Source organism: Phyllobacterium sp. TAF24 (assembly GCF_052113785.1).
Lineage (GTDB): Bacteria > Pseudomonadota > Alphaproteobacteria > Rhizobiales > Rhizobiaceae > Phyllobacterium.
In genome coordinates this window covers 57,672-114,976 of the sequence record NZ_JBFRDN010000012.1, presented here as the reverse complement: position 1 = coordinate 114,976, position 57,305 = coordinate 57,672, and the positions used below count along the sequence as shown (strand labels likewise).

Below are 57,305 nucleotides of genomic sequence, written 5' to 3'. Positions count from 1 at the left end.
GGCATTGAGCATTGTAAGAATGGGCGCGCCCCGTGCTTCGCGCGCATCAACTCGCGCTGCGGAAAGTTTGCGGCCAATCATCGTTTCGATAGCGCTGTTGAAAGCGATGGGTCGTTCGAAAACGCCCGCAATCCTGCCACTGCGCATGACTACGGCACGGTCTGCCAACGCCTCCAAATCGGCAAGCCGGTGTGAAATATAAAGGATAGACAGGCCTTTGGCCTTGATCCGTAAAAGGGTGTCGTAAAGCCGTTTTGCTTCCCTTCCTGAGAGACTGGAAGTTGGCTCATCAAGAATCAGAAGCGAGGCGTTATTGGAAAGTGCCCGGGCGATAGCCACAAGTTGGCGATCGGCAGTAGAAAGTTCGGCAAAGTCGCGATTGAGTGGCAGGTCGAACCCGACCTCGTCAAGAATAGCATGGGCACGGCGTCTTACCCCGGATCTGCTGAGGAAGAAGGGATGGGAACGATTGGCATATTGATTAAGGAGCAGGATATCGGCAACTGTCAGCCCAGGGGCTCCGACACTATCCAATGATTGGTGAACGGTTGCGATACCTGCATGCACTGCTTCTGCTGGTGATTGCGGTGCAAACGCTACGCTCCTAAAGCGGATGGTTCCCTCATCAGCCGGAAACACGCCTGACAATATCTTGACAAGTGTGGATTTGCCGGCACCGTTTGCGCCCATCAGGGTGACAATTTCACCTTCATGAATTTGAAGATCTACATCAATCAAAGCGCGCGTGGAACCGAAAGAACGCGAAAGTTTGTCAATCTCCAACAGTGGCATAGGCTTTAGTATCCATCTGACGACACGAAAGTCATTCTCCAAAACACTGCAGGAATGTCTCACATGCAAGGGCCGCCGGATAGCGCGGATCGAAGAACCAGATTTCAAATATTCAGATGACGATGCAAGATTATACCGGAGCGCTACGTTCAAACAGCACACTCAGCCAAGAACCTATGAAAGCCATATCAGCACACCTTCATGTGCAATCGGCACGGGGCATTTCATTCCAATAATACTCCATCAAAGAACAACGTTTTTCGACGGTGCCTCAAAATTGGAACTGCATGATTATACAGGAACACCACAGTCGATATCTTGGTGATGCGAGGAAACATGGGACAGCGTTTTCCGCCGCCCTAATCAATGTCTGTCTTGAAGGAACGGAATCATGCAGCATCTGAATCGTCTTGGAATAGTTACAGGTGCGATATCATTTGGCCTTCTGGGCAGTGCCCTAGCAGCAGGTATTGAAGGAGCGCCTTCGCCTTTTGACAAAGGTGGCGTGCAAATCGCATTAATCTCCTACATTTCGGCGGGCGATTTTTTTCAATCCTATCAGGCCGGTGCCCAGGCGCAGGCAAAACAACTCGGAATTGATCTTCGTGTGTTTCCCGGCAGACAGAACGCCGCAGAGCAACGGGAGCAAATTCAACAAGCCATCAATCTTGGTGTGAAGGGAATTGTCATTGATCACGGTCTGCCAGAATCTATCGGTGACATTGTTCAACAGGCTATTGATGCCGGGATCAAAGTGGTTGCTTTTGATGTGAATCTCAACAATCCCGAAATACCGCAGGTGGAGCAGAGTGATCACGAATTGGCACGTCTTGCGCTTGAACAGGCTGTCAAGGACAATGGCAGCAGCTTCCAGGCCGGATATGCCTACGTTGCTGGTTTTGCTCCGCTTGATCGACGCAATGAAACATGGGAGACGTTTAAATCAAAAAATCCGGATGTTGTCGAAAAGGCCCGCTTTGGTATTGTGAGCGATACCACAGCAACGAGCACGTCCGATCAGGCCAAGGCAGCATTGGCTGCCAACCCCAAGATCACGGTCGTTTTCGCGCCTTACGATGAGTTCGCCCGCGGTGTGAAACTCGCTGCTCGTGATCTTGGTATCGCGGACAGAGTGAAGATTTACTCCGCCGACGTGTCGACGGCTGATATACAGGAAATTACTGAGGATGGCAGCCCCTGGGTCGCAACGGCCGCAACCAATCCGGCTGTTGTTGGAGCCGTCTCGATCCGCGCGATTGCTCTGAAGGTCGCCGGTTCCGTTGTCCCACGGCAGATTGTCGTCAAACCCGCACTCCTGACCCAAACAGCATTGCGTGAGGCAGGAGTCAAAACAATTGAGGATTTGGCTTCGAAGCTACCATCCTTCAGTACGAGCGATGCGGTGACGGCAGATTGGATTCCCGCCAAATTATATTAGGCGGCTCAGTTTGAGATGGCGATTGGCCCCAAGTAAAACTCTTGGGGCCAGTGTTCCGCTTGGCTATGCGGCTACTTTAGATCCCGGAACGCGGAGGTGCCGGTAATTGGCAGCTGGATGAGGTGCTTGCAGACGCGGGCCGGCACCGAACAGTTTTTCACGCAATGTGCCCGAACGATAATCGGTCTTATAGACACCGCGCTTTTGCAACTCCGGTACAAGCAGATTGACCACGTCCTCAAAGGTCTCCGGTGTCACCGCATAGGCAAGATTGAAACCATCGACATCAGTATCTTCGATCCATTCCTGCAAAAGGTCCGCGACGGTTGAAGGCGAACCAACAAAGACCGGACCGAAACCGCCAATCCCGACCCAGTCGGCCATCTCGCGCACGGTCCATGATTTGTTCGGATCAACCGTTGTAAATGTCTCAACAGCTGACTGCACAGCATCCGTATAGCGGTGACGCAATATTTCGTCCGGTGCGAACTGTCCGAAATCAATACCCGTCCAGCCGGAGATAAGGGTCAATGCACCTTCATACGATACGTACTTCCGGTACTCATCGAACTTGGCTTTTGCCTGCGCATCGGTTTCGCCCAGGATGACAGTCTGCAGATTGAATGTCAGGATTTCGCGCGGATTGCGTCCTGCTTCCTCAGCAGCCTGGCGGACATTGGCGACGTATTTTTTGAGAACAGATTTCGAGGGGGCCGCAACGAAAACGCACTCCGCATTCTGCCCTGCAAAATCTTTGCCTCGTTTGGATGCACCTGCCTGATAGAGTACTGGCGTGCGCTGCGGCGAGGGTTCGCACAGATGAATGCCAGGAACGTTGAAGTACTTGCCTTCATGACGTATCTCGTGAACTTTCGCAGGATCGGTGAAAATACCGGTTTCACGGTCGCGTAAAACTGCACCATCTTCCCAACTGCCTTCCCAGAGCTTGTAGCAAACTGCAAGATATTCCTCCGCTACATCATAGCGGTCATCATGTCTGGCCTGATTGCTCTGCCCCACATTGCGTGCGCCGCTTTCAAGATAAGAGGTGACGATGTTCCAGCCTGCTCGGCCTTTTGTCAGATGATCAAGCGTCGAAAGGCGACGTGCAAAGGTATAGGGGTGTTCGAAGGATAGCGAGGCAGTGAGACCAAAGCCGAGATGTTCCGTGGCATAGGCCATAGCCGGGATCAGTTGCAGGGGATCATTGACCGGCACCTGCGCCGAATGGCGAATGGCGGCGTCCTTACTGCCATTGAGAACGTCATAAATGCCGAGCACGTCCGCAATGAACAGGCCATCAAACTTGCCGCGCTCCAGCGTTTTTGCAAGATTCACCCAGTAGTCCAGGTCCTTATAGGTCCATGCCTGGTCGCGCGGATGACGCCAAAGGCCGGGTGACTGATGGCCCACGCAGTTCATGTCGAAAGCGTTGAGACGAATTTCACGGGTCATAGGGGAAACTCCGGTCAAAGGGCGCCATGGCGGGGAGGCACCACGTCGTTCAAAAGGTAATTGCCGACCACATGATATTTCCATCGAATAGGATCATGCAGGGTGTGGGTACGGGCATTACGCCAATGGCGATCGAGGTTGAGATCCGACTGAGTGGAACTTGTGCCTGCCAGTTCAAACAGGAGGTTGGTCGCCTGTATTGCTACCTCTGTTGTTAGAACCTTCGCCCCAGCAACCGCAACGGAGGCGGCGACAACATTCTCTTCGCTTGGATTGGCTTTAGCCTTGTCGACAAGATCGCCGGAACGGGCGAGCAGGGCGGTCGCCGCGTCAATACGGATAGCGAGATCGCCAACCCGCGCAATGGTGTGCGGGTCTTCGGAGGCGCGCTCGACGCCGCTGTCCATCCATGGGCGGGATTTGGTGCGGACGAAATCAATGGTTTCTTGCAAGGCAGCACGGGCAATGCCAAGATCAACACCTGCATGGATGATCTGGCCGACTGATCCGATGGTTGATGGCCGTTCGAAGCCTTTATGGTGCTGGACAACAGCACCTGCATCCACAATCACATCTTTAATGATGGTCGTGCCGCTGCCGGTGGTGCGCTGGCCGAAACCGGCCCAGTCATCGACAAGGGTAAGGCCGGGTGTATCGCGCGGCACAAACGACATGGTGATCTGATCCTGCGGATCAGTGGCAAAGATAACCACCCAATGCGCAAAGAGTACGCCAGTCGAATAGAATTTTTGCCCATTGATGCGGTATCGCGAACCATCCGGTACGATGCGGGTATTATAATGCGCGACGGTCTTTGTACCCTTCTCTGACAGGGCGTTGCCGAACCGGTCGCCTTGTAGCACACGGTCGAAGAAGAAGGCTTGCTGTTCCCGTGTGCCATCCACGCGCAAGGCTTCGAGAATGTAGAAATGGTTCTGGGGTATCTGCCCGATAGAAGGATCAGCTTCGGAGAGAATTGCCGTCACTTCCGCCAGCGTCGCAGTATTAACATCAATACCGCCAAACTCTTTTGGAACAGTGATGGCGAGCAGACCGGATCGTGAGAGAGTTTCCAGCTCTTGATGGGGAAGCTGCCTTTGACGGTCGCGCTCGGCCGCTCCCTTGGCGAATTCCGCAGCCAACCGTTTTGCGGTCTCCAACGCTTCCTGATCACCGGCAACACGATGTGCTCCGACGGCGGATGCATCGCTTAGGTTGAAGCGTTGAAGCGGTATACTCGTCATCGGATTCTTCTCTTGATGCTTGTGGGCAATGAGCGTGCTTTCGCTGGTGCAGAGTTTTCTTTGTACGGGGTAAAGTTGGAAGAAACGAATTTCTATAAATTGGGACAATCACGCAAAACGCGTTGGAGATCATGAAAGCGGCCGGGCAAAAGCAATTTCCAATACCAAGCATGTGGGCGCTGTCATACGCCTTAAATGGAGGCTGATCCGGAATATCGATGTGACTCCTGCCTCAAAATGAGGACCGTTTTTCCTGACGCCAGCCAAGCGGGAAAAGTTTAATCTCGATTAAATGAGTAGAGTAACTACCCTGATAGCCAGATTGATAATGCCGGCCATTTATCGAGCTGGGCCAAAATGGGTATCAGGAGACAGTAATGAGCGAAATAAAAAATTCCGCACTGGCGATCGGCCGTCGCAACCTACTCAAGGCTGGTCTGGCCGCTGGTGCGACGCTCGCTGTTGCCAATGCCGGATTGCTTGGCGCAAGCAGCGGTGCAGTCGCCGCCGAAGAAGAGATACCTTCGCTCAAAGGCAAGCGTATTGCCATCAGCGCTACCGGTACGGATCATCATTTTGACCTGACGGCCTATAATGCCCAGATCGATGAAGTGAAGAAGCTGGGTGGTGAGCCCATTGCCGTTGATGCGCAGCGCAACGATACCAAGCTTGTCTCGCAGTTGCAGACGCTGATCGCACAGCGACCCGATGCGCTGGTGCAGTTGCTGGGAACGCTGACCGTCGTTGATCCGTGGTTGAAGCGCGCGAAGGATGCCAAGATACCGGTCTTTACCATCGACGTTGGCACGCCCAATTCACTCAACAACACTACATCGGACAACTGGCGCATTGGTTCCGACCTTGCTCTGCAATTGGTGTCTGATATTGGTGGTGCTGGAAATATTGTGGTGTTTAACGGCTTCTATGGCGTCGTGCCCTGCGCTATCCGTTATGACCAGTTGAAAGCTGTGATCAAATATTATCCCGATGTAAAAATCATCGAACCGGAGCTACGGGATGTCATCCCGAACACCGTTCAGGATGCGTTCAGCCAGATCACGGCGATCCTCAACAAATATCCGGAAAAGGGGTCGATCAAGGCGATCTGGTCTGCCTGGGACATTCCCCAGTTAGGCGCTACACAGGCTTTGGTCGCTGCAGGCCGCACGGAAATCAGCACCTATGGTGTCGATGGCAGCCCGGAAGTTTTGCAACTGGTTCGCGATCCGAATTCACCGGCCGCAGGCAATGCAGCACAGCAACCGGAAGAGATCGGCCGTACGGCTATCCGCAATGTGGCGCGCTACCTCGCCGGGCAGAAATTACCGCGTGAGACCTACGTTCCCGCCCTCATCGCCAACAAGAAGAATATCGAGGAAGTCACCAAGACCCTGCGTCTCGGTTGATGGCGGTTGATGAATGAGCCCGGTAGCGGACAACGGCAAATATGCCCTGAGATTGCGTGGATTGGTCAAGCGCTTCGGCGGCGTCGAGGCGCTGTCGGGTGCTACGCTTGAGGTCGAGCGTGGCACTGTCCATGGGTTAATCGGCCAGAATGGTGCAGGAAAATCCACCCTGATCAAGATCCTCGCGGGTCTCTATCAACCGGATGAAGGCTCCATCGAAATCAACAACATCAGTCATAGGCGTTTGTCAGCGTATGAGGTGGAGAAGCTCGGTATCCACTTCATTCATCAGGATCGTCTGCTGGTGCCAAGTTTTACCGTTGGCGAGTCGCTGTTTCTCGGGCGAGAGCCGCGTTTGGCGGGGCTGCCTTTTCTCGATCGACGGACGATCCGCAAACGAGCCGAGGAAATTCTCGACAAGTATTTCAAGCTGAAGCTTCCGGCCAATGTGCTCATCAGTGAACTGACCGCTGCACAAAAGCAGATTGTACAGATCACTCGAGCATTGCTGGATAAACCATCCATCCTTGTTTTTGACGAACCAACTGCGGCACTGGTGCGGCGCGAGGCGGATATCCTGTTTGATCTTATTCGGCGGCTGCGTGCTGACGGCATCACGATTATCTATATCTCCCACTATCTCAACGAGATCGAAGCACTTTGTGACCGCGCGACGATCCTTCGTAATGGCAAGGATGTAGCCACCATCGATCCGCGCGCCACACCGGCATCAAAAATTGCCTCACTGATGGTGGCGCGGGACATTGAAGAAATGTTCCCCAAGATATCCGTGACAATCGGTGAGCCGGTTCTGACCGCCAAAGCGCTTTCCAAGGCTGGAAAATTTCAGAACGTCTCCTTGGATATCAGGCAAGGCGAGATTGTCGGTCTCACAGGATTGCTCGGGTCCGGTGCCAAGGATCTCGTGCGCGTGCTCTTCGGGCTTGAAGCGGCCGATACCGGCGAGATTACAATCGAAGGCGAAAAGGGGCGACCGCGCTCTCCTGTTGCGGCAGTGGCCAAACGTCTGGCGTTGGTACCGGAAGACCGTCGGGGTGATGGTGTGGCCCTCGGCCTGAGCGTTGCGGAAAACATTACCCTTGCCAGTTTGAAACGTTTCACCGGATTTGGATTTCTCAAAAGAGATGAAGAACATACTGAAGTGGACAGGCTTATTGAGCAACTGGCGATCAAGACCAATGGCCGCTTTGCACCCGCTTGCACTTTAAGTGGCGGTAATCAGCAGAAGGTGGCACTCGCCAAGTGGCTGAGCCGGAAATCAACCCTCTATATCCTCGATGAGCCGACTGTTGGTGTCGATATTGGTTCGAAGGTCGAGATTTATAACCTTATCGGTAAACTTGCCGAACGCGGTGCTGGAATCCTTATTCTCTCCAGTGATCTTCCTGAACTTATCGGGATAACGGATCGTATTCTTGTTCTCTATCGGGGGGCTGTTGTTCGTGAGTTCCAGTCATCGGAAGCGACACCCGATGAAGTCCTTGCCGAGGCGACGGGCGCATTGATCCAGCACTATGGAGAACAGCGCCATGTCAGCTGATATTGATACATTGTCCGACTTCAGTTCAGGGAATGACGGCGCCCGGCGCTTTGCGCGCTGGCTCGCAGGGTTTGCCTTGCGCGGTGGTTCGATACTGGCCTTTGCTGCGCTACTGATCTTCTTCTCGATCACCGCACCATTCTTCTTCACACTGGGTAATATTGGCAATGTGTTGGGGCAGTCGGCCATTCTCGGCGTGTTGGCGATTGGCCTGACAATCGTCATCATTGGCGGCGGCGCCAATGTCGTGAAGGGCGGTATCGATCTCTCACTTGCGGCCAATCTCGGTTTGAGCGCGGCTGTTTATGCAACGCTGGTTTCCACTGGCCATGGCGACGGCGTGGCGATTGCCGGTGCGCTGTTGACCGGCGGTCTGATTGGTCTCGTCAACGCAATTGCCATTGTCATCTTTGGTATCGTCCCCCTGCTGGCAACATTGGCAGTCATGAATGTCGTGGCCGGGCTGGAGCTGGTACTGACGCAGAATACAGTGGTTTCGGCCGCGTCGGACTTTCTGTCTGTGCTTTCCAACTATGGCCCGTTTGACATTCCTGTTCTGGCCTATGTGCTGATCATTTTCACCATTATTGCGGCCGGTATTGTGCAGTACACACCCTTGGGGTTGCGACTCTACGCGGTGGGTGCCTTTCCTGAAGCTGCAAGAGCGGCAGGACTGCCGGTCAAACGCATCGTTGCCGGCAGTTACATCGCCAGTGGATTATGTGGCGGATTAGCCGGAATATTGTCCGTTTCCTACCTCAGTGGTTCAACCACGGGTGCGGGGGAGATGCTGCTTCCTGTTGTGGTGACGGCGCTCCTGAGTGTCGTGTTTTCCCGGCGGCTTGTCCCAACAATTGGCGGTACACTGTTATCGACTTTGCTAGTCGGCTTCCTGACCAATGGCTTCCAGCTTCTCAATATTTCGAGCACACTCGTGAGTGGCATTCAGGGCATCCTCATACTTCTGGTCGTGGCAGCGACATCATTGCAGCGTGGCAAAGGGGTGGCGTGAGATGAGTGTGTTCGCAAATCCGGATCGCCGCCTCTTTACCCCGCAGTTCATCGGACAGGTCCTGCTGCGCTATGCGGTCATCGCCGCGCTTGCCGGGGTCTTTGCCTTCTTCTCGTTCGCCACGACGACATTTCTGACATCAGCAAATCTGACCAGTATCCTCGTCAATAATTTTACGCTGCTCGCCATTGTCGCCGTCGCTATGACCTTCGCCGTCTCGGCCGGTGGCATTGATCTTTCGGTTGGAACATCTGTCGATTTTGCCAGCTTCGCTTTTGTCTCGTTGGTGCTCGCCGGTTATCCCGTGGGTTTGGCCATCCTTGCTGCGCTTGTCAGCGGCGCATTGGTTGGGCTGTTCAATGCATTGCTGATATCAGGTGTCGGAATAACGCCATTTCTTGCGACGCTTGGAACGCTATTTATCGGCCGCAGTACCCAGCAATTGCTAACCAACGGCGGCAATCCGGTCTATCTGCCACAGACCGGGATTTCCCCCCTGTTCCGCTTTATTGGTCATGGTCATATTCTCGGTATTCCGGTGCCTCTGATCATCGTTGGTTTGTTGATCATGATCACATCAATCGTCCTGCTGCGCACACGCTTTGGCCGAGTGGTTCTGGCAATCGGTGTGCAGCAGAGTGTAGCGCGCTATTCCGGCCTGAGAGTGCCGGGGCACATTGGACTGGTCTATGTGATCAGTGGCTTTATCGCGGCAATTGCAGGCATCATCCTAACGTCAACCGTCTCGGTTTATATCCCCAACTCAGGTGGAGCGTTCATGCTCAATGCCATTGGCGCGACTTTTATCGGCACCACGCTCAGCCGTGAGGGGCGTCCAAACATACCCGGCACTATGCTTGGCGTTCTGCTGCTTAGCATTGTCGCTAATGGCTTGCTCCTGACGGGCCTTAGTTTCTATTGGCAGCAGGTCGGTACCGGCTTGCTGATTTTTATCGTGCTTGCCGCCAGTTTTCTCAATCGGCGCGGGCGCGGCGATTGATTTTCCCTCTCGACAAAGGTGTCTCATGTCCGACCGCTCATCTCTGAAACTTATTCACCCAGCTTCGGCGACCTATGACGATTTTGCCGCTCGAGCCATTGCCATTGCCGCAGAACTTGCAAAAGCGGGGGCGGAGCGTGATCGGGAGGCAGGTGTGCCCAAAGCCGAAATCGACACATTACGTAAAGCAGGGCTCCTCACGGCTTTGCACCCAACAGAAATTGGTGGCGGCGGCATCCGTTGGGCGGAGGCATTGCGGCTGGTGCGGATCATTTCGCGCGGCGAAAGTTCCATCGGCCAATTGCTCGGCTACCATTACGTCAACGCCTATGTACCCTATATCGCCGCTGATGAGGCGAGAGCCCGTGCGCTTGGGATCGAAACTGTCGAGAAGGGGCACTATTGGGGTGCTGTGGTCAATCCGCGTGATGCGGGGTTGACGCTGACCCGCGCGGCAGAAGGGTATCGTCTCAACGGCCGCAAGACATTCAGCACGGCGGCTCATATTTCCGACCGCATCAACGTGATTGCGCTGCTGGATGGCGACATTGCCAGTCTGGTGCTACCGACAGACCGTCCAGGTTATTTTCCTGGGGGCGACTGGGACAATATCGGTCAGCGCCTGTCTGATAGCGGTAGTGTCGAGTTTCGTGATTATGCAGTGACGGAAGCGGACTTCCTTGTACCCCTTGCTGCGCCCGAAGCGCCATTACCACCGCTTGCCACATTCAACACACCGCTGATCCAGCTGGTATTTGTCAATTTCTATCTTGGTACTGCTGAAGGTGCTCTGGCGCAGGCGCTGGACTATGTGCGCACGACGACAAAACCGTGGGAAACATCGGGTGTCAGTCGTGCCGCCGATGACCCCTATATTCTTGAACGGTTCGGCGAATTTTCCGCAAGCTTGAAGGCATCAGCTGCTCTCGCGGAAAACGCGGCACTCTCTGTGCAGGCAGCTCTTGCAAAGGGCCATTCCGTCACGGAGCAGGAACGGGGTGAGGCCGCCATCGAAGCCTACCATGCCAAGGTGCACGCAACACATGTGGCGCTGGAAATCACCGCGCGTATTTTTGAATTAATGGGTGCCCGTGCAACCGCGTCCCGTTATGGCTTTGATCGTTTCTGGCGCAATGTTCGTACTCACACATTGCACGACCCGGTTTTTTACAAGGCGCGCGAGGTTGGCAATTTCGTGCTGAACGGCGAGATACCGTTGGTCAGCCTTTACAGCTGAACGAGAGATAAGCGCGAGGCAGGCGTCAAAATTTACGAGACCTGCCTTTGCACTGCCGAACGTGTCCGAATGATCTGACCTTTGATCGCTTCGGCGATGAACTCAGCGTAGCGGGTTACTTCCGGTACACCCATCAACTCGCCAAAGGCACCACGTGCCAGCGGTCCGCCGATGTACAAAGTTTCGGTAGGCCTCCCTTCGATACTGATGGCTTGGCCGGTCCGCGCAGTGTGCAGACCCAGCCCGACAGGATCGGCGCTAAGTAAGCCCTGTTCAAACAGCGCGCCAATCAATGGGCTCTCGCTTGCCAGCGTTGCATGGGCGGGTCCGGTGGTAATGACAATTGCATCAAAGCGTTCAGTTTCAACGGTGGTGTTGTGCCGTTGCCGATAGCTCACGTTAAAACCTTCAGCGATCATTGAAGCTGAATGCAGTGAGGCGGGAAGGATAACAAGCGTGCCGTCACGCAAACGCTGGTCGAGGACTGCTTCCACTTGCGGAGCGATCCGAAACCGATGCACATCCCATAGGGATCGCAAATGCCGGACCAGCCGCCGCCGTTCATCCGTAGGAAGAACATTCCAGATAGACGGAGCTTGGTCGCGAAGGGCATCAAGAACCCAATGCCAGGTTAATCCCTCATTCTCAGCCCGTTTCAATGTTTGCCTGATATTGCGCAACAGGGCGCTGGCGGTGACATCGTTCCCGAACGTGCCATAGGGAGTGACGGGAACAACAGCATGTCCACGGGAACGATAACCGTGGCGCGACAGGGCCGTGATCAAACCGTGGTGGCCGCGTTTGTCGAGTGAAGCAATAATATCGGCAGCTGTGAGACCGGTGCCAACGATGAGGACCGAATGGTGCGCCTCAATTGTTGCAAGCGCATTTTCGGAATAGGGGTCCGGCACAAAACGTTGTTCCCCTTTCAGGTGCAGCAAAGTGGCTGGTACAGTCGGCAGCGGATGTGTCGTTGCAATGACAATAATATCGGCGCTGCGAATATTCCCGTCGGCAAGGACAATGGCGTAGCGCCCGTCGGCAAGTGCAATCGCCAATGCCTTGGCCCTGACGTGCTGGACTTGCCCGGTTTTAAGGAAGGGCTCAATGTGGTCATGAACATAGCGTCCGAATACGGAGCGTTGCGGAAAGTCATCGCCCCTGGCTGTTCGGGCAAGGCTGTCTTCACGACTGGCGCTGTCATGTACCAACCATCGGCAAAAATGGTCCGGCTCCGCAGATACCATCGTCATTTTGGCCGCGGGTACGTTAATCCGGTGTGCGGGATCAGTGGTGGAGTAGGCGAGGCCTCCGCCCAGCATTTCCCGTGGTTCTACAACAACAATCTCGATCTCGTTCTGGGAGATCTGTTTTGCCAGATGATAGGCGATGGCCGCTCCAGAGAAGCCGCCGCCAATGATCGCCACAACAGGTGGCTGTGTCACGATTGGCTTGCCCGCAGAGTTGCGGGACGATGATCTCCCGCAACGGTTTCGCCAAACGGGCCCATATTGACCGAGGTAGCACTTGTCCGGATCGCATGATCAAGCGGCAGGTTCGGGAGTACCAGCTCGCCGAAGCGATAAGCTTCTTCCAGATGCGGATAACCCGATAAGATAAAGGTATCGATGCCGATGCGCCGGTACTCGTCCATACGCTCGGCCACCGTTGCCGCATCACCAACGAGCGCTGTTCCAGCACCACCCCGCACGAGCCCGACGCCAGCCCAGAGATTGGGACTGACTTCCAGTTGATCGCGGCGCCCGCCATGCAACTTGCTCATACGCGATTGACCAACGGAGTCCATGCGAGCGAAGACCTTTTGCGCGGCAGCAATGGTATCATCATCAAGCTTGCTGATCAGCTTTTCAGCGGCGGCCCAGGCTTCATCATTGGTTTCACGTACAATCACATGCAGACGAATGCCGAAGCTGACCTTGCGTCCGGCTTTTTGCGCCAGTGTATTGACGCTGTTTATCTTTTCCGCAACAGCAGACGGCGGTTCGCCCCAGGTGAGATATTTGTCGATCTGTTCGGCGGCAACGGCATTGGCCGCTTCCGATGAACCGCCGAAATAAAGCGGCGGATGTGGCGTCTGATGTGGGGGGAACAGCAACCGACCATCCTCGATCTTGAAATGCTTCCCGGTGAATTCCACCGTTTCACCGCGTAAAACGGCCTTGTAGATATCGAGAAATTCGCGGGTGACTTCGTAGCGTTCGTCGTGAGAAAGAAAAATGCCATCGCCTTTGTTCTCTACCGGGTCGCCTCCCGTCACGACGTTGATCAGCAGCCGGCCTTCTGAAATACGGTCCAGCGTGGCCGTCATGCGAGCGGCCAGAGTGGGCGATTGCAGGCCTGGGCGCACGGCCACAAGAAAGCGCAACTGTTTTGTCAATGGAGCGAGTGCCGAAGCAACGACCCAGCTATCCTCGCAACTGCGACCGGTAGGCAGAAGGACGCCGTAGTAACCGAGCGTATCGGCCGCTTGTGCCACTTGCTGAAGGTAAGGAAGGTCAACTGCCCTTCCGCCTTCCGATGTACCAAGATATTGGCTGTCGCCATGCGTGGGTAGAAACCACAGAACCTTGATTTTGTCTGAAATGATGGTGGTCATCGTCAATCCTTATAAGACTTCAGGAAGCAATTTTGTGCGAAATGAGCGTGGTATTGAGCGAGCGAAGGATGTCACGCTTCACTTTCTCGAATTCAGGCGAGAGGCGGTCACGCCGGCGCGGCAAGTTGATACGGAACGTTTCTGCAATACGCCCCGGATATGGTCGCATCACTGCGATGCGATCAGCGAGAAATAGCGCTTCCTCAATATCGTGCGTGACCAGCACGAGAGTCGGCCGGCTCTCATTCCAAAGCTCCAATAAATGTTCCTGCAACTCCGCACGGGTGAAGGCGTCGAGCGCCGAAAAGGGCTCGTCCAGCAGAAGAACGTGTGGACGTGTAACAAGTGCCCGGGCCAGTGCTGTGCGTTGGGCCTGACCTCCTGACAGTTCCTTGGGCCAGTATGTAGCAAAGCGAGAAAGCCCCACCTTTTCAAGCGCTTCATCAATACGCTGTTTTTTCAATTCCGTGTTCGGTTCATTCAACCCAAAGCCGACATTGTCGGCGACATTCAGCCATGGAAGCAGTCGTGGTTCTTGAAAGACAAGACCGATATAGGGATGTGGCTTGATGATCGTCACGCCATCGACGCTGACTATCCCACCTGTTGCCGTATCGAGCCCTGAGATCAATCGCAGCAATGTGCTCTTGCCACAACCGGAACCGCCGACAATGCCGAAGATTTCTCCGTCCTCGACTTTGAGCGTTATGTTATCGAGTGCTTGAGTGCCATTGAGATAAATTTTACTGATGGCATTGACTTGAAGCATGCGCTTAGGCTCCCGGTCCAAATCGGTCTTCCCAGCGCAGGAAGGGCACGGCAATCGATGCGATCAGACTGTCGGACAATTTGCCGACGATGGCGAAGATGATGATTGCGGCGAGAATCTGATCTGGTTTACCGAGCTGTTGGCCATCTACAAGCAGATAGCCCAAACCTTCTGAAGCGCCCATGAATTCGGCGGCGACGACGAACATCCAGCCAAGTCCCAGGCCAGAGCGCAGCGCGATAACATAGCTTGGCAGCACGGCGGGCAATAGAATACGTCGGATCAGTTCAAAGCCGCTCAACCGAAAGATGCGGCCAACTTCAACAATCTTCCTATCAACCGATAACACCGCCCCGCTAACCCCCAGGTAAACCGGAAAGAAGACACCCACTGCAATGAGGGCAATCTTCGATTCTTCGAAAATTCCAAGCCATAGAATGAACAGAGGCACCCAGGCGATGGAAGGAATGGCGCGCAGAGCTTGTAATGAGGGATCAAAAAGGCGGCGCATGAGCAGGGAATAACCGGTCAACGCTCCAAACAATGTCCCCACGATAGTGCCAACCACAAAACCTGAGAACACTCGCAACGTCGTCGCGATGATATGCGTGGTGAGATCCCCACTTTGCCATAGATTCCACAAGGTCATCATGATGCGCGAAGGAGGCGGCATCAGCCGTCCGACTATGAGGCCCGTTTGCACGCTTGCCTCCCAAAAGAGCGCCAGCACAAGCGGAACAAGCATGCCAAGCCAGACGGATTTGAGGCGTGATTTGACAATGGGGGCGGCGCTGGCCTTCTCGTGCACAATCTCGGGTAAACTGATTTCCGTTGCACTCATCGACCAGTCTTGTCCGTTATTGGCTGGCGGTCGCGAAACTGGCATCAATCAGTTTGTCAGTGGTCGCCTTGACGTCGACGTCAGAAGCGATGACACCAGCTTTCTGCAAGGCGAGGCCTGCCGAAGCGATTGTATCGCTTTGTTCACTTCCGATGCGTGAATGACTGATGTCAGTTCGTTCAATCTGTTTGGTTATGACGCTTTCCGGCAGTTTGGTTGCTTCGATCAGTACAGCCTTCAATTCGTCCGGATGGGCAATTGCTTCGGCGCGAGCCTTTTCATAGGCGGCGATCACGCGATTGACGATCGCGGGATGCTCGGCAGCAAAGCTCTCGCTTGTGTTAAGAACGCCCCATGTATTATTTTCGGGCTTGCGGTAGAAAAGCTTTGCACCATCTTCCACTTCTGCTGCGGCCATGAGCGGATCGAGCCCAGCCCAAGCGTCCACGTCACCACGCTGTAATGCCAGCCTGCCGTCAGCATGCTGAAGGAGCACGAGTGTAACGTCCTTTTCGGTGAGACCTGCGTCGGCTAAGGCACGTTCGAGAAAAATATGCGGGTCCGTGCCCCGCGTTACCGCGATGCGCTTGCCCTTCAAATCGCTGACGCCGTTGATGCCAGTGTTGGGCCGCGTGACGAGAGCCGTCCACTCAGGGCGTGAATAAACGTAAACGGACTTCACGGGGTTACCATTGATCCGTCCAAGAAGCGCTGCAGCGCCGGCAGTTGAGCCAAAATCTATGGAGCCGGCATTTAAAAATTCCAGCGCTTTATTGGAACCGGCAGACTGAACCCAGCGAATCTTGATCCCGTCCTTTTCGAACTCCTTTTCAAGGATACCCTGCTTCTTAAGCAGAAGGCCAACCGGATTATATGTGGCCCAATCTATTCGCAGTTCGGAAATCTCTGCTGCGTGAACAATTGTAGAAATCGCGAAAAAGATGATGCCAGTTAGACTGAAGATGAGCGATCGGACCGTGGTCATGGGAATTGTCCTCTTGGATAGCTGGCGGCACAACGCGACCACTGGCGGCATTCAACGGGAAAAGAGAACAATAGAGAGACCACTCGCTGCCAAGAAGAAATGATTTGCTAATTTTATCTGCAAGCCGAGCCGAAATTACTTATTGATAATCTCGATGCGAAGCGACCATGCCTAAGTGCGATTTGACAGCCCATCAGAGCCGCTGTGCGTTGGTCAGCATGGCGCGCATTAATACCTTCTCAATCTGCCTGCATAAAATCCGCCACGCTGTAGCAATGACTCGCCTGATAGGCGTTTCTTCCCCGGTTCATGTGCGTCAGGTTGAAGGTCCGAATGCCGCGCAACACGCGGCTGTCCATCAGAAATTTGCGGATCGAGATTGAGCTGCGCACGTTGATGCCAAAAATGTCTGCACCACGCGGGAAGAAATAACTGACGTCCTCTGGCATCGCGACGCTTTGCTCGAGAAAGGGTTCATCCACCCGGCTCGGCGTGGCTGAACGATCCGTAGTGAAATCCGAAAGATGCACGATGAATCTGGCGCGGATATCTTCGTCTTGTGCATAGAGTGTGAAAAGCTCCATCCAGCTCGCATTGACGCGGATGAGCGGCTTGTCCGATGTCGACGGCAGACAGGAAACCGACCAGTAGTGGCGTTCGGTCTTGCGGGGAATGGGAATGCAGCTTGGACCATATAGCCCGAGAATCTCCAGCACTTCCGCTGCTTGCGGGCGATTACGTAACTTCTCAAATCGAGCGACATATTTAAAACGCTGTTCCAGGGACTCCAAGCGGTCGCCGGTATCCGGCAAGTCGATCTTGCCCTCTATCCAATCGCGCTGCTGCTCCAAATCAAGGAATTGCCGCACACCGGTAATTTTCGGGCGAGAGGGCGCTACCATGTCAGAAGCCCTGCGAAATTTGTGTGCTCGTCATCGTCAGACTCCTGCTTTTTCGCTTAGGCGTTTGTGAGTCTAAGCATCGCGCCCCATGCGCCTCCAAACAATGCCTCACGGATGAAAAATTTGAAATGCCCGCTTGGCCACGTCCGCGTGCATTCCTCAGCAAGGCACGTTCTTGTCTCAAATCTTCCAAAAATTACTTCCTTTGGCGAAGGATCTGGGCTGCTACCCGGTATCAATAAAACCTGCATCGCTGTATCGGTGGATACTACCCTTGGTCAGGCCATAAATTCATTAGGCACCGCTGATCTGGTGAAATCCCCTCAGACAGATACTGAGAGATCAGGTCATGCCAAAGTCTTGGCGCCGCCGGCTTCGCGCATTGCCGCAGGCAGGGTTTCCCATGCGCGGATCAACTCTCCGATTGAAGCAGCTTCCATCTTGCGCATGACGTTGCTGCGGTGCAGCTTGACCGTCACTTCGCTGATGCCCAGATCGAACGCGATCTGCTTGTTGAGGCGTCCGCGCGCCACTTCATGCAGTACTTCGCGCTCGCGCTGTGTTAGTGTTTCGAGATGTTCGATATTGCGGTTGGCGACCGATGCCTCAGCCCGTCGTTCAGCATCCATTGCTATTCCCGCAAGCACGGCATCGAGCAGCGTTTGGTCTCGCACCGGTTTGGTAAGAAAGTCCACAGCACCTGCCTTCATCGCCTGAACAGTCATCGGGATATCACCATGCCCGGTCAGGAAGATAATCGGCTTGGGGTTACCGTTTTCCGCCAGATGACGTTGCAGATGGAGTCCACTTGTACCCGGCATACGTACATCGAGGATCAAGCAGCCTGGGCTTTGCAGGATATTGGCCTCGAGCAATTCGCGGGTTGACGCAAAGCTGACAGGCTGGAAACCGGCCGAAAGGATCAGCTCTGACAGAGCCTCCCGAACGGAAGCGTCGTCATCCACAATCATGACGAGCGGCTGATCGTCTTCAGTCTTCCGCTGCGGTAATGGCGGTGTCGATTTCTGCAGCAACGGTTGGTCGACTCTCATGTTACCCCTCCATCTTTTGATTGCGTAAAGCATCAGCAATAGCAGCGAGCAGGGCTTGAGCATCGAAGGGTTTGCGGAAACATCCGCTAAAGCCTTGAGCGCGTCCTTGGTCTGCTATCTCGTGGCGGCCCGTGATCAGGAATACCGGCAGATCCGGACGTAACTTCCTCACCAGTTCACGAAGTTCAAAGCCATCGATGCCAGGCATGCCGATGTCTGTGATAAGCACATCCATATCCGATAGACCGTTGACGAGCAGCGATTCTGCCGATGGAAAACCGCAAGATGCGTAGCCCGCGGATTCCAGAAGATCGCCCACCGATTCAAGCAATCTCGGATCGTCATCAACGATTGCCACGACATGTCTTGTGATATTCATCTTCAATTTCCTCCCCCTCGTCGCGAGTGGGTAATCGGTATTTCTAATCTTTCTGCAATACGCACCAGATCGGCGAGCGACGCCGCTGCCATCTTCTGCATCACGTTTCGCCTGTGGATTTGCAGTGTAACTTCGCTGATCCCCAGTTCAGCGGCAGCTTGCTTATTGAGAAGACCGCTCACGACAAGAGGCAACACCTCACGCTCTCGCGGCGTCAGTTCGACGTAACGTTGTCTCAATTCGCCGAGTTCAGAGCGTTCCGATCTTTTTTGCCGATCCCGTGCGATTGCCGCGTGGATTGCCAACATGAGGTCCGCATCGCTGAAGGGTTTGGTCAGAAAGTCCACAGCGCCGTGTTTGATGGCCTGGACGGATGACGGTATATCGCCATGCCCTGTTATGAACACGATCGGCGGGTGGTCATGGGTCCCGATCTGCGTCTGCAACTCGAGACCGTTGATGTCTGGTAGTTGGACATCGAGGATGAGACAGGCTGAGATATCGGGTTTTTCTGCATTGATATACTCGCCCGCCGATCCGAACACCTCGGCGCGCATGCCGTGTGAGGCCAGCAGCTCGCACAACGCTTCTTGAATGCGCTTGTCATCATCAACAATGAAGACAATGTGTTCTTCTGTCGTCATGATGCCGCCTTCATTTCGATCGGCAACGTGAAGATAAACGTCGCTCCATGCGGTTCATTGTTTTCCGCCCACAACCGTCCACCGTGGGATTCTATGATCGAACGGCAGATTGAGAGTCCCATGCCCATGCCGTGGTCTTTCGTGGTGAAGAACGGCTCGAATATCCTATCAGGAAACGCGATACCCGGTCCGTAATCGCTAATTTCCGTTCGAACTACGTCACCTAAGTATCGCACCCGCATCCTAAGAACACGGTCGCCTGTGGCAGAATCCATCGCGTCCATGCCGTTGCGCATCAGGTTGATCAGCACTTGCTGTATTTGAATGCGATCAAGTGCAACAGGCGGAAGATTCCTTTCGACATCGACATTGACGCGGATGCGGCGCCGGACAGCCTCTTCGGTCAAGAGTTCGCGTGCTTCGGCAACGACACTGTCGAGCGTTGTAATGGTTCTCGTCTCCACGGATTGCTTGAACAAGGCGCGGATGCGGCTCACGACGTCGGCAGCCGAGTTGGCGTCGCGAATAATGCGCTCGACCGTTTTATTTGCGCGCTCGAGATTTGGGGGCTCAGCAGTAAGCCAGCGCTGGCATGCGTGCGAGTTTGCCACGACGGCCGCCAGTGGCTGGTTCACCTCATGTGCGATCGAAGCAGAGAGCTCGGCAAGGCTCGCCGCCTGGCTCGCGCGCGCCAAACTCTCTTGCGCCAAACGCAGTTCTCCCTGCGCGCGAACCTCGCCATCAATATCCAGGCAAATGACGTTCCATTGCACGATGTTGCCCTCAGAGTCGCGCATGGGAGCTGCACGTGTCTCTACCCAACGATATTCGCCATTGAAGTGCCGCAGGCGATGCCTGCGTGCGTAAGGCTCGCCGGTCGACAGGCATTGGGCGTACTGTTCCTTGACCCCGGCGAGATCGTCCGGATGGACACCGGCGTCAAGTGTACCGTCCAGCCGTGACTTTATCGCACCGTCCAGCTCTTCAAGCTCATAGCCGAGGAATTCACGGAGCTGCTGACTGCGATAGACTGGCTCGCCATTTGGCGCAGCGCAATCGATCATTGCCGGCAGCGTTTCCACGAGTTGCCAGAGAAAACGTTCTCTTTCTCGCAAGGCTTCCTGCGCCTGCATCTCGTCTTCGATGTCGATTGAAGCAATGTACCATTGCACGATCGAGCCATCCGCATCGCGCAGTGGTTGCGCCCGCGCTTCTATCCAGCGATAACTGCCATCTTTCAAGCGCCGGCGAAAACGGTTCACGAAAGGCTGGCCGGTTGCAAAGCCATTCTTTGCCCTTTTGAACATTGTTGGAAAGTCTTCAGGATGTGCCACGTCTCGGGCCAACGCGTCGAAGTCCTGTATCTGCTCCGCCGGCGATCCAACCTGGTCCTGATATCGTTGGCTGGCATAGGTCATCCTGCCAGAAGGTGCAAAGCTCAGAACATTGAAAGGCACGGCGTCTATCATCTGTTCCAGCTGCTGCTTGCTGCTCCGAAGCTCTTCTTCGGCCTGCAATTGATCTTCAATGTCGTGCGAAAGGCCGTACCACTGAAGGATCCGGCCGCCCTCATCACGCAATGGTTCTGCACTGCCTTCGACCCAACGGTAAACGCCATCGGCGCGGCGTAGACGAAACCTCTTGAAGAACCGTTCGCCGGTGGCAAGGGATCGGTTGAGTTTTTCCAAAAGGCCGGCTGCGTCTTCAGGATGGATTGCGGCCTTCAGGATTGCGGCCAACTGGCTCGCAACTGGCTTGTCTTTATATGCGGCGTCGACGCCGAGAAAACGTATCAGGCGCTTGTTGAAAAAGGTCGGTTCGCCTATCGGGTTTAATCGCCAGAGTAAGCTCGGAACCATGTCAACAAGTTGTGAGAGTTCCCGTTCCCGGTCGCGCAATGCTTCCTGTGCGCGCATCTCATCATCTATGTCGATAGAGATTGCATACCATTGAATGATAGCTCCGCTTTGATCTCGAAGCGGCTCCCCGCGTCCATCAACCCAGCGGTATGCACCGTCCGCACGACGCATTCGATACTTCATGGAATAAGGCTCGCCGCTGGCCAGCGAATGGCGGATCGCCCTTGTGAGAAGATCCGAGTCTTCGGGGTGAACAAGGGTCTGCATTGCCGCGGCCAAGCGGCTCGTTCCCGCCCCACCCAATTGTGCAACGTCGTTCAAACCAAAGAAATCGAGCAAGCGCTTGTTAAAGTAGGTCGGCTCGCCTTCCGGGGTCAAACGTCTGATCTGAACCGGGACCATATCGACGAGCTGTGAAAGCTCCCGCTCGCGGCCACGCAGCGCCGCTACGGTTTTTTTGTGAACATCATTATCAAGGGCTATGCCATACCATCCCGTGATACGACCTTGTTTATCGCGCGATGGCCGCGCCGCAGTTCGAGCCCAGACATAGTTGCCACTCGCGCGCCGGAAACGAAACTCCACGTTGAAATGATCACCGGTCTCTAGGCAATGGCGCCATGTGGCGGCGATCTGGTCGTAATCGTCCGGATGAAGCAGACGCTTCCAGGCCGTATGCCCATCCTTCAACGAGGCGTTCAGATCGTCGAGTGTCACTCCAAGGGAATTCTGCGCAAACGGATGTAGATATATCCACCTGCCGGTCGCATCGAATGCCCAGCCATTGCCAAATATACTCTCAACGACGCCTGCCGACCGAATTGGCCCTTCTTCGCTTTCGTCCACAAGGTCTGGCACCGTCGTAACCAGCGGCTCTCTATCTGTCGCCAGATCGTCGATGTCGACACTTACACTATACCCTGGCTCCGAACGGGTCTCGGTCCACCGATAACTGCCTTCGGCATCGAGTTGTCGATGTCTCGTGATTTGAGGGACGCCCGTCCAGAAGGCACGCGCGTCTGCATGGGCTGCAGTTGTGCGGTCATCCGGATGGATAAGGATCAGTGAATGCGGAACATCTGGAGCTGCTTTTTCTTTGAGAGCAGCACTTGTCACATCAGCAAATCGCTCTTTAGCGGTGGATGAAATATCACCGTCAATCACTGTGCCATACCATGCTATGACTTGGCCGTGGTCATCGCGCAGCGGTTGCCCCGAGCTTCGACTCCACCCATAAGCACCACTCGCGCGTAACACCCGGTGCTCAACATTGTAATGTTCACCAGACTGTAGGCATCGATGCCATGTGGCGATGGCGCTGTCATAATCATCTGGATGGATTATCCGCTTCCAAACAGAAACGCTTTGTTCGGTAGGAGACCTGAGTTCCTCCAACGTCACACCGAGGACAAGCAGCGCCGCTGGACTCATATAAATGAATTTGCCCGCGGCGTCGGTTGCCCATGCGTTACCAACCACGCTTTCGATGATCTGCGCCGCCTGTAGTGCTTCGGATTCACTTTCGTCAGGTGAGTTCAACGCTATCGTCATTGCTTTCTCCTGCCGGACGAGGAAATCCTGCGAACTGTCTGCGCTTGGTGCAATACATATCCTTGTATCTGGCTGGCGAACTAACTGCCTCATCCTAGTCCCGCCTTGCGTCAACCGCACCCTATGGAAATCCATGAGACGGGATGAGTTATAACCAAGTCTTCGGGATAAGTTGCCCAGACCAAGTGCGACGTTGCAGTAATGGCAGGCTAACGCATTCGTTACATCCTCGCCATGATCTTGTGGCGGAAGTCTTCGCTACTCTAAGCCAAGATTAATCCGGCAAGCTCCACAGCGGCAGACCACGGGGCCAAATGTCTCGTAGCCTAGACTTCAGCATGGGTCGACTAAACCTGATGACTAGTGCGTTATGCCCTCTGCACAATAGTATGATTTTCTCTCTCCAGTCACTGTTGGAAGCGATCGAAAGATCTGAAAGATTCACAACAATGAGAGATGATAATGGCTCAGCGCATCAACTATGAACGGCCACCAGAGCTTCTCATTAAATTCGAGGACGCGCGCCTCGGCAAGATTGGATGTCAGGACTGGTTGCATCAAACCCAGCACACTGAACCAGCGTAATAAATACAGCGAGAAAGCAGATGGGGATGGGTCAATAAACATCTCTCAGCTACCAACCAATTCGAGGATAAATCAAATGTTCCGGACCATCCTGATTTCGGCGGCCGTCATGATCGCCGCCAATGCACCGACCTTTGCCGGCGATGCTGACAAGGAGTCGAAAGTGACGCTCGTATTTGATCACGAACTACCCAATGCTCCCGGAATGAGCATGAAAGGTGTCTTGGTCGAGTATGGACCGGGCGGCACATCCGCAGCTCATACGCATCCCAATTCGGCATTCATTTATGCGACCGTTCTGGAAGGTGCCATAAAAAGTCAGGTTAATGATGGACCCGTCAAGGTCTACAGCGCCGGGGAAAGTTTTGCCGAAAATCCCGGCGATCGCCATGGTCTCAGCGAAAATGCAAGCCAATCCAAGCCTGCAAGACTATTGGCGGTATTTGTCGTCGATACGAAGGAGCAGGACCTCGTACTGCCTTATCGCTAATAAAGACGCGAAGCGGCAGTTGGCCAATTCAAGGTCGCTGTGACGATCCTGGTGGCATGCTCTTCTTTGCTGAATCAATAGAATCTGACGACGGTTCTGAAGGCACGTCCAGACCTGGCCAACCATCTTTCTACATCGCACGAGCTGAGATGTTGAAATCAACGGAGACCGTATTCCGGGCGTTTGACAGCGCCTGAATACCGCATCTGTCATTTTCGCGAGGTGGGCGAGGCCAAATTCAATCGAAAAGGGAGCAAATGATGAAAGTGACAGTTGTGGGAGCAAGCGGACTTATTGGAGCCCTGCTTGTTGGAAAGCTTCGTCGGCAGGGTTTGGAAGTGATCCAAGCTTCGCGTTCGTTTGGAATTAACACCATCACAGGTGACGGCCTCAATGCAGCGATGGCCGGTGCGGACATTGTCATTGATGTTACGAACTCCGCATCATTCGGCGACAGTTCCGCATTGGAATTTTTCAAAGTGTCCACTGAGAATTTGYTGGCTGCGTCTGTCAATGCTGGTCATTATCTCGCGCTTTCTGTGGTGGGAACACCTCGCCTCGTCGAGAGCGATTATTTTCGCGCGAAAATGGTACAGGAAAACCTCATCAGAGCCGCAAGGAGGCCCTACACGCTCCTGCATTCCACGCAATTTTTTGAGTTTATCAGCGGCATAATTGACCAGGGTGCGGATGGAGATGTTTTGAGATTGCCCTCCGCATCTGTCCGGCCCATTGCAGCTGCGGATGTGGTCGAAATTTTGGCCGAATTGGCGATCGGAACGCCGAAGAATTCCACCGTGGAGATCGGCGGGCCAGAACAATTTGGGCTCGATGAAATCGCGCTTACGAATCTCGCAATCAATGAAGATACACGTCAAGTGATTAGCGACGATAGAGCGACTTACTATGGCGTGAAGCTGAACGATGACACGTTGCTCCCGCTGAAAGGGGCGCGTTTAGCGTCGATGCACTACGTCGACTGGTTGTATCGCTCCATGGCCAATTAGACGGCGCATCAGCTTTTGTTGCCCTGGCATTGAGCAGTCTTCTTCTTCAACCGTTTTCAACAATCAACGTGAAAGGACGCACGACATGGGTCTCCTGAAAACCAAAGACGGCACGGATATCTCTTACAAGGATTGGGGATCGGGGCAACCGATCGTCTTCCATCACGGGTGGCCACTCTCAAGTGACGATTGGGATGCGCAAATGCTCTATTTTTTGGGCAAAGGTTATCGCGTGATTGCACATGATCGGCGTGGCCACGGGCGATCCAGCCAAACCTCAACCGGACACGATATGGATACCTATGCTGCGGATTTTGCGGAGCTCGCTGCGGCGCTTGACGTGCGCAATGCAATTCACATTGGTCATTCGACCGGTGGTGGTGAAGCTGCTCGCTATGTCGCACAGTATGGCAGGGACCGTGTAGCAAAATTAGTTTTGATAGGCGCCGTGCCTCCGATCATGGTAAAAACCGCTGCGAACCCCGCTGGTCTGCCAATCGAAGTTCTGGATAGCTTGCGCTCCCAATTGGCAGCCAACCGCTCGGAATTCTACTGGAACTTTCCTATTCCATTCTACGGTTTCAACCGCGAAGGAGCGGCGGTATCCGAGGCCGTGCGCGTGAACTGGTGGCGGCAAAGTATGATGGGCGGCGCCAAGGCACAGTATGACTGTATCAAAGCCTTCTCGGAAACAGATTTTACGGAAGACCTGAAGCGCATTGATGTGCCAACGCTTGTGATGCATGGGGACGACGACCAGATCGTGCCAATTGCCGATTCTGCGCTTCTGTCCATCAAGCTGCTCAAGAACGGCTCGCTGAAGATCTATGAAAACTACCCGCATGGCATGTGTACGACTCAGGCGGACATAGTCAATGCCGATCTCCTCGACTTTATCAGAAGTTAAGCCCGGATGGCTGATCGGCCGCCGGGTCTCTGGACCCGGCCGTCCAGCTGGCCAAACAAAGGAACAAAGAAAATGAAAATCGTTGTCATTGGAGGCAATGGCCTCATCGGTGCAAAACTGGTTGGCAGGTTGAAGGATCGTGGCCATGACGTCATCGCTGCCTCACCGCGAACCGGCGTCAATGCGGTAACGGGCGAAGGGTTGGACGAGGCGTTAAAGGGCGCAAACGTTGTTATTGACGTCTCCAACGCTCCCTCCTTCGAAGACCAGGCGGCAATGGAATTCTTTCAGAACTCGGCCCGCAATATAGCGGCTATTGAGATAGCGGAAGGCATTCATCACCACATAGCACTGTCGGTCGTCGGCACAGACCGCCTGCAGGAGAGCGGATACTTTCGAGCCAAGCTTGTTCAGGAAACTCTCATTAAATCCGCCGGTGTTCCGTACACCATCGTTCGGGCAACCCAATTTTTCGAGTTCCTTGATTCGATTATTTCTTTTAGTTTTGTCGAAAACGCGATCCGCTTGCCGGCGGCTGCTTTCCAGCCAATCGCAGCCGGGGATGTGGCCGCCGCCTTGGAAGAGGTCGTTCTTGGCGAACCTGTAAATGGTACTGTGGAAATCGCCGGCCCAGATCGCGGCACGCTCACTGGTATTGTTGAATCTTACCTTCGCGCAACTGGCGACACCCGATCGATCATGACCGATCCAAATGCACCATATTTCGGGGTGTCGATCGATGAACTGTCTCTGGTTCCCGGACAGGGCGCAAGACTGCAGCCGACCACTCTGCAGCAATGGCTGCAGAAATCCTCCCACTGATCACGGAAAGAACTGATCTATGAAAATCTCTCTTCTGTCTACCCTGATTGCCCTTGGATCGACTTTTACTTCTTCGGCGTTCGCTACGGAAAGCAAGCCGACCATTGTTCTCGTGCATGGTGCATTTGCTGATGCGTCCAGTTGGAATGGCGTGATAACCCGCCTCGAGAAAGATGGCTATCCTGTCGTCGCTGTGGCTAATCCACTGCGTAGCGTTAAAACTGATGCCGCTTACGTGACAAATATCATCACCTCGTTGAAGACGCCTGTTGTGCTTGTGGGCCATTCATATGGCGGAACCATCATCAGCCAAGCGGCAGAAACTGCAGGTAATGTAAGGTCGCTGGTTTATGTGTCGGCTTTTGCGCCCGATTTGGGTGAGACGGCAGCGAGCCTGTCCGGCAAGTTCCCGGGCGGTACACTGGGAACTGCGCTTGGCGCCGCCGTCAAATTGGAAGGTGGTACAGCAGATCTTTATATCCAACGCGACAAGTTTCACGATCAGTTCGCGGCGGATGTCCCTGAAGCTGAAACTCGTCTTATGGCGGCAACTCAGCGCCCTGTAACCGACGCTGCTTTGAATGAACCTGTAACCAGCGCCGCTTGGAAGAAGCTTCCCAGCTTCTTCATTTATGGTGATGCCGACAAGAATATTCCAGCGAAAGCGATCGTCTGGATGGCGGAGCGCGCCAATTCAAGGGAAACCATCGTCATTAAAGGTGGGTCTCACGTTGTAATGATTTCACATCCAGACGCTGTAACCAAACTCATCGAACATGCAGCGCAGTAAGCATTAATACGCTTTGGCTGGTCAGCATTGTATCTGGCTGGCTGAAGCAAGTTTGGCAAAGAACAAACGCCGCTTGTCCAAAAGGGCCGACGGGCTCATTTGGTTATTCAGAGAACCTTTTGGCTTCATCAGAAATGAAGTCACATAATAATCGAACCCGAGTGGGCACCGTGCTGCGGAAAGCATGGATTGCGCTAAAAGGCTGCGATGGCAAAGGCTCGTTAGTAAGAAGCTGGATCAAGCTCCCTTTGCGCAGATCATCAGCAACGACAAACCGCATGAGATGCGCCACGCCCATTCCTTCAAGAGCGCTAACACGCAGCGCGTAACCCGAGTCACAATCGATACGCCCATGCGTGACGATGCTTTCTCCGTTTGAGAAGAGTATGGAATGAGGCCTGCCCGCGATTGCATATCGCGCAAATGGCAGTTTGCCGAGATCCAGGATTGTCAGCGGTGTTCCCCATTCAGCTATAAATGAGGGCGATGCCACGAGCACCATGTCGATATCCGCCAGACGCCGTATCATGAGATCACCCTCAGCCATGTGGCCGACCCGAAAGACGACATCGTAGTCCTCCCTCACAAGATCGACGTAGCGGTCGGTAATACCAACATCCAGGTGAAGCCGAGGATAGCGTTTGGCAAATCCCGTCACGACCGATGACATCAGGAAATGAGCAACCTCGCTTGGCAGGCTCACCCGCAACCGTCCCGTTGGTTCTGTGGCAGCCTGCAGGACTTCAGCGGAGGCGTCGATTTCCTTTAGAAGAGGCGCAACGCGTTCAAAAAAAGCCTGTCCGTCTGGCGTGAGTTGCAATGCTCGTGTCGACCTTAAGAACAATCTGGCACCAACGTGTTTTTCAAGCCGAGCAACAGCCTTTGACACCACAGATGGTGTCGTCTTGAGATCGCGCGCTGCTGCCGTGAAGGAACCCGCCTCAACTGTACGAACAAACGATAGCAATCCGGTCGCTTCGTTAATCAGCGTGGCCATTCATACCTCCAGGGAAAATGTCATGTTCGTCATCATCGGCTAATAGCGAAAGCATCTTGAGATTATTTCAGCTTCAATCAACAAGGAGAACTGAAAATGCGAAATCTCTCGGACAAAGTTGTCGTGATCACAGGTGGCAACAGCGGTATCGGCAAGGCCGCTGCCCAGCTTTTTGCAAAGGAGGGAGCACAGGTTGTCATCACTGGCCGCCGTCAGGATGCACTGGATTCCGTAGTGAAAGAAATAGGCTCAAACGCTATGGGTATTTGCGGTGATGTCGCTGACATTGCCCATCACAATGCGGTTGCAGATGAAGTCCAACGCAAATTCGGCCGCTTGGATGTGTACATGGCAAATGCCGGTTACATTCATCTGACCGCGACAGACGCTGTTTCGGTGGAAGAATATGATCGGCATTTCGCTATCAATACACGCGGGGTCTTTTTCGGTGTTCAGGCGATAGCGCCATTGCTTGGGGCGGGGAGCAATATCATCCTGACCAGTTCGATGGCGGCAACAAAAGTGCTTGATAACCACGCGGTCTACGCGGGTTCGAAAGCCGCTATAGCGGCGTTTGCGCGCAACTGGGCACTTGAGTTTAAGGCGCAGGGAATTCGCGTCAATGTTCTGAGCCCAGGACCGATTGAGACGCCTATTTTGTCGAAACTTGGTGTAGCCGAGACTGAGCAGCCACGCTTTCTTGAAATGATGGCCCGCATGATTCCTGCTGGCCGGCTGGGCAGGGCAGAAGAGGTTGCCCAGGCCGCGCTTTTTCTGGCCTCTGCATCCGGCAGCTTTGTGAATGGGGTTGAGCTCATCGTCGATGGCGGCATGGCTCTGACCTGAGCCCTGCAACCTGAATGAGTTGACCTATACCGTAGTATGGCTCGACCTATCACTCGACCCCAATAGACTGCAAACACTCCTCAACTTAGCGTTGTCGATACCGTGTTTAGGCGGCAGTCAGTCAGCAGGAGACAAACATGAACTTGGAAAACACTTCACACCTCAGTAGCCCTGGGCACGACGAATTGGTTCCGTCGCGCTATGCGCTAAAGATTGGCGAGATTGAAGTACTGGTAGTCAGCGATGGGGTGCTACCGCTCCCAACGGTGATGATGGGACACAATGCCGACCCAGCAGTCCGGGCAAACTGGATGAAGGACATGTTCCTGCCGCCGGATGCTTTCGACTGGCCACTAAATGCAGTGGTGGTGCGTAGCGGCAAGCAGACCATCCTCCTAGACGCCGGTCTGGGTCTGGATCCGGACTTGCACTTGCCACGGGCCGGACAACTGATCAAGCGGCTGGAGGCCGCCGAAATTGATCTTGCCTCCGTGACCGACATAGTGCTTACCCATTTGCACATGGACCACATCGGCGGGCTTCTCGTCGAAGGTGTGAAGGAACGGCTGCGTCCCGACCTGAGAATCCACGTGGCTGCCGCCGAGGTCAAGTTCTGGGAAGCGCCTGATTTCACTCACACCAACATGCCGCAAGGATTCCCGGAGGCGATTCGCGCGACTTCCAAGCAGTTCTTGAACGAGTACCGCAGCCTGTTACGACTGTTCGATGAGGAGTACGAAGTGGCGCCGGGGGTGATCGCCCGTCGCACGGGTGGGCATACGCCCGGACACTGCGTGATCCGCGTGGCGTCCGGCGGCGAAGGGTTGACCTTTGCTGGCGACGCGGTGTTCCCAGTCGGTTTCGACCAACCGGATTGGCATAACGGCTTCGAACACGACCCCGAGGAAGCGGCTCGCGTCCGGATCGGTCTTTTGCGGGAGCTAGCAGCGAGTGGCGAGTTGCTGGTTGCCACCCACCTGCCGTTCCCCTCAATCGGCCGGGTGGCGATCGCCGGCGAAGCCTTTCGCTGGGTACCGGTCTTCTGGGATTACTGATCTCTTGGTGGGTTAGGGTCGCGGTAACGCGGTCCTAACCTCTTTCTTGATCGTGGAAGTCCCCTTCGAACGTTGATTTCATAGACATCAACCTGCTTCGGCTCATCTTTATGTTGTCCGAATCTAATCTCCATGGAGTGTCGTGATGCGCTTAACCGCAGCATTCGTTTTTATTTCCGCTGCTCTGCTCTCCGGACCTGTTATTGCTGACAGTGCCCAGCAAGCGAAATCATTCCTCGCAACACCTGGCGAAGCATTAGCGGGCATTTCCGACGGTAAGGCAGATGTTAATGGCGTGACTTATCATTACCTGCTTGCAAAGGGAGGGCCGCAGACTGTTGTACTCTTGCACGGGTGGGGCACAACTTCATTCATGTGGCGTTTCGTCATGCCGCAACTCGTTGCTCGGGGCTACACGGTGCTCGCGCCGGACCTGCGCGGCCTTGGTGACACCGCCAAGCCCGCAACCGGCTATGAGAAGGCAACAATAGCAGGAGACATTTATCAGCTCGTCAAGCTGCTCAAGCTCGGTTCAACTGTCAATCTTGTCGGCCACGATATGGGTGGTATGGTTGTATATGCTTATGCGGCTCAGCATCCCACTGAAGTTACGACCTTAACTATAATTGACGTTCCGCTGCCGGGTATTGAACCATGGAACGAATTGGTCGAGAGCCCACGCACTTGGCATTTTCGGTTTCACGCGGTGCCCGACTTGCCAGAGATGCTGATTGCCGGTCGAGAGTTGGAATATCTTAAATGGTTCCACAACGCCGAAGGGGTTAACTCGCACGCATTCGACAACGAGGCTGATGAAATATATGGCCGTTCATATGCCCAACCGGGAGCGTTGCGCGCCGGGTTCGAATATTATCGCGCTTTTCCCCGGGATGTCGAAGCAAACAAAGCCTTCTCACAGCGCAAGTTGACCATGCCTGTGCTGGGAATAAGCGGCGTCGGCGGGCTAGGCTCGATGTACGGACGTCACCTTCAGCACGTTGCTGACAATGTGAGATCAATAGTCGTTGAAGGCTCAGGGCACTGGGTTCCAGAAGAGCAGCCAGCGGCGGTTATGGAAGCGCTCTTGAATTTCCTACCTTCCGCCGATTGATCCTCGTGAGGTCCAGTTACACAACTGCAAGTTCTTCGATGCTTCCGGTATTGAGATGTGGAAAGATGTCGTTTCTGCAGCAGAGACCGGCGCGAAATCGACCCGCTCAATGATCGCTGCGAAAGGCCGCGCCTCAAGATTGGGTGAACGATCACTCGGCCATATCGATCCCGGTGCTGCGTCAGGAGTAATCATTCTGCGCATGATGAGAGTATATTTCTGAAGATATCCGACGAGTAACGCTGTCGAGGACAGCCGTAATGCGTCCCTCCATCAGCATCAGAGTCCAGGTTCAAGCATCTGGCGGCAGGCGAGAATTAGCGTGCGTTTGTCTGAGTGCATCTGCGTTATTATACGTGTTCACGTATAACTTGCTTTTAGACGCCGTCGCGTATATTGCTGCTCTAAACGCACTCGCGTATATTGACAGTTTATACGTTGCCGCGTATATTGGTGATTGGAGGCCACCATGAACGAACAGATCGCCCGCACAGAAAAACAACTCGGCGCCATCCTGCGCCGCGCCCGCAAACAGGCGCACTTGAGCCAAGGCGCGCTTGGCGAACAAATTCATATGCGGCAGGGTACGGTCTCGCGCCTTGAAGCCGGGGAGCCGGCCGTCCAGTTGCGCACTCTGATGGAAGCTCTTTCAGCTCTCAATCTGGAACTGGTCATTCGCCCACGCAGTCAGGGCAGCGCCGCCGACATCGAGGACTTGTTCTGATGGTAAGAAGACGGGCGCACCTACCCCTCAACGTTTTCCTGAACAGCCGTCATGTTGGCGTGCTGCGCCGCGAGGCTACCGGTGCAATCGACTTCCAGTACGGACACGGCTGGCTGGATTGGCGCGGCACATTCCCGGTGTCACTATCACTGCCTTTGCGCGAGGACCGCTATATCGGCACCCCGGTTATCAATGTGTTCGACAACCTGCTGCCTGACAATGACGCAATTCGCAACCGGGTCGCCGAGCGCGTCGGAGCGGAAGGAACTGACGCCTTCAGCCTGCTAACCGCTCTGGGCCAGGACTGCGTGGGCGCTCTGCAATTCCTGCCCGACGGCACTGATCCGGGCACTGTCGGCGATACCGGCGGCAAGCCGGTCAGCGACGACGAGGTCGCGGACATCATCAAGAATCTCGCCGCCGCGCCGCTCGGTATGGGCGAAGACGAAGATTTTCGAATCTCAATTGCCGGGGCACAGGAAAAAACCGCCCTGCTGCGCAAGGACGGCCAGTGGTTTAAACCCACAGGCACCACCGCCACCACCCATATTCTCAAACCGCAGATCGGTCAGCTTCCCAATGGCATCGATCTCTCCAACAGCGTCGAGAATGAATATCTCTGTCTGAAGCTGCTGCAAGCAATGGGTGTCCCCACCGCCAATGTCGAGATCACGGATTTCGGGGAGCGCCGTACACTAATCGTAGAACGTTTCGACCGTCTTTGGACGAAGGACGGAAGATTGCTTCGTCTGCCGCAAGAGGACACTTGCCAGGCGCTGTCGATCCCGCCTACCAGAAAATATCAGTCCGACGGCGGCCCTGGAATGCGGGAAATCACCAATCTGCTGAAGGGCAGTGACACACCCGAGGCCGATATCGCGACATTCATGCGCGCTTGCGTCCTGTTTTGGCTGCTCGGTGCGACCGACGGTCACGCTAAAAACTTCAGCATCTTCCTTAGCCCCGGCGGACGCTTCCGAATGACACCCCTCTACGATGTGCTGACCGCACAGCCGAGCCTTGATGATGGCCAGATATCCCGCAAGAAATTCAAACTTGCAATGTCGGTTGGCAGAAACCGCCACTATGCCATCCACGACATCGTACCCCGTCACTTCATGCAGTCGGCAGACCTTTCCGGTGTCGGCACGCCGGTGATGAAGGCGATCTTTGAAGACATCGCAGCGAACGCCGAACAGCAGGCAGAGGCCGCTATCGCAGCGCTGCCCAACGGTTTTCCTGATCAGCTCGTGACGTCGACCATGGCTGCTATCAGCCAACGCGTCCGGGTCGTCGCCGATTCACTTTCGCCAGCGTCTCATGCCTGAAGCAAGAAATTATCTGCATGGCCGTTCTTCTCGCTGCTTCGGGGCCGGGACCGGACGGGCAACTTTTGGAGAGCAACGCCGGGGAAACTGACATACTTGAATGCGTTCCGACCTGTCACTTGCGGTTCGAATCTCCGATGCTCCGTGGGTTCGGCGTACGAATCGACAGAGATCAGAAGCCGACCGCAATGCCTCGGTTGGCATAGAAGCGATCGAACGTGGCGAGCGGTAGCATGACATCGGCCTGACTGGCGCGGTCATGGCCGGAGGGATTGTGAAAGCGAATGCTCTCCTGCGAGGCAGCTGTCACCAGCACGAGATGACCGCCCTTTGATAAGGGCTCGCGCTCCGGCCAACGAATAGTGCTGTTGACCGAGGCGATGAAGAACCGATGTTCGGCGAGGATCGCGGGAATCCCGGCTGCCGGTATATCTGTCCTGATAACTGCCGAAAGATTGAACCGCTCGCGAACGAAATCGACGAATGGTGCGTAGATCAGACCTTTGATCGAGGCATCGATCTCATTGACGACGTAGCCGCCATAATCGGTACAGCCACGCGCGAGCGAGAGGATCGGGTGCGTCTCGTTACGGGTGGCAAGGATCATTTTCAGGCAAGCCATGCCGCAAATGTTGACTGCCCACCGCGCATACTCCTCCACTGTTTTTGCGCCAGAATTTTGCCAAAGTGGATCACGAAGCAATGCCGACGTCCCTTCCGACACGACAGCCAACGTCATTTCCGGTGTTTCCCACTGGCTGAAATAGGGCACGTCAAGGTTTCGGTAATCCATGTCTTTTCCATCCAGCACTGTTGATGCAGCAAGCATTAGGATCGCCGCTGAAACGCGGTTCGTTCAATTGTCGTTTTCGGAGTGCCATACATCCCGTTTTACGATTTTAGAAATTACGTGTTCTGAGCTCGGCAATATTCGTACTCTTCGCCGAGGAAAATAATCAGTTCCTGAGGTCCGCATATTGCTTGCTTTAGAATTACGACCATGTGTTCAAACCGGATGCGAGCGCATTGAGCTGATAACAGAAAATCTGTCTAATCATCTTCCATCGGCTCGAGCACGCATTCTTGGATAGGAGCCAACAGCTCCCACACACGTTCGTCCTTATCACCTGTAAGTTTGGCTGTTCCACCAAGTGCTAGCGGTGTCGCCCGTTGCAGGACGACGTGACCGAAACCATTATTTCCTTGGTCTAAGTCTTTTTCGACACCAAGATTTGTTTCTGACCATCTCAACTTTAAATACTCAGTGTCCTCATGTTTTTCCACGTTCCACGAGACCGAAATTTTTCCCTTTGATTGACCGAGTACACCATATTTGGCGGAGTTTGTGCCAAGTTCGTGAATAGCCATTCCGATATGTAAAACCGCATGGGGTGCAAGTTGAATCGGGACGCCGGATATAGCGATCATTCCTTCATGTCCGAATGGCTTCAGCTGTTCGTGAATGAGCGCTGCAATGTCTCCTCCCTTCCATTCAGCGGCTACGAGCAGATCGTGCGAGCTGGCAAGAGATGCGATGCGATCATTGATTTGCAGCTGAAAATCATCGACATTTTCGGCTCTTTTCGCTGTTTCGCGAATAATGGACAGGATGACGGCATATTGGTTCTTAACCCGGTGGTTCACCTCGCGAAGGAGCAGCCGTATACGGCGCTCATTGTCTCTTGCTGCCGTTATATCGCGAGCAATTTTTGAAGCGCCGACAATCCGGCCATGTTCGTCTTTGATTGGCGAAACTGTGATGGATACGGGAATGAGCGAGCCATCTTTTCTCACTCTTAAGGTCTCGAAACTTTCTACAATCTCGCCAGCACGAACGCGCGCGATAATCACATCTTCCTCATTCTGATGGCTTTCCGGAATCAGGGTACGAATGTTTTTTCCAATAATTTCCTCTGCCGCATAACCAAAGAAACGCTCGGCTGCACGATTCCATGTCGTGATAATACCGTTCAGATCTTTGCTTATGATTGCGTCAAAGGAGCTATCCACGATTGCCGCCAATCGGGACGCGACCAAAGGGGTGTTCGCCTCATCTAGAATGTGCAAGTTGGTGTTACCTTCGACAGAAATCCGATTGTCCACGCCAAGTCTGTAAACTTGTCTGGCTGGGTGCTGATTATTCTATCGTTACCATTTCAAACGAAACTGGCAAGGTTAAACAGCGGCACTCTTCCTATCAAATTGGGATTGAATAATGATAGTCTCGCGGCGCTCATTTGCCGCCCGGTGGATCGATGGCATGTGGCGCGGAGCGCGCGGGTAGAGGGCGCTCAACTGGAGTGAACCAGAAAATCACGGCCAACATCAGGATGGCAACGGCAAACGCGAGATACCACATCTGTGTACGCATGAAATACCTCCCATTAGACTAAAACCTTGGAGAGATTCATTGGTTCCAGCACATTTCGGCAAGGAACGAAATCCAAGCAGCAAACGTTGTGACGACAGTACCAATCAAAAGGGAGATCGCCGTGAAAACACTTGCTGAACTGTTCGAACACACGCTCAAGGATGTCTATTACGCCGAGAATGCCATCGTAAAAGCGCTGCCAAAAGTATCCAAAACCGTCAAGAATACGGAGCTAAAAAAGGCGGTCGACCATCATCTGGAAGAGACAAAAGGGCAGATTGAAACCCTCAGGAAAGTCTTCAAAACAATCAATGTAAAACCCGAGGGCGAAAAGTGCGATGCCACGGATGGTCTTTTGAAAGAGACCGACGGTCTGATGGCTGAGGCGCAAGGCGTCGCGCTGGATGCTGGTGTCCTCGCAGCCTGCCAGGCCGTCGAGCATTATGAGATCGCCCGTTACGGCTCATTGCGTGAATGGGCCAAGGTTCTCGGAAATGAGAAGGCGCATGTGCTCCTGAGCGAGATACTGGATCAGGAGAAAGCAGCAAATAACAAGTTGACGAATTTGGCAGTGACTGCGGTCAACAAATAGTTTCAGGAATGAGGATCTCAACAGCGGCCGCTCCGGCCGCTGTTTAAATTTAATGCCTTTGGAGAGGTTCATTCCCGTCCTGTTTTGATTTCGATGTTATCGAACTCAACGTCCACTTTTTCAGCGTAACGTTTCCCATTAATCTTGTCGTGGCGCATAAAAGTTGGGGGTTTGATCGATACGCTTAAAGTATAACGCCCATCACCCGGCACTTTGATATTTCGACCGTAATGATACAGCCCCGGATGCCAGACAAAAGGTATTTCATAAGGGCCAATCTTTTTTCCGCCTTCTGGGGAAAGCGTCACTGAAATTCCCAGATACGGTATAAATCGCCTGTCGCCCGCATCGCTGACAGATATCTCGATATGACAGTTCTCATCTGTGGGTTCGGTCCAATGTAGTTTGCCCTGTTTATCAAGCATGTACATGCCTTCGGCCCGCTCCTGCGCATAGGCAACGATATAATCTCCGGCCCGTTTCTGACCTCCGCTATCTGCAACTTCCTTTGCCATATATTGAAGAGAACGGTGATAGGCTTCACCCTCCTTCTTGGCCATCTGGATTTGTTTGACGTCTGCTTCGTCGCTCGGACGTTCGGATGGTGTGGAATGTTTCATGTGCTGCACTCCCATTTTCTTTTCAGAAACGGAACGGCAAATTTATTGTTCCCTTCTGTTTGTGGATAGAGGCCTTTAGGTGTAACGCTCCAGCAGACGCATCAGCCCTGTTTCGGCAGCGCTTAAACCTTTGCGAAGAGGCGCGCGCAACAGGGACATCGTAAGCTCGTCGCGATTAAAAGCGGCTGTTACAAGCGGGTGGACATAACTCGACCGTGTGACTGCGGGTGTGTTGCGCAGAAAAGTGCTCACATCCCGCATTGCCGATGCAATTGCCCGTTTTTTTTCCGCATCGGTTCCGGCATCAATTCCGGCTAGAAAGGCGAGCGCGCGCGCCGAACCATGAAATGTGCGGAAGTCCTTTGCACTGACTTTAGAGCCGGAAATTTCTCGCAGATAATTATTGAGCTCCGTTGCTCGCAATGCATGCCAACCCCGTGCCGTCTTGTATTGAAAGAGCCGCCCGCGCTGCGAAAAGGTCTGCAGGCTTTTGACGAGCCCTTTGTCCCGCACGACGATTTCGTTCTTTTTTCTGGATTTTCCTGCAAATACAAAATGCGCAACATTGTCTTCGATTTTAAGATCGCCCTTTCTAAGCGTTGCAATGCCGCGACCACCGTCCTTTGCATATTTCTCATGCCCGGCTCGGAAGGCCTTCCGGTCGATCAGCTTAATGGCGAGAGCGGTAATCGATTTCTTTGGGTCTTTGTGGGCAATGGCCCGTGATGTGCGTTTGCGAATGTGCGGCAATGCTTTTCCGAACGCCAGCAGACGCAGGGTCTTGATCGCGTCGCGCACGTGGCTCCATTTGTGATGATAGATATATTGCCGTCGCCCGAGCTCATCCTGTCCGACAGCCTGAATATGACCATTTTCATCGTCACAGCATTGAACGGTGGTCCATGCGGGCGGGATAACCAAGGCATCAAAGCGCTTTTTGAGTTTTGCGCTGACTGCACGCCCATCGCTCTGGACGTACCGGGTCTCTTTTGAAGACGACTGGCGGCATATTCCGAAGGTGTCAGGATCGACGATTTTCAATCCCAATGCTCTTGCTGCGTCCCGGTATTCTTGCTGCATGTGTACCTGAAAAGATGAGGATGATTGTTTGAGGTATTGGCCCGCAAGGTGCACTGCACAGGTTGCGTCCGGCGATTAACGATCGGCTTTGGTTGTCTCAGGCTCATTCTCATCGAACCATTCGGTTACGAATGTTAGGCTGATTAATCCTATGGGCTTGCTCTTTGAATCTCTGATGCTGATGGATGCAATGCCGCGACCAGCTTCGGGAATCTCGTCCCGGGCGATATCCAGAAGAATGCGTGAGGCCTGTTTGGTGACGTCCTCGCGCGATTTCATCTCCACTCCATCTTCATCGATGAACCGCCCGTCGCCGTTGTGAAGATCAAAATAATACCGGCTCATTGTTTTCCTCCTTTCGGAACAGAAGTCACGATTGCGAATTTAGTTCCCTGAAGCCCTGGTCACGATGAAGATGCAGGACATTTGCGGAGCGCTATTTTGATCGAATCCCTACTGTTGAATCTGCAAAGCCATGACGTTGTCACGCAGGCCGAAAAAGATCTCTTGCGGTCGCTTGTGAAGCGCGAAAAGCATTTTGCAGTGGATGAGGACCTTGTCTCGGAAGGAAGCCGCCCGATGTTCAGCACATTGCTGCTGGATGGATTTGCCGCGCGATACAAGATACTTGATGATGGCAGAAGACAGATTACTTCGCTGCACATTGCCGGTGACTTTGTCGATCTGCACGCCTTTCCATTGAAAATCATGGATCATGGAATTGTTGCATTGACGCCGTGTCACGTTGCATTGGTGGAACACGATGATCTTAAACGCATCACAGAAACATCACCCCATCTGACGCGCCTGTTTTGGCTGGATACCCTGATTGACGGAGCCATCCATCGGGAATGGATTGTCGCTATGGGAAGAAAGAGCAAAAAGGCACATATAGCCCAATTGCTGTGTGAACTTTTTGTCCGCCTTCAGGTTGTGTTGCGAACGGACGGGCAGAGTTTCCATTTCCCTTTGACGCAAGTCGAACTTGCAGATGTTGTCGGGATCTCGGTCGTTCATTTGAACAAGTCAATTCAGTCCTTGAGAAAAGAACATCTCCTGACATGGACCAATCACACTGTTACGATCTTGGATTGGGATCGTCTTGCTCAATTCGCGGAATTTGATCCTCTGTATCTCAATCTTTCAGTTGAGCCACGATAGGTTAGTACGGAACCATGTGATGGTTAGTGTCGTTCCGGTGGGTGACGTTCTCGCAAAGAAGGGTCCACATGGCGACGCAGCACCGTGACTTGAGAACCGGCCGGCCAATCTGGCTGGACCGTCCAGCGCAAACGGTCCGTTGCGAGCCACTTTCCAATAATCTTACGGTTGATGTGGCCATTGTGGGTGCAGGCATCAGTGGGGCACTCATCGCCGAAAGTCTGACTGAGGCTGGGTTGTCAGTGGCGGTTTTTGACAGACGCGCACCGGTAACGGGCTCGACCCCCGCCAGCACCGCGCTTCTGCAATTTGAAATCGATGTCCCGCTTCACCAGCTTGCGAAAAAGATTGGTGTCGCGGATGCTGAACGGACGTGGCGACGCTCAAAGCTTGCAGTCGATATCTTGCGGGAGCGAACCCGTCGCCTTGGCATATCCTGCGAAATGAAGAACAGGGATTCGCTGTATCTGGCTGGCGATCTTCTCGATGCCGATGGGTTGCAGCGCGAAGCAGACGCCCGCCGCCGTGCTGGTTTCGAAACCCAACTCCTGTCTCGCAAGGAATTGAAGGTACGATTTGGTATTGATCGCCGGGCAGGCTTGATGTGTTTTGACAATATCGAGGCCAATCCACGCAAGCTGGCGCATGGTTATTTGCGTGCGGCGGTCTCCCGTGGAGCAGCAGTATACGCACCCATAGACATTGCTTCCGTTGAATCCCATCCCCGGCATGTGATTGCAACAACAACCCATGGTCGGAAAATCCGCTGCAAACATCTTGTCTATGCAACGGGTTATGAAATACCCGACCAAGTACCGCAAAAGGGCCACCAGATTATTTCAACCTGGGCTCTGGCAACGCCACCGCAAAAGGAAAGTCTCTGGCCCGAACGTTGCCTGATCTGGGAGGCATCCGATCCCTATCTCTATATGCGCACCACGCGGAATGGCCGTATCATCGTTGGCGGCGAGGATGAGGATTTTGAGGATGAAGCCAGACGCGATGCCAGACTGCCCATGAAAACCAAGGCAATTCTGCGTAAACTCAAAAAGATGTTTCCTGATGTGATTGCAGAAGCCGATTATGCGTGGACAGGCTGTTTCGGAGCAAGTGACACCGGCTTACCGTCGATTGGAGAAATACCCGGTATGAAACGTTGCTATGCCGTACTCGGATATGGTGGCAACGGCATTACGTTTTCCATGGTCGCTGCACAAATAATCCGGGGGCTGATCACCGGGACCGGCGATACGGACGCCGATCTTTTTTCGTTCAGATAGATCCCCTTTTTGAAGACAATTTTGAGCAACGCAGAATTTGTAATGAGTTGAAAAGCGCGGACGCCTCACTGTCGACGCGTCGCCATTGGGCCGTCCGGGATAGTTTGCTATGCCTATTTTGGCAGATGTATCGGGATGGATTCCAGTTCAAACAACGGCATAAATTCGTCAGGCGGAGCCTGATCGCATACGAGCATATCGACGTCTTTGACTGTTCCGAGCTGCACCATGCCTGTATGACCGAACTTGGAATGATCAACGGCCAATATAGTGCCTGCTGATTGTGCCATAGCAGCGCGAACAGTTGAAACTTCCCCCGGTTCATCGTCACCCATATTGCCATTACGATCAACGCCACTGACGGAGACGATGGCATAATCGAACTTGAACTTCTTGATGAATTCAGGCGTATCGGCACCATAAACGCCGCTGTCGCCGGAACGGACAAAACCACCGGGGATGGCAACGACAAAATCGGGATTGGTACACAAAACGTTTGCCGATCGGAGGCTGTAGGTCAAAATCCGAAGTTTACCGTGGCTGGTCAAAGCAGCTGCTATTGCCTCACATGTCGTACCGGTATCCAGAAAAAGCGACGCTCCTTCTGGAATGAGGCCTGCCACGATCTGCGCGATTTTCTCCTTTGCCAATGCATTATCTATACGGCGTTGGCGCAAAGCGATGGGAGAGATAGACCGGGTGATTGCGACGCCACCATGCAGCCTGCGCGCCAGGCCATTCTGTTCAAGCGCTATGATGTCACGTCGCGCTGTCTGTTCATTGACGGCGTAGAGCTCGACAATATCATCGAGCGCCAAATAGGAATTCGCTTCCAGCCGCCGCAGGATGTCCCGTTGCCGTCGCTCTTTCTTTCCTTCTGCAATTTCAGACATGCGGCTGTTCATTCTCCGGGGTTTGTGGTCGTTTCAATTATCATTGTCGGCAAATGTAATTCAAATGAATGAACTTGGGCAGGACTTAGTTTTTGCAGACATGCATGTGGTTTCGGCTCTCAAATATTATATATCTTGTCGGGGCAGGGGATCGCGGTGTCATGATCCGGGTGCCAGAAAGATCTGGAACTTTGGCACAATCCTGTTCCATATACCGTCTAGATGCGAGCAATCGATATATGCCGGATCAGCGCGTGCAAGTGCAACTGATGATCTAGTCAGAGATTCCAACCTTCAGGATTTTGGCATGGTCCGGGCCCAACAAGCGAAGGGCCCGTTGATTCTGACCATGATTTCAATGCGAGGGGCGCGACTTCCTAAATTCCTGTGCCGTCGAGCTGTTGGGCGTCGTCGCCTTCCCACGGTGATGGCATGGAGCTGCCATCAAGATTGGCAGTGGGCATTGGCATCCAGCACTTCAATTCCGGCTCGGCATATTCGACAAGGCGGCCAGGTGAAGAATCGGAAGCACGCCAGCCCTCTGTACCGAACTGATCGCCCTTTGACCAATAGGCGAGGTCAACTTCTGCCGGTCCCTGTTCGGACGGGCGGATCGTGACAAGGATTCGACGGCCGTCTTTTGGTGCTGTCACCATGTGGCGCCAGTGGTCAGGTTCATCCATCGTTTTCCTCCTGTCTTGCTACGGATTTCAAGTGTTGCCCTGCCATCGAAAACGGTCAACTCAAATTTTCACAGCCAACATACCTGTGATTTCCCGCAGGTTAGCCAGGTGCCTTGGGCAAATGTGGCTCGCTGAGGGGAGGTCACCCGGAATCCGGCCTGAGCTTGACTCCGAAAGTTCGAACGTTGATTGATGCTCGCGCGCCCAAGCACTATCTTGACCATATTGGTGGCTCTGATCGCTCGGTCTACACTTTATCCTTTCAGCACCCATTTATCTCCATCTGTCAAAAACTGAGAGGGGACTCTCATGAAAAAGGAGGATAGCTGCCAATGAACGACACCTCTGCTGCTTCTAGCAAGCCCGATTTCACGATGGCTGACTTTCTAAGCACCTATCGCTATTGGGCGCTGTTTTCTTCCTCGCTTTTTGTCGCGGTGGGCGGGCAAGGGCTGAACTCAGTCTTACCTTTGATTTCGCAAATTGCTGGAAGCAGCGCCCAAACTATCGGAATCTTCTATCTCGGCTCCTCTCTTGGTTGGGTTATCGGCGCCTTCGTGGCGTTTATGGTGGCGCCGCGTCAAGGCTGGGCGGCCCTGGTTTCGCCTATTCTCGTTTGCGGCGTTGTCACTATCGGTTTTCTTGCGATGCCTGCGTTTTGGGGATCGCCCGTGTTTCTGTTTCTATTTGGATTAGCAGTCGGGACGGTTCGGGCCGTTTTCCCTCTCGCGATAGCGATATTCCTGGTGGGTGGGCGACCGGGCAAAATCGACTTCGCCTGTGCTCTCACTCTGATATCAACGACAATACTGACGTCACTCTTCGCTCCGATGGGTGCGGCGTTTTTGTATGAATTCAATCAAAGCGGTTTGCCTGTTGTCTGGGGTTTTTTAATCTGTCTGTTACTTGCGATGCTGGTTCTCTTGCCGGCCCGCGACCTTGGCTTTGATGAGCCTGCGCGCCCTCGCCACAAGCCGCTACCGCCGCGTCAACGATCGCCGATCATGGTCGCTATTATCTTGGTGACGCCGGCAATCGTGCTTCTTTTGACAGGGCTAATTGCCTTTTTCTTTCAGCGGAGCGAATTCGGCGCCACTGGCTCCTTCGCCCTAATCCCTTCGGTTTTGCTGCTCGGCGTTGCCGTGGGTGTCCTCATCTATTTTGCCTATTGGGTTTATCATATCCACGGGGAGTTGGCGGGCGCCGTGGCCTCGCAGCGGCTGCTCACCCCCTTGGCCGCAACACTGATCGCGATCCTTGCACCGCTGGGATTGCCGATTCTGGTGATGACCCTTGGCGATCTTCTCAACGACCGCGCACGCGACAGTGGGCAGGGCACCTCGATCTCGATTACCTGGCTCGCTGTCTGGAGCATCCTTTTGCCACCCATCGCCATTGCCATGATCCAGAATGCGGCGAACAAAAGCTATACGAAGGTCTAGCCTGCGAGACGGCGGTGGTCGAGGAGTGTGGAAAGGTCTCCACCCCGGCTGCGCTATTCATAACAAATGAAGTCAAGTGTGGCTGACGCCGATACTGAGCCCGAGCCGCCCGCCGAGAGATATGCTTTGAGCGCCACCGACGTGCATCCTGTCTGCGGTAGCCAGAAACCAACATAAGTCGTTCTATTTCCGGCGGCTGTGGAAGGAACGGTCACGGTACTGTCCAGCAACTGGCGCAACTTGACGCGCGTGTTGCCTATTGCGTTGCGGGTCGGCGTTTCTTTCGCGACGAGGCGCAGCTTGGCATTCGCTGGGAGAGGAGGTGTCGCATCGATGCGAACGATCACCATGGTGGAAGACGATGCGTTCTCGCCGATGATGACATTGCCAAGTCCAGCCGCGTCTGGCGCCAGCACGTCTTCTGAGAACTTGCCTGTCAGGCTTTCAAACAGCCGCGCCTCAATCTTCAGTACCGGCTTTGCCTCCTGCGCAAAACCAGACTGTACGGTGACAACAAAAACGATGAAGGCGAAAAGGCAACCCATCACGGTTCTCAAAAGCCAATCCCTCGATTTCGTTTAACTATCGGCTTCACCAGTGCCGCCTGGGCATGGCTGCTCCGGTAATGTGTAAAGGTTGAGGTATGGTATTGGATAGCTGCTGGTTACACCAGTGGTCTACCGTCACCTCCAACCAAGTGCGGGGGCGATGTGGGTTAGGATTGCTTCAAGGACATGTGCATTGTAATCGACGCCCAGCTGGTTTGGCACCGTCAACAACAAAGTATCTGCTTCCTTGATGGCCTCATCTTGCGCCAGCTGTTTTATGAGTGCTTCAGGCTCGCCAGCATAAGTCCGACCGAAAATGGCTCTCGTATTTTCATCAATATGACCAATTGAATCACCTTCCCTGCCGGCGCTGCCAAAGTAAGCGCGATCACGGTCGTCCGTTAGCGCGAAGATGCTCCGGCTGACTGAAACACGCGGTGTCCAATTGTGGCCTGCTTCCTTCCATGCCTGACGGTACGCACGTATTTGCGCCGCTTGCTGAATGTGGAATGGCTCGCCCGATTCATCATTTTTCAGTGTAGAACTTTGAAGATTCATGCCCAACTTGGCGGCCCAGACAGCTGTTGAATTAGAGCCAGCACCCCACCAGATGCGTTTTTGTAAGCTTTCGGAATGCGGTTCGAGGCGCAATAGACCAGGCGGGTTCGGAAACATCGGTCTTGGATTTGGTTCGGCAAAGCCGTCGCCTTTGAGCAGGCTCAGGAAAACCTCTGCGTGCTGACGACCCATATCGGCGTCTGTGGCGCCATCCTTCGGCTGATAGCCAAAATAGCGCCAGCCATCGATGACCTGCTCCGGTGAGCCTCGGCTGAGCCCAAGCTGCAGACGACCGTTCGAGATGAGGTCTGCTGCCCCGGCATCTTCGGCCATGTAGAATGCGTTCTCATAGCGCATGTCGATCACAGCTGTGCCGATTTCGATCTTTTTGGTTTTCGCTCCAATTGCAGCCAATAGCGGGAAGGGCGAGGCCAATTGCCGGGCGAAATGATGGACACGGAAATAGGCACCATCTACATCCAGTTCTTCAGCCGCGACGGATAACTCGATCGACTGGAGAAGCGCATCTCCTGCCGAACGGGTTTGCGATTGTAGCGAAGGTGCCCAATGGCCAAACGAAAGGAAACCGATCTTCTTCATGACTACCCATATCTCAAAAGGAGCAGACCCTGTTGCTCCGGCGGGTCGTATATGGGAGTGGTTCGTAGTGGTTGTAAGTCAGTTGAACACTGTGTTCGAAGAATGGTACCAGACGCGTTCGGGCGCCCAAGACAAGCCAGTTTGGCTTTCGCAAACTACGCTGATCTGACACACACGTTTCGAATAATAAATATAGGTTGGTGCTTGAGTATCTGCATACTGAAGCCTGTCCATTGAAAGTCAGGTTGATTCAGAAGCCGCCGCTAATTGCGAGAAAATATGAAAAATCGCATTCTGTTCTTTGGTGTATTAGTCGCTTTCGCACTGCTGTTGCCCTTTCTTTTCAAGCACCCAGAACCCATCAGACCTCCCTTCATTCAACCAAAAGTCGAAGAAGTTCCTACAAGGCTGTATAGGGACAGTGCAGGTCACGAGGCGCGTATCTCAACTCCTCTGCTCGACGCATTTCTATACGCTGGCGACAGCAATCTCTGCTCGGAATTCAAAGAGATGACCAAGAATGCGGCTGAAGCAGCATCCGAATTTACCGAGCTGTGTATCGATCTGTCGAGTGGAACGCCAGTTGAAGTCAGTCAAAAAAGAACAAGTATGGCGATTGCGATCGCTGATAATGATGAAGAGTTTTCATTTTCGTTTCCCAAAGATGATGCCAGTCAGGATAAGCGCGTGGTGCTCGGATTATCCGCACTGAAAGCTGCCCTTGATATTCTTCCACCCGATGAAGCTGCCGCAGCTATGGAGGTCTTGAACAATGTCTGGATCGCCAGGAATGCGAGCGCATCTTTTAGCAGATATTCTCCATCCTTCCTTTTTGGGTCCGCCATGCGGGTGGAAGCGGGTGAAGCCATGCTCAAACTCTGCCCGCTCACCGTGCGTCCAGATTGCAACCTGTATGTTCCCTCTGGATTATCTGGAGCACTGGAGGAACTTGGCCGCTGGAAATCTGATGTGGGTTTGCTACTCCGCTCGGCTGAGTTGCGGGAACGCGAAAATGCTGGCGTGAAGGAACCTAACAAACGAAGCGAGCTGAAGTTTGCCCAAGATTTCTCCAGTACTCTTGGGTATGCAAGCGAAATTGATCCCGGCACAAACAGTGCCCGTGCGCGCAGAGGWGTTAAACCTCTGGAGGATTGGTTGCTTAAATATGAAAGCAGCACCGACGAACGCCAATTGCAGTATATCTACAGCTCCGTGGGGGCTGCGTATGGGCGTATCGCGCAAAACACCGAACAAAATGCAGATGCGGAAAAAGCGCTGAAATATAATAGTTTGACATACGACATTGAGCGCAAACTAAACCCAGACGGCGCAAGTTGGCAGACAATGGTCAACCTGGGCGATGATGTGCTTCTCCTAGGGGAACTGGAGCATGATCAAGCGGGCTTTCAAAGGGCTGTCAAATTGCAGCGTGACGCTTTTGCGCTTACGGAAAAAATAAATTCCCAAGAATACTCTGCTTACGTAAATATGAAGTTGGCCCGGACGCTACAGCACTATGCGGAGGCCGATTTCCCCGATGTCGCCGATGCAGAAAAGATCAATATGCTTGAGGAGGCAATAAAACTGGCCGAAGGGGTCAAACCTCTATTCGAAAAAACAGGCACCACTTCATATCTGCAGATCATAAATCGTGTACTCATCAATGCAAATGCCCAACTTGCAAAATTGCATGTATCGACAAAGCCAAAAAGCGACTGAGCGGCATTCATATCGGGGTTGGTGCATCGTAGAGCATTAGGCCAAGATCACTCCGCGATTGGGCTTCGGCCAACCAATATGGTGCAAAGGCGGGTGAGGAGAGTCGTCAGCACTGATGCACTGTGAAAGAGTTCAGTCAAGCACTGCGATTACCAAGTGTTGCTAAAAGTACTCGCCGATTTTACCCTGCTTCTGTTACACAATCGGCAGGCGCGTCATGCCTTCAAAAGAAAGACAAATAATGATTGCAGCAGGAAAAGTAGTCACCTTCGGTCTTTGCGTTATCGCGACGATATTTTCCGGCATGGCGGACGCGCAATCGGCTACCAAATGCACCCCTCACGAGCAGCGGGTTGCTAAGGCGATCAAGGAAGGTAAGGCCTTATTGAAAGAGGAAAAATTCAAAATCTGGATAGATAAAGGTTTACGGGCTGATGCCCCCTACAACAAAAAGCCCTACACGACATATCTGGCCTGGTATGGCCGTATCGGCAGCTTAAGCGCAGCCCCAGATGGGTCCCACACCCCGGAGATGACGAAGTTTTTTGAAACGCACGGTTTCACTCCGTCAGCCGCTTATTCCATCATTGAAGACTATGCGCTTTACGGTAAACCAAACTCGAGTGTCGATCTGGACTTTGAAGTAAAAATGAATGCCTTTCACTGCCCTTAATAACTGATTTTCATTTCCAGCTTGTGTAATCACCGGCGACACAGCCAAACGGAGCGCGATCGTGGCCGAACCGCTTCTTGAGCTGCTCACAACCCCAATTGTTCAGCGGCGCAGGCATGAGATTGTTAATATCCATCCCGGGCGACTGAAACTGGGTCGCAGAGCTTGTCACATACCAGAGCCAGAAGCCGAACACACCAACGACGATTAAAAGCAGCACGCCGAAGAAGTTTCGGAGCTGCTTCCAGATAGAGATTGTCTTTTTGGGTTCTTCGACCAGAAGCGGTACGTTTTGATCGCCTTCATAATGATAGGCGAATGGTGCAAGAGCTGCCACGCGCTCGTCTTCGGTTAGTTTGATGCGCTGTAGGTTACTGTCCAGAAGTACAGGGAGTGCGGTGTTACCGTGCCTGACGGCCAGTCCTACGGCTTTGCCATTGGCGGCTCCGATTATCAGCGGCTCCTGCCCGTCTTTCATCCGCGTATACACGGATCGTCCCGTCTTATCGTGAGCAATCTTGTCATTGTATGTGATCGAAAGGACGTTGCGCTTACGGTCAAATGCCGTGAGTTCAACCGGGACAGGCGTCAATTTGGCGGGCTGCTTCAGTTGGCGATTAACACGCCAAATGCGCAGACCGAAAAACACCATGGCCAAGCTCATACCGCCAAGTAGGACGACAAACACCGAGAGTGTCACAATGCGGTTCCAGAGCATATCCAGACCAAGGCTCATCGTCGCCAGTTCCGGATGATCTGCCGAGATCACCAAGCCAGTTTCATAATCCCCGGTGTGAAAATCGATGAACATAATCTCGACCGCAGTGTCGTAATTCTGTCCCTTGTAACTGTATACGAGACGAGCCTCGCAGTCAGTGAAGATGGCTTTGCGTGTCGTGCAGTGCCCGTTCCGCACGTCGCCATTTTCAAGCGTCATGGGATTCTGGCTTATCTGGAAATCGCGGATCACACCCGGCGCTTCCCAGACGAACAGGAACACGGCAATTGCCAGGATAATGGGTGTTGCCCAGAAGTAAGCGCTTGGCGTGGAGATCACGTTTGGCGCCAAAGAGAGCTGGCGATTGGGAAGAACAAGCGAAGGCTGCAACATTGGATATCTCACATTTGATGGTACAACGCTTTTAGCGCTTCAGGCAGCGGCCGATGAAGACCTGACGGTATGATATGGCAGAGGCGTTCTGACGTTAAAGTCCGAGGGGGCATAAGGAATTGTCGGGCGGATGTGCCGGAGTGTGGGCGTTATTGAGTTAACGATCCAGATCAGGGCTTTTGGCATCATTGTCAACGGGAACGAGCCGCATTTCGAGCGAGCAGTGCCTTGAAAAGAGGCGCGCAGAACCCGGCTAATATGGCGCCTCCGACCACCCAGCCAAGCGCTTCGCCGCCAAGCAATTCATCGCCGACATATGCTGCGGCGATGCACCCGATGCCGGCCAGTAGCGCCCGCCCAACCCAACCTGAAACTGTCATTGTTAACCCCGGGCTTTTGCAGCTAACAACGTTCAATATTTTGAAGGAAACGTCTATACCTCACCGCAAATAGCTCTTGGCATAACAAGCTGATGGCGCCAATGCTTTGAATAAGTCAGGAATATTTGATGTTCAAAGGTTCCGCTTCTTTATTTACTTCGCCCGAATCTACTGGAATACCATTGATGGGTCGACTGAGTATAACGATTAGATCGAAGTGTCTTGCGCGACCTCGGCCCGTATCGCCTGCATAGCAATGGGGATTGTTGCGAGCAACCGAGTTAACGACACGCCATCGCGCGCCTGCACGGAGAAGCCGTGTAGAACCGTGGCGTAATAGTCACCGAGAGCCTGTATATCTGTATTTCGCCGCAATTCACCTTCGGTTAGGGCGCGTTTCAGACGCGCGACGAGAGATGCAGCACGGCGGCGGCGATAATCGGCCAGGAATTCCCGCACACCGTCATTCTCCACCGCGCAGTTCGTCGCGGCTGACACCACCATACAGCCTTGCGGTCGGCCTTTGCGGGTATAAGTTTCAGCGGCTTCTCGCAGACTGCGTTCGATTGCACCGGCGGCTGTCAGTTCCTGCTCCAGTGCGCGTGTCGCAAAGCCACCTTCCTCTGCATCGTAAAGTGCGACCGCCTCGCGAAACAATGTCTCCTTTGATCCGAAAGCGGCGTAGATGCGTGCTGAAGCAATGCCTAACGCATCTACGAGATCGGCCATCGATACCCCTTCATAACCTCGGTGCCAGAAGGCATCGCGGGCCTTGGCCAAAGCCACGTCCCGGTCAAATTCTCTCGGACGTCCTGCCATCACAATCTCCATTCCTGAGTGAACAACAAATAATTCGCTTGACCACGCGATGCAAGTTTCTATTATTTGTTGATCAACAAACAATTGCCTTCAATTTGGAGAGTGACATGAACACAGCGGAACGTGCTGAGGTGGGCCCAGCATCGGGTATCAATGCGCAAAGGGGTGCAGCGCTTGCTTTGCTTGCCTTTGCCCAGCTCATCTATTCCCTCGACATCAATATCGTCTTTGTTGCCTTGCCCGAGATTGGTACCGGCCTTGGTTTCTCAGGCCAGACCCTGCAATGGGTGGTCAGCGCCTATATGGTTTTGTGCGGTGGCTTCCTGTTGTTCGGGGGGAGGGCAGCGGATTTGATCGGCCAGCGGCGCATGTTTATCTTCGCGCTCTGGCTCTATGCGCTGTCTTCACTGGCGGGAGGATTTGCGACATCACCGGGAATTATCGTTGCGGCGCGAGCCGTGCAGGGTGTTGGGGCTGCGTTCCTGTTTCCCGCTACGCTCTCACTTGTCAACCGCCTGTTCGCCGAAGGACCGGAGCGTAACCGCGCGCTGGCTGTATGGGGCGGAGCAGGTGCAAGCGGTCTTAGCATTGGAGCGTTGGCTGGTGGTTTCCTGACAGCTACCTGGGGTTGGCCCGCCATTTTTTACGTGAACGTCGTGCTGGCTGGTATAGCCATTCTCGCCACCTTCTTTGTCATCCCGTCCGACCCGAAGCGCCAGCAGCGACGTAGCTTTGATCTGCCCGGCGCTTTGACGGTGACGGCCGGAGCGACGTTGCTGGTCTTCGCATTGATTGAAGGCCCCGAGATCGGCTGGGGAGCATCAAGGGTCATCGCGGCGCTTGTCTTGTCAGGGGTATTCCTGATTGTCTTCGCCGTGATCGAGGCGCACAGCGCCGATCCGCTGATGCCGCTGCGCTTGTTCGGCAATCGAAGCCTCGTTGCAGGGATGACGATCACCTTCCTCTATATGGGCACCTTTGGTGCACTGCCTTACTTCCTGACCGTCCTGTTCCAGAATGTGCAGGGCTTGAACGCGCTTCAGACGGGTTGGGCATTCCTCATACCCTCGATCGCTATCGTAGTCGGCACGCAAGCCGGTGAACGTCTGGCGAGGCGCGCGTCTATCCGCACGACGTTGATCATCGGCATGATACTGGGTGCGGTTGGTACGGTGTTGCTGGTACCTGGTGCAAATGCAGATAGTATATATCTGGCCATTGTACCGGGATTGATCGTCTCGGGAATAGGGCAGGGCATCGTTTGGACCGGCATGTGGATTGCTGCCGCCTCCGGCGTGCATCATGATGAGCAAGGTGTCGCCTCGGGGATGGCCTCCACGACGCTCAGTGTCGGCAATTCCATCGGCCTTGCTACCCTGATCGCCATTTCCAACCGACACGTCGGTGGATCGGAAGGGGATAGCTTACGTGCCGCTGTAGCTGATGGCATACAGCTTGCCTTCTGGCTTGCTGCAGCCGGCATCCTTGTCAGTCTCGTCGCCGCCTTCGCCCTGCCGATCAAGGCAAAAGAGTCTATATGATGAATGGTGGGTGAAGCCTTGCAGAGAGGGCGACTGCGAAACAAGTGGTATCGCACCAAGCGAAGCAATGCCCGAACATGCGGTGATGGAAAAAACAAAAGCCGGGCATTCCATCGAAGCGCCCGGCTTTCAAAATCAGCGGTTTCTCATCGCGCCGGCGGTGCATACATGAGGCCGCCTGCATTCCACAGCGCATTGATACCCCGGGCAATCTTCAACGGGCTGCCAGTTCCAAGGTTGCGGTCAAACATCTCGCCATAATTGCCCGTTGTCGACAGGATGTTGTAGATCCAGCGCTGGTCGAGGCCCAAGGGTGCGCCGGTATCACCCTCGGCGCCCAGAAAGCGCTTGATCGACGGATTGCCTGAATCCATCTGCTTGGCGATATTTTCCTTGGTTACTCCGAGTTCCTCCGCCTCAATCAGGGAGAACAATGTCCAACGGACAATGTTGAACCAGCGATCGTCCCCCTGACGTACGGCGGGCCCAAGCGGTTCCTTGGAAATGATCTCGGGTAGCACCATAAAGCCATCGGGATCGGAAAGCGTGAGGCGCTGCGCATAGAGCGCCGAAGCGTCGGTTGTATAGACATCGCAGCGGCCATTGTTCAGAGCAACGATGGTCTCGTCAGGACGCTCGAAAGAGATAATTTCGTACTTGATATCGTTGGCCTTGAAATAATCCGCGACATTGAGTTCGGTGGTCGTGCCGGTTTCCGTGCATAACGACGCGCCGGAAAGTTCCTTTGCGCTTTTTACGCCAAGAGATTTCTTCACCATAAAACCCTGTCCGTCATAATAGGCGGTGCCGACGAATTTGAGCCCCATGCTTGTATCGCGCGACAGCGTCCATGTGGTCTGGCGTGACAGGAGATCGGCCTCCCCCGACTGGAGTGCCGTGAAGCGATCTTTGGTTGAAAGCGGAATGAAGTTGACCTTGTCGGGGTCACCAAAAACCGCCGCAGAAACCGCATGGCATAAATCCACGTCAAAACCGGTCCATTTTCCGGTGTTATCAGCATTGGAAAAGCCAAGAACGCCCTGGCTGACACCGCAATTGACGCGCCCACGTTCCTTGATAACCGAGAGCGTATCGGCCTTGGCAGATGTGGCTGTAAAGGCTGCTGAAGCAAGCAGCAGAGCCAGAATTATAGTCCGTTTCATGATGTTCTCCCTTATTGTGATTGAATAGATGTTCCCTGCCGCCGGACGCATGCCCGGCGGATTGGCTTTTCCGCTTTTGCGATCACTGGTTCGACAAGACAGCGGTGAACGTGTCCTCCAACACGTCGATGAGATGATCCGCATTGGCCCGACTGAAAATCATTGGTGGCCGCAGTTTCAAAATATTGTCGTGCGGGCCTTCCGTGCCCATAAGCACACCCCGTTGTCTGGCACCATTGTTGATGGCGCGGGCGATCTCCGTCGCCGGGTGTTTTGTCTTGCGGTCCGTCACCAGTTCGATGCCAAGGAACAGGCCTCGTCCGCGCACATCGCCGATAACGTCGTAGCGTGCTTTCATCGCCTCGAACCTCTGGAGCAGATAGTTGCCAATATCGAGTGCGTTCTGCCGGAGATTGTCTCGCTCGATGACATCTAGCACCGCAAGGCCAACGGCACAGGACACGGGATTACCGGCGAATGTATTGAAATATTCCATGCCATTGTTGAAGGAGTCGGCAATCTCGCGTGTCGTCACCACCGCGGCCATGGGATGACCGTTGCCGATGGGCTTACCCATGGTGACAATATCAGGCACGACATCTTGCATCTCGTACGCCCACCAGTGGCTGCCGACCCGGCCAAACCCTACCTGCACTTCATCGGCGGCACAGATCCCACCGGCGGCACGTACCATGGCGTAGACTTGCTTGAGATAGCCATCGGGCAGGAACACCTGACCCGCAACGCTGGGGATCGACTCCGCGAGAAACAGGCCAGGTGCTTTACCGGCCTTGCGCATCACCTCGATCTGTTCAGCGATGTTCTCCGCATAGCGTTTGGCAATTTCCTCCCGAGGCCAATCCGGCGGTGCTCGGTAACTATCGGGAATGATTGCCTCATAGACATGCGGCATCCGACCCTTCCCACCTTTGCGCTTGTATTTGTAGGGGCTCAGATCAATCAATTCCTGTGTCGTGCCATGATAGGCCCAGTCAAGAACGATCGCCTCCTCGCGCCCCGTGTGGGCGCGCATCATCCGCAGCATCAGGCTGTTGGCCTCACTGCCGGTGCAGGCGAAGGTCGCGACCTTGAGATCGCCGGGCAGCGTTGCAGTCAGCCGCTCGGCATAGGTGACAATATTGTCGTGCAGATAGCGCGTATTGGTGTTGAGCAATCCTGCCTGCGTGGACAGGGCACTGACCACGTCCGGGTGTGCATGACCGAGATGGCAGACATTGTTGAAGCAATCGAGATAGGCCCGGCCGTGATCATCGATCAGCCATACGCCTTCCCCGCGCACGAACTTGATTGGCTCGGCATAGGAAATCGAGAGGTTTGGCAGAAGCATCGATTTGCGTGCGGCAATGATCCCCTGCCTGCTTTGCCCGGTCTGATGGAATGTTTCGCGCGGTAAGCCAATAAAATCGGCGGGGTCGGGGAAAAGCTCGGCCCAGATGGGCAGATAGCGCGCCTCACCGACGCCAAGTATGTCCAATGCCGAGAGCGCTGTGTCGACAGACAATTGCAGGTGGAGGTGCGGAGCCCAGCCGCCATTTTCGGCATGTGCACCCATTTCTCCGACCAGGTCTCCCGCTGCAAGAACATCGCCCTGGTGCAGCCGTGTCAAAGCCTCGTGCGCCAGATGACCCCAAAGCGTTGCAAAGGGTGGACATCCTTCCGGTTCGTGGAGAAGTTTGATCAGACAGCCATACCCGAGTGGATCAGGTTCGATGAGCACTTCCGCAACGGTTGCGGCAATGGGGGTGAACAGTTTCGTGCCTGCGGGCATGAACAGGTCAAGACCGAGGTGGCGCGTCCGACGCTCGCCAGCAACAAACCGGGATTCGAACATGGGCCCGGTATAGACCGAACGTTCTTCACCCCATGGACCAATACCAAGGGCGACTTCATTTTCCCTGCAATAGCTATCCCACCAATCGGTTGCCTTTTCGGGCTCCTGCGATGCGGACCAGACGGTCATAGCGTTTTTTGGATCACCGTAGGGGACCAGTGCTTTGGCGAGCGTAGCGGGATGCCCGGCAAGTACCGGCGCAAACGTGCTGCTGTTATGCCTGATCCATCCGGCAATTGCTTTTGCCCCGGATGAAGCATCGAAGCCGCAGGCATGGCGGAAAATCGCGGTAGCAAAGCCCGGATTTATAGCATCAAGGCGTCGCAGCAATGCCCAGGCGGGTGCCTCGCTTATGGCAAGATAGGGATTGTCATCGGTTTTTTCCTTGCGTTGGGCAGACAGCGTCACACTTGTCACCAGCCGCATGGCGATCAGATCGAACAGCAGTTCCACTTCCTGTTCCTGCAACGGATACTCTGCATGAAAGCCCGTAACGATGGATGCAGCCGCGCCAATCGGGTCCTCCAGATCAAGAATGGAATAGGCACAGGCAACCGCCACTTCGGCAATAAGAACGCTATGCAGCGCATCGCCGAAATCAATGAGACCTGCAATGCGTGCCGGATTTTTCGTATCGACAAGCACGTTCCAGTCATTGGCATCATTGTGGATGATTGCCGCGCGCATTGTGGGCAGACGCGGCTCCACATGGGCATCAAACCGTTTGATGAAGCGGCCAAGCAATGCGCGATCCTCAACGTCATCGATATATTTGAGGCGCTGCCGGGACAACCCGGCTGCCCGGATATCCCAGTCAAATGTCCTGAGCGCACCGGGATGCATGAAACCCTGCATCGCCCGGTCCAGTCGGCCTAGCATCTGGCCAAGGCTTTGCAGGACTTCCGGCGTGCGCTTGCATTCGGCCAGAGGCTCACCTTCCTGCCACGAAACCACGCGGATGAAATGCTGCTCGCCCGATTGGGACTGGACCGGCACAAGCACCTGTCCCTGCAACGAGCGGCGCAAACGGGGAACGGGCAGACCGGGCGAATTGGCTTCGAGATGATGCAGCAGCGCCGTCTGGAAATCGCTCTGGTCTTTCGGTTCGCTGGAGTTGACGGCCTTCAGAATCCAGATGGAGCCGTCACTGGCATCGATCCGAAAATTCTGATCACGCTCGCTGGCAAGGGAACTGACCCGGCCTTCAATGCCAAAATGATCCCTGGCAATGCCAAGTGCTTCCGCATCTGAGAATGACGGTGCCGGATGGGATAAATTGATCATGCATCAGCTCCTTTTCTCCAGAGCTTGGCATGGGGCTAAAAATCAGGCATCCGTTAATCTGCCGGTTTGGCCGTCACCGGGACGGTCTGAACCGGCATTTGGTCGGGGGGAAGAAAACAGCAATGAAGGAACTCGATGACAAGGACAGGAACATCCTGAGCATTCTTTCCCGGGACGCCAAAATTCCGCTCAAGACTCTGGCAGGCAAGATTGGCCTGTCGAGAAGTGCAACCAGCGAGCGTATTCTCTTTCTGGAAAAATCCGGCGTCATCAGAGGCTATCGTGCTGACATCGGTCAATTGAATGAAGGCGTGATCAGCGCCTACCTGCTCATCAGTCTGGTGCGTACCCCGGCACTCGGCGTGCTGGACCAGCTTGCCGCCTATCCGGAAGTGCGGCGCGTTTCATCGGTCAGTGGTCAGCTTGACCTGATTGTCGAGGTTGAAGTGTCCTCGATGAACCAGCTCAACACGATCCGCAACAAAGTGGCATTGCTGGAGGAGGTGGATGATGTGACGACATCCATCATCTTGCGTCGCGATATCGACCGGCTTGGTGGTGAAGCGGACTCATAATGACTTAGCCGTTTCATCGATCGCAGAAATGCGCATGCATGTGGTTAGAGCAAGGCGTTGCTCCCCTCTGTGGCTTTCAGCGCATAGTGTATCGGACGATCAAGTGGCCGCAAGCTTCTCTTGCACCATTTGAGCAAGCAACTGCAGTGTCGGTCGTGTCGGTGCGAAGAATGTAGTACCGGTTTGCGGCGTCGAGAAATCAAGCAACCTGTCGTACGCTCCCGGCGGGTCACCGACAAACATTCGCTCCAGCATCTTCTCGATCACCCAGAGATGCCTGGTGTAGCCAATAAAGTAAGTTCCAAATTCTTTCTGCCCTGGTCGGCCGAATGGCATGTTGTCACGCAGGATGTCGTGTTCGACCCCGTCGGCATCGACAATAGTTGCAAGAGACTTGTGCGATTTACGTGGGGCATCGTCATCATCGATTTCGATATTGTCGATCTTTGTGCGACCGATGATCGCCTCCTGGGCAGGCGTTGGCGTTCGCGCCCAAGCGTTGAGATCATGCAGATATTTTTGAACAACGACATAGCTGCCCCCGGCGAACTTGAAATCTTCATCGCCGACAAGTGCTGCTTCAGGCAGATCGAGACCGGTCGGGTTGGCCGTTCCGTCAACAAAGCCAAGCAGGTCACGTGCGTCGAAATAGCGAAAGCCTGAGACTTCATCGACGACACTCACGGCATCGCCAAGGCTGTCGAGTAGAATGCGTTCGAATTCAAAGCACAAATCAGGACGTTCGGACCGGATATGAAAGAGGAGGTCGCCCGGTGTCGACGGCGCGGTATGAACCGGCCCTGCAATTGACGCAAACGGTTTTAGTTCCTGCGGCCGTTGCTCTGAATGGAGTCGATCCCACAGATTGCTTCCGATCCCGGCAATGCATGACAATCGGCCAGATAGATCGCGGAACCCAACCGTCTTGACGAGATCGTCAAGTCCACCGAGCAC

55 protein-coding genes (2 of these 55 cut by a window edge) are annotated in these 57,305 nt (G+C 54.1%); 25 read left to right on the top strand and 30 right to left on the bottom strand.

Annotation, left to right across the window (positions count from 1 at the left end; all coding sequences use genetic code 11):
- A protein-coding gene (locus AB4Y96_RS12815) for a sugar ABC transporter ATP-binding protein (RefSeq protein ID WP_441917783.1) crosses the window boundary here: on the bottom strand, positions 1–792 show its 5' portion. 687 nt of this gene lie to the left of the window's left edge; the window shows 792 of its 1,479 coding nt (coding positions 1–792); its start codon is at positions 790–792; its stop codon lies off the left edge, out of view.
- Positions 793–1,183: 391 nt separating this feature from the next.
- Here AB4Y96_RS12815 and AB4Y96_RS12810 point away from each other — a divergent pair, with 391 nt between their 5' ends.
- On the top strand, positions 1,184–2,230 hold the full coding sequence (locus tag AB4Y96_RS12810) for a substrate-binding domain-containing protein (RefSeq protein ID WP_441917781.1): 1,047 nt from the start codon (positions 1,184–1,186) through the stop codon (positions 2,228–2,230).
- Between the two features lie 63 nt (positions 2,231–2,293).
- Here the strand turns inward: AB4Y96_RS12810 and AB4Y96_RS12805 are convergent, their stop codons facing one another.
- Both AB4Y96_RS12805 and AB4Y96_RS12800 read right to left on the bottom strand, forming a co-directional pair.
- On the bottom strand, positions 2,294–3,685 hold the full coding sequence (locus AB4Y96_RS12805; protein ID WP_441917779.1) for an LLM class flavin-dependent oxidoreductase: 1,392 nt from the start codon (positions 3,683–3,685) through the stop codon (positions 2,294–2,296).
- A 14-nt stretch (positions 3,686–3,699) separates the two neighbouring features.
- Positions 3,700–4,929 carry an SfnB family sulfur acquisition oxidoreductase gene (locus tag AB4Y96_RS12800; protein WP_441917777.1) on the bottom strand — a complete coding sequence of 410 codons (1,230 nt, stop codon included), beginning with the start codon at positions 4,927–4,929 and terminating at the stop codon, positions 3,700–3,702.
- A gap of 377 nt (positions 4,930–5,306) precedes the next feature.
- Here AB4Y96_RS12800 and AB4Y96_RS12795 point away from each other — a divergent pair, with 377 nt between their 5' ends.
- The 5 genes from AB4Y96_RS12795 to AB4Y96_RS12775 are packed head-to-tail and all read left to right on the top strand — an operon-like array spanning position 5,307 to position 11,145.
- A complete protein-coding gene (locus AB4Y96_RS12795) occupies positions 5,307–6,335 on the top strand; it encodes a sugar ABC transporter substrate-binding protein (RefSeq protein WP_441917775.1) in 1,029 nt (342 codons plus the stop codon).
- 13 nt (positions 6,336–6,348) lie between these two features.
- The gene (locus tag AB4Y96_RS12790; protein WP_441917773.1) at positions 6,349–7,896 is read left to right on the top strand and encodes a sugar ABC transporter ATP-binding protein; all 1,548 of its coding nucleotides are present in this window, start codon (positions 6,349–6,351) and stop codon (positions 7,894–7,896) included.
- Positions 7,886–8,908, top strand: coding sequence for an ABC transporter permease (locus AB4Y96_RS12785; RefSeq protein WP_441917771.1), 1,023 nt, complete (start codon positions 7,886–7,888; stop codon positions 8,906–8,908). Before AB4Y96_RS12790 ends, AB4Y96_RS12785 begins: the two co-directional genes overlap by 11 nt.
- Before the next feature lies 1 nt (position 8,909).
- Positions 8,910–9,908, top strand: a complete 999-nt coding sequence (locus AB4Y96_RS12780; protein WP_441917769.1) for an ABC transporter permease — start codon at positions 8,910–8,912, stop codon at positions 9,906–9,908.
- Positions 9,909–9,933: 25 nt separating this feature from the next.
- Entirely contained in the window at positions 9,934–11,145 is a 1,212-nt protein-coding gene (locus tag AB4Y96_RS12775; RefSeq protein ID WP_441917768.1) for an acyl-CoA dehydrogenase family protein, read from the top strand.
- Positions 11,146–11,177: 32 nt separating this feature from the next.
- Here AB4Y96_RS12775 and AB4Y96_RS12770 read toward each other — a convergent pair whose 3' ends face one another.
- The 10 genes from AB4Y96_RS12770 to AB4Y96_RS12725 form a co-directional block, all read right to left on the bottom strand.
- Positions 11,178–12,590, bottom strand: a complete 1,413-nt coding sequence (locus tag AB4Y96_RS12770; protein ID WP_441917767.1) for an FAD/NAD(P)-binding protein — start codon at positions 12,588–12,590, stop codon at positions 11,178–11,180.
- Entirely contained in the window at positions 12,587–13,762 is a 1,176-nt protein-coding gene (gene ssuD, locus AB4Y96_RS12765; protein WP_091884388.1) for an FMNH2-dependent alkanesulfonate monooxygenase, read from the bottom strand. Before ssuD ends, AB4Y96_RS12770 begins: the two co-directional genes overlap by 4 nt.
- 19 nt (positions 13,763–13,781) lie before the next feature.
- Positions 13,782–14,531: an ABC transporter ATP-binding protein gene (locus AB4Y96_RS12760; RefSeq protein WP_091884390.1), complete on the bottom strand. Its 750-nt coding sequence runs from the start codon at positions 14,529–14,531 to the stop codon at positions 13,782–13,784.
- Positions 14,532–14,535: 4 nt separating this feature from the next.
- On the bottom strand, positions 14,536–15,372 hold the full coding sequence (locus tag AB4Y96_RS12755; RefSeq protein ID WP_091884392.1) for an ABC transporter permease: 837 nt from the start codon (positions 15,370–15,372) through the stop codon (positions 14,536–14,538).
- A 16-nt stretch (positions 15,373–15,388) separates the two neighbouring features.
- Positions 15,389–16,357 carry an aliphatic sulfonate ABC transporter substrate-binding protein gene (locus AB4Y96_RS12750; protein WP_091884393.1) on the bottom strand — a complete coding sequence of 323 codons (969 nt, stop codon included), beginning with the start codon at positions 16,355–16,357 and terminating at the stop codon, positions 15,389–15,391.
- Positions 16,358–16,596: 239 nt separating this feature from the next.
- Entirely contained in the window at positions 16,597–17,259 is a 663-nt protein-coding gene (locus AB4Y96_RS12745) for a hypothetical protein (protein WP_441917765.1), read from the bottom strand.
- Positions 17,260–17,606: 347 nt separating this feature from the next.
- Positions 17,607–18,311 carry a response regulator transcription factor gene (locus AB4Y96_RS12740; RefSeq protein WP_441917764.1) on the bottom strand — a complete coding sequence of 235 codons (705 nt, stop codon included), beginning with the start codon at positions 18,309–18,311 and terminating at the stop codon, positions 17,607–17,609.
- Position 18,312: 1 nt separating this feature from the next.
- Entirely contained in the window at positions 18,313–18,690 is a 378-nt protein-coding gene (locus tag AB4Y96_RS12735; RefSeq protein WP_091884401.1) for a response regulator, read from the bottom strand.
- Between the two features lie 2 nt (positions 18,691–18,692).
- Entirely contained in the window at positions 18,693–19,334 is a 642-nt protein-coding gene (locus AB4Y96_RS12730; protein WP_441917761.1) for a response regulator transcription factor, read from the bottom strand.
- The gene (locus AB4Y96_RS12725) at positions 19,331–22,744 is read right to left on the bottom strand and encodes a PAS domain-containing protein (RefSeq protein ID WP_441917760.1); all 3,414 of its coding nucleotides are present in this window, start codon (positions 22,742–22,744) and stop codon (positions 19,331–19,333) included. The genes AB4Y96_RS12730 and AB4Y96_RS12725 overlap by 4 nt, the downstream gene beginning before the upstream one ends.
- Before the next feature lie 661 nt (positions 22,745–23,405).
- Here AB4Y96_RS12725 and AB4Y96_RS12720 point away from each other — a divergent pair.
- From AB4Y96_RS12720 to AB4Y96_RS12700, 5 genes are all read left to right on the top strand, one after another.
- A complete protein-coding gene (locus AB4Y96_RS12720) occupies positions 23,406–23,819 on the top strand; it encodes a cupin domain-containing protein (RefSeq protein ID WP_441917758.1) in 414 nt (137 codons plus the stop codon).
- Positions 23,820–24,079: 260 nt separating this feature from the next.
- Positions 24,080–24,826, top strand: coding sequence for an SDR family oxidoreductase (locus AB4Y96_RS12715; RefSeq protein WP_441917819.1), 747 nt, complete (start codon positions 24,080–24,082; stop codon positions 24,824–24,826).
- Between the two features lie 85 nt (positions 24,827–24,911).
- Positions 24,912–25,733: an alpha/beta fold hydrolase gene (locus AB4Y96_RS12710; protein ID WP_441917756.1), complete on the top strand. Its 822-nt coding sequence runs from the start codon at positions 24,912–24,914 to the stop codon at positions 25,731–25,733.
- A 72-nt stretch (positions 25,734–25,805) separates the two neighbouring features.
- Positions 25,806–26,555, top strand: coding sequence for an SDR family oxidoreductase (locus AB4Y96_RS12705; protein WP_441917754.1), 750 nt, complete (start codon positions 25,806–25,808; stop codon positions 26,553–26,555).
- 19 nt (positions 26,556–26,574) lie between these two features.
- Positions 26,575–27,345: an alpha/beta fold hydrolase gene (locus AB4Y96_RS12700; protein ID WP_441917753.1), complete on the top strand. Its 771-nt coding sequence runs from the start codon at positions 26,575–26,577 to the stop codon at positions 27,343–27,345.
- 103 nt (positions 27,346–27,448) lie between these two features.
- Here the strand turns inward: AB4Y96_RS12700 and AB4Y96_RS12695 are convergent, their stop codons facing one another.
- The gene (locus AB4Y96_RS12695; protein ID WP_441917751.1) at positions 27,449–28,342 is read right to left on the bottom strand and encodes a LysR substrate-binding domain-containing protein; all 894 of its coding nucleotides are present in this window, start codon (positions 28,340–28,342) and stop codon (positions 27,449–27,451) included.
- 96 nt (positions 28,343–28,438) lie between these two features.
- Between AB4Y96_RS12695 and AB4Y96_RS12690 the strand changes: the two genes are divergently transcribed.
- The 6 genes from AB4Y96_RS12690 to AB4Y96_RS12665 all read left to right on the top strand — a co-directional run bounded on the left by AB4Y96_RS12690 (position 28,439) and on the right by AB4Y96_RS12665 (position 33,406).
- Positions 28,439–29,188: an SDR family NAD(P)-dependent oxidoreductase gene (locus tag AB4Y96_RS12690; protein ID WP_441917749.1), complete on the top strand. Its 750-nt coding sequence runs from the start codon at positions 28,439–28,441 to the stop codon at positions 29,186–29,188.
- Between the two features lie 137 nt (positions 29,189–29,325).
- Positions 29,326–30,243, top strand: coding sequence for an MBL fold metallo-hydrolase (locus AB4Y96_RS12685; RefSeq protein WP_091884424.1), 918 nt, complete (start codon positions 29,326–29,328; stop codon positions 30,241–30,243).
- A gap of 145 nt (positions 30,244–30,388) precedes the next feature.
- A complete protein-coding gene (locus tag AB4Y96_RS12680) occupies positions 30,389–31,354 on the top strand; it encodes an alpha/beta fold hydrolase (protein WP_091884425.1) in 966 nt (321 codons plus the stop codon).
- Positions 31,350–31,577, top strand: coding sequence for a dihydroxyacetone kinase family protein (locus AB4Y96_RS12675; RefSeq protein WP_441917817.1), 228 nt, complete (start codon positions 31,350–31,352; stop codon positions 31,575–31,577). Before AB4Y96_RS12680 ends, AB4Y96_RS12675 begins: the two co-directional genes overlap by 5 nt.
- A gap of 246 nt (positions 31,578–31,823) precedes the next feature.
- Entirely contained in the window at positions 31,824–32,078 is a 255-nt protein-coding gene (locus AB4Y96_RS12670; protein ID WP_441917747.1) for a helix-turn-helix domain-containing protein, read from the top strand.
- Entirely contained in the window at positions 32,078–33,406 is a 1,329-nt protein-coding gene (locus tag AB4Y96_RS12665; protein WP_441917746.1) for a type II toxin-antitoxin system HipA family toxin, read from the top strand. Before AB4Y96_RS12670 ends, AB4Y96_RS12665 begins: the two co-directional genes overlap by 1 nt.
- A gap of 172 nt (positions 33,407–33,578) precedes the next feature.
- On the opposite strand, the gene AB4Y96_RS12660 is transcribed toward AB4Y96_RS12665, so the two are convergent.
- The 3 genes from AB4Y96_RS12660 to AB4Y96_RS12650 all read right to left on the bottom strand — a co-directional run bounded on the left by AB4Y96_RS12660 (position 33,579) and on the right by AB4Y96_RS12650 (position 35,777).
- Complete coding sequence (locus AB4Y96_RS12660) at positions 33,579–34,199, bottom strand: C39 family peptidase (RefSeq protein WP_441917744.1); 621 nt, start codon at positions 34,197–34,199, stop codon at positions 33,579–33,581.
- A gap of 257 nt (positions 34,200–34,456) precedes the next feature.
- Positions 34,457–35,509 carry a PAS domain S-box protein gene (locus tag AB4Y96_RS12655; protein ID WP_441917742.1) on the bottom strand — a complete coding sequence of 351 codons (1,053 nt, stop codon included), beginning with the start codon at positions 35,507–35,509 and terminating at the stop codon, positions 34,457–34,459.
- 130 nt (positions 35,510–35,639) lie between these two features.
- Positions 35,640–35,777, bottom strand: a complete 138-nt coding sequence (locus AB4Y96_RS12650) for a hypothetical protein (protein ID WP_175540699.1) — start codon at positions 35,775–35,777, stop codon at positions 35,640–35,642.
- 121 nt (positions 35,778–35,898) lie between these two features.
- Between AB4Y96_RS12650 and AB4Y96_RS12645 the strand changes: the two genes are divergently transcribed.
- Positions 35,899–36,369 (top strand): YciE/YciF ferroxidase family protein, encoded by a 471-nt coding sequence (locus AB4Y96_RS12645; RefSeq protein WP_091884435.1) that lies wholly within the window; start codon positions 35,899–35,901, stop codon positions 36,367–36,369.
- A gap of 68 nt (positions 36,370–36,437) precedes the next feature.
- Here AB4Y96_RS12645 and AB4Y96_RS12640 read toward each other — a convergent pair whose 3' ends face one another.
- From AB4Y96_RS12640 to AB4Y96_RS12630, 3 genes are all read right to left on the bottom strand, one after another.
- Positions 36,438–36,989, bottom strand: a complete 552-nt coding sequence (locus tag AB4Y96_RS12640) for an iron transporter (protein ID WP_441917741.1) — start codon at positions 36,987–36,989, stop codon at positions 36,438–36,440.
- A gap of 75 nt (positions 36,990–37,064) precedes the next feature.
- Positions 37,065–38,030 carry a DNA topoisomerase IB gene (locus tag AB4Y96_RS12635; RefSeq protein WP_441917739.1) on the bottom strand — a complete coding sequence of 322 codons (966 nt, stop codon included), beginning with the start codon at positions 38,028–38,030 and terminating at the stop codon, positions 37,065–37,067.
- Between the two features lie 114 nt (positions 38,031–38,144).
- A complete protein-coding gene (locus AB4Y96_RS12630; RefSeq protein WP_091884442.1) occupies positions 38,145–38,414 on the bottom strand; it encodes a DUF6894 family protein in 270 nt (89 codons plus the stop codon).
- Between the two features lie 96 nt (positions 38,415–38,510).
- Here AB4Y96_RS12630 and AB4Y96_RS12625 point away from each other — a divergent pair, with 96 nt between their 5' ends.
- Entirely contained in the window at positions 38,511–39,230 is a 720-nt protein-coding gene (locus tag AB4Y96_RS12625; RefSeq protein WP_091884445.1) for a Crp/Fnr family transcriptional regulator, read from the top strand.
- Positions 39,231–39,298: 68 nt separating this feature from the next.
- A complete protein-coding gene (locus AB4Y96_RS12620) occupies positions 39,299–40,510 on the top strand; it encodes an NAD(P)/FAD-dependent oxidoreductase (protein ID WP_441917736.1) in 1,212 nt (403 codons plus the stop codon).
- 113 nt (positions 40,511–40,623) lie between these two features.
- Here the strand turns inward: AB4Y96_RS12620 and AB4Y96_RS12615 are convergent, their stop codons facing one another.
- Together AB4Y96_RS12615 and AB4Y96_RS12610 are read right to left on the bottom strand one after the other, a co-directional pair.
- Complete coding sequence (locus AB4Y96_RS12615; protein ID WP_244518470.1) at positions 40,624–41,403, bottom strand: DeoR/GlpR family DNA-binding transcription regulator; 780 nt, start codon at positions 41,401–41,403, stop codon at positions 40,624–40,626.
- A 377-nt stretch (positions 41,404–41,780) separates the two neighbouring features.
- Positions 41,781–42,086: a hypothetical protein gene (locus AB4Y96_RS12610; protein ID WP_091884452.1), complete on the bottom strand. Its 306-nt coding sequence runs from the start codon at positions 42,084–42,086 to the stop codon at positions 41,781–41,783.
- Positions 42,087–42,418: 332 nt separating this feature from the next.
- Between AB4Y96_RS12610 and AB4Y96_RS12605 the strand changes: the two genes are divergently transcribed.
- Positions 42,419–43,528 carry a hypothetical protein gene (locus tag AB4Y96_RS12605; RefSeq protein ID WP_441917735.1) on the top strand — a complete coding sequence of 370 codons (1,110 nt, stop codon included), beginning with the start codon at positions 42,419–42,421 and terminating at the stop codon, positions 43,526–43,528.
- A gap of 53 nt (positions 43,529–43,581) precedes the next feature.
- Here the strand turns inward: AB4Y96_RS12605 and AB4Y96_RS12600 are convergent, their stop codons facing one another.
- On the bottom strand, positions 43,582–44,073 hold the full coding sequence (locus tag AB4Y96_RS12600) for a hypothetical protein (protein WP_441917733.1): 492 nt from the start codon (positions 44,071–44,073) through the stop codon (positions 43,582–43,584).
- A 138-nt stretch (positions 44,074–44,211) separates the two neighbouring features.
- Complete coding sequence (locus AB4Y96_RS12595) at positions 44,212–45,234, bottom strand: LLM class flavin-dependent oxidoreductase (RefSeq protein WP_441917731.1); 1,023 nt, start codon at positions 45,232–45,234, stop codon at positions 44,212–44,214.
- Positions 45,235–45,513: 279 nt separating this feature from the next.
- Between AB4Y96_RS12595 and AB4Y96_RS12590 the strand changes: the two genes are divergently transcribed.
- Both AB4Y96_RS12590 and AB4Y96_RS12585 read left to right on the top strand, forming a co-directional pair.
- The gene (locus AB4Y96_RS12590; protein ID WP_441917729.1) at positions 45,514–46,953 is read left to right on the top strand and encodes a hypothetical protein; all 1,440 of its coding nucleotides are present in this window, start codon (positions 45,514–45,516) and stop codon (positions 46,951–46,953) included.
- Between the two features lie 217 nt (positions 46,954–47,170).
- The gene (locus tag AB4Y96_RS12585; protein ID WP_441917727.1) at positions 47,171–47,626 is read left to right on the top strand and encodes a hypothetical protein; all 456 of its coding nucleotides are present in this window, start codon (positions 47,171–47,173) and stop codon (positions 47,624–47,626) included.
- Between the two features lie 10 nt (positions 47,627–47,636).
- Here the strand turns inward: AB4Y96_RS12585 and AB4Y96_RS12580 are convergent, their stop codons facing one another.
- From AB4Y96_RS12580 to AB4Y96_RS12570, 3 genes are all read right to left on the bottom strand, one after another.
- On the bottom strand, positions 47,637–48,737 hold the full coding sequence (locus tag AB4Y96_RS12580) for a hypothetical protein (protein ID WP_441917725.1): 1,101 nt from the start codon (positions 48,735–48,737) through the stop codon (positions 47,637–47,639).
- A 191-nt stretch (positions 48,738–48,928) separates the two neighbouring features.
- Positions 48,929–49,117, bottom strand: coding sequence for a hypothetical protein (locus tag AB4Y96_RS12575; protein ID WP_441917723.1), 189 nt, complete (start codon positions 49,115–49,117; stop codon positions 48,929–48,931).
- Positions 49,118–49,324: 207 nt separating this feature from the next.
- A complete protein-coding gene (locus AB4Y96_RS12570) occupies positions 49,325–49,936 on the bottom strand; it encodes a TetR/AcrR family transcriptional regulator (RefSeq protein WP_441917721.1) in 612 nt (203 codons plus the stop codon).
- A gap of 107 nt (positions 49,937–50,043) precedes the next feature.
- On the opposite strand from AB4Y96_RS12570, the gene AB4Y96_RS12565 reads away from it, so the two are divergent.
- Positions 50,044–51,477, top strand: coding sequence for an MFS transporter (locus tag AB4Y96_RS12565; protein WP_441917719.1), 1,434 nt, complete (start codon positions 50,044–50,046; stop codon positions 51,475–51,477).
- Positions 51,478–51,623: 146 nt separating this feature from the next.
- Here the strand turns inward: AB4Y96_RS12565 and AB4Y96_RS12560 are convergent, their stop codons facing one another.
- Together AB4Y96_RS12560 and AB4Y96_RS12555 are read right to left on the bottom strand one after the other, a co-directional pair.
- The gene (locus AB4Y96_RS12560) at positions 51,624–52,640 is read right to left on the bottom strand and encodes an amino acid ABC transporter substrate-binding protein (protein ID WP_441917717.1); all 1,017 of its coding nucleotides are present in this window, start codon (positions 52,638–52,640) and stop codon (positions 51,624–51,626) included.
- A gap of 82 nt (positions 52,641–52,722) precedes the next feature.
- On the bottom strand, positions 52,723–55,776 hold the full coding sequence (locus AB4Y96_RS12555) for an aminotransferase class III-fold pyridoxal phosphate-dependent enzyme (protein WP_441917715.1): 3,054 nt from the start codon (positions 55,774–55,776) through the stop codon (positions 52,723–52,725).
- Positions 55,777–55,898: 122 nt separating this feature from the next.
- Between AB4Y96_RS12555 and AB4Y96_RS12550 the strand changes: the two genes are divergently transcribed.
- Positions 55,899–56,351, top strand: coding sequence for an Lrp/AsnC family transcriptional regulator (locus AB4Y96_RS12550; RefSeq protein WP_091884485.1), 453 nt, complete (start codon positions 55,899–55,901; stop codon positions 56,349–56,351).
- A 99-nt stretch (positions 56,352–56,450) separates the two neighbouring features.
- On the opposite strand, the gene AB4Y96_RS12545 is transcribed toward AB4Y96_RS12550, so the two are convergent.
- Positions 56,451–57,305, bottom strand: the 3' portion of a protein-coding gene (locus AB4Y96_RS12545; protein WP_441917815.1) for a Dyp-type peroxidase. The gene runs 129 nt beyond the window's last position; 855 of the gene's 984 nt are visible here — the last part of the coding sequence; its start codon lies off the right edge, out of view — the gene reads right to left on this strand; it ends in the stop codon at positions 56,451–56,453.

Bases quoted from the DNA above. Each gene is read 5' to 3' on its own strand.
- AB4Y96_RS12810 (WP_441917781.1), top strand. From the start codon at position 1,184: ATGCAGCATCTGAATCGTCTTGGAATAGTTACAGGTGCGATATCATTT.
- AB4Y96_RS12805 (WP_441917779.1), bottom strand. From the start codon at position 3,685: ATGACCCGTGAAATTCGTCTCAACGCTTTCGACATGAACTGCGTGGGC.
- AB4Y96_RS12800 (WP_441917777.1), bottom strand. From the start codon at position 4,929: ATGACGAGTATACCGCTTCAACGCTTCAACCTAAGCGATGCATCCGCC.
- AB4Y96_RS12795 (WP_441917775.1), top strand. From the start codon at position 5,307: ATGAGCGAAATAAAAAATTCCGCACTGGCGATCGGCCGTCGCAACCTA.
- AB4Y96_RS12790 (WP_441917773.1), top strand. From the start codon at position 6,349: ATGAGCCCGGTAGCGGACAACGGCAAATATGCCCTGAGATTGCGTGGA.
- AB4Y96_RS12785 (WP_441917771.1), top strand. From the start codon at position 7,886: ATGTCAGCTGATATTGATACATTGTCCGACTTCAGTTCAGGGAATGAC.
- AB4Y96_RS12780 (WP_441917769.1), top strand. From the start codon at position 8,910: ATGAGTGTGTTCGCAAATCCGGATCGCCGCCTCTTTACCCCGCAGTTC.
- AB4Y96_RS12775 (WP_441917768.1), top strand. From the start codon at position 9,934: ATGTCCGACCGCTCATCTCTGAAACTTATTCACCCAGCTTCGGCGACC.
- ssuD (WP_091884388.1), bottom strand. From the start codon at position 13,762: ATGACCACCATCATTTCAGACAAAATCAAGGTTCTGTGGTTTCTACCC.
- AB4Y96_RS12760 (WP_091884390.1), bottom strand. From the start codon at position 14,531: ATGCTTCAAGTCAATGCCATCAGTAAAATTTATCTCAATGGCACTCAA.
- AB4Y96_RS12755 (WP_091884392.1), bottom strand. From the start codon at position 15,372: ATGAGTGCAACGGAAATCAGTTTACCCGAGATTGTGCACGAGAAGGCC.
- AB4Y96_RS12750 (WP_091884393.1), bottom strand. From the start codon at position 16,357: ATGACCACGGTCCGATCGCTCATCTTCAGTCTAACTGGCATCATCTTT.
- AB4Y96_RS12745 (WP_441917765.1), bottom strand. From the start codon at position 17,259: ATGGTAGCGCCCTCTCGCCCGAAAATTACCGGTGTGCGGCAATTCCTT.
- AB4Y96_RS12740 (WP_441917764.1), bottom strand. From the start codon at position 18,311: ATGAGAGTCGACCAACCGTTGCTGCAGAAATCGACACCGCCATTACCG.
- AB4Y96_RS12735 (WP_091884401.1), bottom strand. From the start codon at position 18,690: ATGAATATCACAAGACATGTCGTGGCAATCGTTGATGACGATCCGAGA.
- AB4Y96_RS12730 (WP_441917761.1), bottom strand. From the start codon at position 19,334: ATGACGACAGAAGAACACATTGTCTTCATTGTTGATGATGACAAGCGC.
- AB4Y96_RS12725 (WP_441917760.1), bottom strand. From the start codon at position 22,744: ATGACGATAGCGTTGAACTCACCTGACGAAAGTGAATCCGAAGCACTA.
- AB4Y96_RS12720 (WP_441917758.1), top strand. From the start codon at position 23,406: ATGTTCCGGACCATCCTGATTTCGGCGGCCGTCATGATCGCCGCCAAT.
- AB4Y96_RS12710 (WP_441917756.1), top strand. From the start codon at position 24,912: ATGGGTCTCCTGAAAACCAAAGACGGCACGGATATCTCTTACAAGGAT.
- AB4Y96_RS12705 (WP_441917754.1), top strand. From the start codon at position 25,806: ATGAAAATCGTTGTCATTGGAGGCAATGGCCTCATCGGTGCAAAACTG.
- AB4Y96_RS12700 (WP_441917753.1), top strand. From the start codon at position 26,575: ATGAAAATCTCTCTTCTGTCTACCCTGATTGCCCTTGGATCGACTTTT.
- AB4Y96_RS12695 (WP_441917751.1), bottom strand. From the start codon at position 28,342: ATGGCCACGCTGATTAACGAAGCGACCGGATTGCTATCGTTTGTTCGT.
- AB4Y96_RS12690 (WP_441917749.1), top strand. From the start codon at position 28,439: ATGCGAAATCTCTCGGACAAAGTTGTCGTGATCACAGGTGGCAACAGC.
- AB4Y96_RS12685 (WP_091884424.1), top strand. From the start codon at position 29,326: ATGAACTTGGAAAACACTTCACACCTCAGTAGCCCTGGGCACGACGAA.
- AB4Y96_RS12680 (WP_091884425.1), top strand. From the start codon at position 30,389: ATGCGCTTAACCGCAGCATTCGTTTTTATTTCCGCTGCTCTGCTCTCC.
- AB4Y96_RS12670 (WP_441917747.1), top strand. From the start codon at position 31,824: ATGAACGAACAGATCGCCCGCACAGAAAAACAACTCGGCGCCATCCTG.
- AB4Y96_RS12665 (WP_441917746.1), top strand. From the start codon at position 32,078: ATGGTAAGAAGACGGGCGCACCTACCCCTCAACGTTTTCCTGAACAGC.
- AB4Y96_RS12660 (WP_441917744.1), bottom strand. From the start codon at position 34,199: ATGGATTACCGAAACCTTGACGTGCCCTATTTCAGCCAGTGGGAAACA.
- AB4Y96_RS12650 (WP_175540699.1), bottom strand. From the start codon at position 35,777: ATGCGTACACAGATGTGGTATCTCGCGTTTGCCGTTGCCATCCTGATG.
- AB4Y96_RS12640 (WP_441917741.1), bottom strand. From the start codon at position 36,989: ATGAAACATTCCACACCATCCGAACGTCCGAGCGACGAAGCAGACGTC.
- AB4Y96_RS12630 (WP_091884442.1), bottom strand. From the start codon at position 38,414: ATGAGCCGGTATTATTTTGATCTTCACAACGGCGACGGGCGGTTCATC.
- AB4Y96_RS12620 (WP_441917736.1), top strand. From the start codon at position 39,299: ATGGCGACGCAGCACCGTGACTTGAGAACCGGCCGGCCAATCTGGCTG.
- AB4Y96_RS12615 (WP_244518470.1), bottom strand. From the start codon at position 41,403: ATGTCTGAAATTGCAGAAGGAAAGAAAGAGCGACGGCAACGGGACATC.
- AB4Y96_RS12610 (WP_091884452.1), bottom strand. From the start codon at position 42,086: ATGGATGAACCTGACCACTGGCGCCACATGGTGACAGCACCAAAAGAC.
- AB4Y96_RS12605 (WP_441917735.1), top strand. From the start codon at position 42,419: ATGAACGACACCTCTGCTGCTTCTAGCAAGCCCGATTTCACGATGGCT.
- AB4Y96_RS12600 (WP_441917733.1), bottom strand. From the start codon at position 44,073: ATGGGTTGCCTTTTCGCCTTCATCGTTTTTGTTGTCACCGTACAGTCT.
- AB4Y96_RS12595 (WP_441917731.1), bottom strand. From the start codon at position 45,234: ATGAAGAAGATCGGTTTCCTTTCGTTTGGCCATTGGGCACCTTCGCTA.
- AB4Y96_RS12585 (WP_441917727.1), top strand. From the start codon at position 47,171: ATGCCTTCAAAAGAAAGACAAATAATGATTGCAGCAGGAAAAGTAGTC.
- AB4Y96_RS12580 (WP_441917725.1), bottom strand. From the start codon at position 48,737: ATGTTGCAGCCTTCGCTTGTTCTTCCCAATCGCCAGCTCTCTTTGGCG.
- AB4Y96_RS12575 (WP_441917723.1), bottom strand. From the start codon at position 49,117: ATGACAGTTTCAGGTTGGGTTGGGCGGGCGCTACTGGCCGGCATCGGG.
- AB4Y96_RS12570 (WP_441917721.1), bottom strand. From the start codon at position 49,936: ATGGCAGGACGTCCGAGAGAATTTGACCGGGACGTGGCTTTGGCCAAG.
- AB4Y96_RS12565 (WP_441917719.1), top strand. From the start codon at position 50,044: ATGAACACAGCGGAACGTGCTGAGGTGGGCCCAGCATCGGGTATCAAT.
- AB4Y96_RS12560 (WP_441917717.1), bottom strand. From the start codon at position 52,640: ATGAAACGGACTATAATTCTGGCTCTGCTGCTTGCTTCAGCAGCCTTT.
- AB4Y96_RS12555 (WP_441917715.1), bottom strand. From the start codon at position 55,776: ATGATCAATTTATCCCATCCGGCACCGTCATTCTCAGATGCGGAAGCA.
- AB4Y96_RS12550 (WP_091884485.1), top strand. From the start codon at position 55,899: ATGAAGGAACTCGATGACAAGGACAGGAACATCCTGAGCATTCTTTCC.